Origin of the sequence: Micromonospora sp. DT227, from assembly GCF_049841835.1 — a bacterium.
In the GTDB taxonomy this organism is placed as follows: Bacteria; Actinomycetota; Actinomycetes; order Mycobacteriales; family Micromonosporaceae; genus Micromonospora.
In genome coordinates this window covers 296805-340254 of sequence record NZ_JBNCLA010000002.1, presented here as the reverse complement: position 1 = coordinate 340254, position 43450 = coordinate 296805, and the positions used below count along the sequence as shown (strand labels likewise).

The following is a 43450-nucleotide window of genomic DNA, read 5'->3' as shown; positions in this document are numbered from 1 at the left end:
GCTCATAACCCAGAGGTCGCAGGTTCAAATCCTGTCCCCGCTACGAGATCGTGAAGGCCCCGGAGTTCGCTCCGGGGCCCTTCGTCGTTTCCCCGGTGCCGGTGCCGGTGCCGGTGCCGGTGCCGGTGCCGGTGCTGGCGCCCGGGCTCGGTGGTCCGGCGCGGGCTCCGGCGGGATCGGGGACCCGGCTGATCTCCGCGATCCGGATGCGATAGGCTGTACACATACCGACGCGGGGTGGAGCAGCTCGGTAGCTCGCTGGGCTCATAACCCAGAGGTCGCAGGTTCAAATCCTGTCCCCGCTACGAGATCGTGAAGGCCCCGGAGTTCGCTCCGGGGCCTTCGCCGTGTCCGGATCTTTCCGTCCCGTCCGGCGTGCCCCGGTTGCGCGCCTCGGCGAGGATGGGGGGCATGGCTGGATGGAACAGATGGTGGGGCCGCCTGAGCGCGGTCATCGGTACGGTCGTGCTCTCGGTCTTCGTACCGGTTGCGGCCTGGGCGTCGACCGGGACCGGTGAGGTCGTGGTGGAGGCCGCACGACGGCGTTCCCGGGGCGGTGGCTTCGGCATCCTCGGCCTGCTCTGCTGCCTGGTGGTGGTCGGCGGGATCGTGCTGCTGGTGCTGATGTTGATGCGGAACCGGCGGAACCGTCCGCCGCGCTGACGCCGCTCGGTGTTAGGCGGGGGCCCCTCCTCTACCGAATGCGTTAAGCGGGGGCCCCGCCTTACCCTCCGGCGAGGGCGGCGTTCGCCCGGGCCATGAAGCGTGAGGTCGCGGTGCGGGCCCCGGCCCGCTTGCCCCGGATGCTCTCCGCCGCGTCGATCAGCAGGGTCCGCACCGTGGCGTGCCCCTTCGGCGGCGGCGCGGGCGCCGGGCCGGCCAGCCCGGCCAGCTCCACGCCCAGGGCGGCCACCCGCTTCTCGGCCCGGTCGGTCAGGTCGGCGGCGACGTACGCGCGGACCTGCGTGCCGGGGCTGAGGCCGCGTTCGAAGCCGAGGACCCGGCCGGCCGCCACGTTCGTGGTCAGGAAGTTGAGCACGTCCACCACCACGCCCGGGTGGCGGGTCCCGCGGAAGCCGGCCCAGTACATCGACGCGCGGGGCCACTGCGCGGCCGGCGTGCCGGGAAAGGCGACCGCGCCCAACTCGTCGTCGGTCAGCCGTTGCAGCTCCGGAAACTGGTGCGACCAGGCGAAGGACGCCGCGGCGTGGCCGGTGACCACGAGCTGCCGGGCCAGCTCGCCGCTGTCCGCCTGCTCGACCAGGGCGGCGCTCGGGGTGGCCCGGTCGAAGCGGGCGACCTCCCAGAACTCGAACCAGTCGAGCAGTTCGGCCGAGCTGAAGCCGAGCTGCCGGCCCTGGTACAGCTCGCTGCCCTGCCCGCGCAGCCAGAGCCAGAGCGCCCGGTAGTCGCCGGAGGGATCCATGGTGCCGGCGACCCGGTTGCCGGAGGCCCGGGTGACGCGGGCGGCCCAGCGGGCGTACTCCTTCCAGGACATGCCGGTGCGCGGCTCGGGCTCGTCCAGCCGGCGCAGCAGGTCCCGGTTGAACACCAGCGCCGCGTTGGTCTGCGCGGCGGGCACCGCCACGGTGCGCTCGTCCACCTGGCCGTACCGGGCCAACTGCTCCGGCAGGCCGCGCAGGTCGAGTCGGTCGTCGGTGGTGTGGCGGGTGAGGTCGAGCAGGATGTCGCGGCGGTCGTACTCGGTGAGCAGCGTGTCGTCGATCTGGAACAGGTCCGGCACGTTGCCGCCGGTGGCCTGGGTGGCGAGCCGGTCGTAGTAGCCGTTCAGTCCCTGCCAGGTGATCCGGAAGCTGACCCGGGGATTCTGCTGCGTGTAGAGGCGTAACGCCTGCTCGGTGACCTGGGCCCGGCGGTTGCCGCCCCACCAGAACACCGACAGCTCGATCGGGCCGTCGTCGGCCGCCGCCTCGTCCTCCGCCGGGCTGCAACCGGCCAGCCCGCCGCTCAGCCCGCCGGCGAGCAGCGGCAGCCCGGCGAGCGCGCCGAGGAACCGCCGCCGGTCGAGGCCGGGACGGGGTACGGACCACTGAGCGCGCACGGTCTCTCCGAAGGTGGGTGGACGGATCATTCCACCGGCCCCGGCCGGGGGTGTCAACGTGGGGCGGGACGGCCGGTGGGCGCGCCTGTCGACGCACTGCGCCGTGGTGTACTTAGCGCCGTGGAACTTCTGCACTCGGGCAAGGTCCGGGACGTCTACGCCGACGGCGCGGACCTGATCCTGGTCGCCTCCGACCGCGTCTCCATCTACGACGTGGTGCTGCCGACCCCGATCCCGGACAAGGGCCGCCTGCTCACCGCGCTCTCGCTGTGGTGGTTCGAGCAGTTGTCGGACCTGGTGCCGAACCATGTCGTCTCCGCCACCGAGGTGCCGGCGGAGTTCGCCGGCCGGGCGATCCGGTGCCGGCGGCTGGAGATGGTGCCGGTCGAGTGCGTGGCCCGGGGTTACCTGACCGGCGGCGGCCGCACCGAGTACGAGCGCACCGGCGCGGTCTCCGGCGTGCCGCTGCCCCGGGGGCTGGTGGAGGCGTCGATCCTGCCCGAGCCGATCTTCACCCCGTCGACCAAGGCGCCCAAGGGCGAGCACGACGAGCCGATCACCTACGACCAGGTGGTCGACAAGGTGGGACCGGAGACCGCGGAACGGCTGCGGGAGATCACCATCGACGTCTACCGACGTGGTGCGGAGATCGCCGCCGACCGGGGCATCCTGATCGCCGACACCAAGCTGGAGCTGGGCTGGACGCCGGACGGCACGCTGATGCTCGGCGACGAGCTGCTGACCTCCGACTCGTCCCGGTTCTGGCCGGCCGAGTCCTACCAGCCGGGTCGGGTCCAGTTCTCCTTCGACAAGCAGTACGTGCGGGACTGGGCCGTCGAGAGCGGCTGGGACAAGCGCCCGCCGGCGCCGGAGGTGCCGGCGGATGTGGTGGAGGCGACCCGCGCCCGTTACGTCGAGGCGTACGAGAAGCTGACCGGCAACCGCTGGGACTGACCGCGACACCGCCTTCGGCCGCCTGGCGAGCCTTCGTCGCCCAGGTGAAGGCGGTCTAGTCTCGTCGGCATGTCGACGAGGCTCGTGCAGATCACCATGAAGGCCCGGGACGACGCCGCGCTGGGCGCGTTCTGGGCGAAGGCGCTCGGCTGGGGGCTCGCCAGCGAAGGGCCGGGCGTGACCAACCTCGAACCCGAGGGCTTCGGCTATCCCGACCCGTCCGCCGTCTGCGTCGACCTCGTCGTCTCGTCCGAGCCCAAGACCGTGAAGAACCGGGTGCACGTCGACCTGGCCACCACGTCGCCGGAGCATCAGGCGGAGCTGGTCGCGCGCCTGACGGAGCTGGGCGCGACGCCTGTCGACATCGGCCAGGGTGACGTCCCGTTCACGGTCCTGGCCGACCCGGAGGGCAACGAGTTCTGCGTGCTGGAGCCGCGCCCGATCTACCGGGACACCGGCCCGATCGCGGCGGTGGTGGTCGACTGCGCGGATCCGCGCGCGATGGCCCGCTTCTGGGGCGGGGCGACGGACTGGACCGTGCACGAGGTGACCGACCGGCACGCGTCACTGCGGTCGGCCGCAGGCGTCGGCCCCTACCTGGAGTTCGTCCGCAACCCCGACCCGAAGACCGGATGGAACCGGGTGCACCTCGACGTCCGCCCCTACCCGGGCGCTGACCTGGCGGCCGAGGCGGCCCGCCTGGAGACGCTCGGCGCGACCCGCGTCGACCTCGGCCCCGCCGACATCCCGTGGACGGTCCTGACCGACCCCGAGGGCAACGAGTTCTGCCTCCTCACCCCGGCCTGACCCAGCCCGCCCCCGCCCGCCCCCGCCACCCCCGCGATCTTGCACTTTCGGCCCGTGACCTGTCCGGAATGGCCGGAAAGTCGGGGCAGCAAGTGCAAGATCGCGGGGGAGAGGGGGGCTAGGGCACGGTCCTGCTGAGGGAGAGGCCGGCGTCGGTGTAGCCGTGTTGGCGGTAGAAGCGCACCGCGTCGGCGTTGCGGTGATGGATGCCGGCCGACAGGTGGGTGATCCCCCGGCTGCGCGCCCACCGTTCGGCCGCCGCCACCAACGCCGTTCCCACCCCGAGCCCTCTGGCGTCGGGCAGCACGACGGTGTGGATCTGCGCCGAAGGTTCCGGACGCAGGATCTGGTGGTCCGGCGGATCGGCGCACCGCAGCACCTCGACCATTCCGACCACCCGGTGGTCGCGGGTCTCGGCGACGAGGACGGCGTCCCGTCCGGCCGCGTCGGCCAGCACGGCCGCGAAGTGGCGCACCACGGCGTCCCGCGGTGGAACGCGGTAGGCACCGGCGTCGAGAGCACGATGCGCCCGAGCGTTGGCCAGGCGCAGCTCCACCAGGGACGCGACATCCGCCACGCTCGCCGGCCGAACCGTCGGCCGGCTCCCCGACCGCTCCGGGTCGGACACCTAGTCCTCCCAGTCCAGGGTGCGTTGGACGGCCTTGTGCCACTGGCGCAGCTCGTGGCGGCGGTGGGCCGGGTCCATGGCGGGCTCCCACTGGGCGTCGGAGCGCCACTTGTCCCGCAGCGTGTCCAGGTCCGGCCAGAAGCCGACCGCCAGACCGGCCGCGTACGCGGCACCGAGGCAGGTGGTCTCCGTGATCCGGGAGCGGACCACCGGCACGTCGAGCACGTCGGCGAGGAACTGCATCAGCAGCTCGTTGCCGGTCATCCCGCCGTCCACCCGCAGCCGGCGCAGCGCCACGTCGGAGTCGGCGTTCATGGCGTCCACCACCTCGCGGGTCTGGAAGGCGGACGCCTCCAGCACCGCCCGGGCCAGGTGTCCCTTGGTGATGTAGCCGGTCAGGCCCGCGATCACGCCCCGCGCGTCACTGCGCCAGTGCGGCGCGAACAGGCCGGAGAAGGCCGGCACCACGTAACAGCCGCCGTTGTCGTCGACGGTGCGGGCCAGCTCCTCGACCTCGGGCGCGGTGGAGATCAGGCCGAGGTTGTCGCGCAGCCACTGCACCAGCGAGCCGGTGACCGCGATGGCGCCCTCCAACGCGTACGCGGCCGGCTGGCCCTCGATCCGGTAGGCCACCGTGGTGAGCAGGCCGTGCCGCGACGGCACCGGGCTGGCGCCGGTGTTGAGCAGCAGGAAACTGCCGGTGCCGTAGGTGCACTTGGCCTCGCCGGGGCGGAAGCAGGTCTGCCCGAACAACGCGGCCTGCTGGTCGCCGAGCGCACTGGCCACCGGCACCCCGGCGAGCACCCCCTCGGCGGTGCCGTAGACCTCGGCCGAGCAGCGGATCTCGGGCAGCATCGCGGCCGGGACGCGGAGCGCGTCGAGCAGCTCCGGGGCCCAGTCGAGCGTTTCCAGGTCCATCAGCAGGGTGCGGCTGGCGTTCGTCACGTCGGTGACGTGCCGCCCGGTCAGCTTCCAGATGAGCCAACTGTCCATGGTGCCGAACAGCACCTCGCCGCGTTCGGCGCGCTCGCGCAGCCCGTCGACGTGGTCGAGCAGCCACCGCAGCTTCGGGCCGGCGAAGTACGTGGCCAGCGTCAGGCCGGTGCGGGCGCGCAGTCGCTCCTCGTCGTACGCCTCGGCCAGCTCGCGCAGCAGCGGGCCGGTGCGGGTGTCCTGCCAGACGATGGCGTTGGCCACCGGCCGGCCGGTGGCCCGGTCCCAGACCACCGTGGTCTCCCGCTGGTTGGTGATGCCCACCGCGGCCAGGTGCTCGGGACCGAGGTCGGCGCCCGCCAGCGCCTCCCGGACCACGTGTTCCACGTTCGTCCAGATCTCCTCCGCGTCGTGCTCGACCCAGCCCGGTCGCGGGAAGATCTGCCGGTGTTCGCGCTGGGCCACGGCGACGATCTCGCCGTCGGCGTCGAAGACGATGCACCGCGAGGAGGTGGTGCCCTGGTCGATGGCGGCGACGAACTCTCCGGTCACGCAGGCACCGTACCCGCCGGGCGCGTCCCCCGTCTCCCACCGGGCGGCCCGTACGATCACCAGACGTGCGTGACATTGCCGTGTTCAGCGGGACCGCCCACCCGGACCTCGCCGCCGAGATCTGCGCCCACCTCGCCGTTCCGCTGTACCCGGTGCGGGTGTCCCGGTTCGCCAATGACTGCCTTGAGGTGCAGTTGCAGGCGAACTGCCGGGAGCGGGACGTCTTCCTCATCCAGCCGCTGGTGCCGCCGGTGCAGGAGCACCTGGTCGAGCTGCTGCTCATGATCGACGCGGCGCGGGGCGCGTCGGCCGGCCGGATCACCGTGGTGCTGCCGCACTACGCGTACGCCCGGTCGGACAAGAAGGACGCGCCGCGCATCTCCATCGGCGGGCGGCTCGTCGCCGACCTGCTCACCTCGGCCGGCGCGCACCGGGTGCTGGCCATGACGCTGCACTCGCCGCAGGTGCACGGCTTCTTCAGCGTCCCGGTGGACCACCTGCACGCGCTGCGCGAGCTGGCCGCCCACTTCAAGGGGTACGACCTGAGCGACGCGGTGGTGGTCTCGCCGGACCTGGGCAACGCCAAGGAGGCGGCGGCGTTCGCCCGGATGCTCGGCACCCCGGTGGCGGCCGGCGCGAAGCAGCGGTTCAGCGACGACCGGGTGCAGATCAGCACCATCATCGGGGACGTGGCGGACCGGGACGTGATCGTGCTGGACGACGAGATCGCCAAGGGCAGCACCGTGATCGAGCTGATCTCGCACCTGCGCGAGCGGCAGGTCCGCTCGATCCGCCTGGCCTGCACGCACGGGCTCTTCTCCAGTGGCGCGTTGGAGCGGCTGAGCGCGCAGGACGGCGTGCTGGAGATCGTCTGCACCAACACGGTGCCGATCCCGGCCGAGAAGCGGGTGCCGAAGCTGGAGGTGCTCTCGGTGGCGCCGGCGCTGGCCGAGGCGATGCGGCGGATCCACAACGGCGAGTCGGTGAGCGCGCTCTTCGGCTGACCGCGCGACGGCCGGACGGTCGTCCACCGCCGCCGCGGCGGGCCGGGAAGACAGCCGGACGGTCAGCCGTCCAGCGGGCGGGTGACGGGCTGCCGGGTGGTCAACGCGGCGGTGATCCGGACGACCGTGCCGGCGTCGCCGGTCTCGACCTCCATGGTGTCGCTCAGCTCCCGGGCCAGCCAGAGGCCCCAGCCGCCGGCGGTCTCCGGGGCCGGCCGGTCGCGGTCGTGCAGCCGCCGTTCGCTGATCCCGTGCCCGTGGTCGGCGACCTCGCAGACCAGTTCGCCGCCGCGCCGCCACAGCCGTAGCCGGCCCCGCCCGCCGCCGTGCCGGACCGCGTTGGTGATCAGCTCGTTGACCGCCAGCACGAAGTCGTCCAGCCGCTGGCCGGCGAGCCCGGCGGCGTGCGCGCAGGAGGTGACCGAGTGCCGCAGCTCGGTCACCTGAGCCTGGTCGAAGGCTTCGGCGATCAGAAGGGAAGGTTCGATGGGCACAACCGTACGCGGTGCGGGGAGTTCTGCGTTTGTCATGACCCCGTCCCGGCAGTGCTCCTCGACAACTTTCGCGGCTTTTCCACCGTACGTCAGGGTTTCTCGGCCCGCACCCACCGGTCCGCGCGTGACCGGCTGTGGCAGGGTGACGGCCATGCCGTCGTCCCCCGGCCTGGTCGGCCCGCTCTGGCGGTCCATCGCGGTGTTCCGCTTCGCCTCGCTGGCGTACGTCGGCGTGCTGGTGCTGCGCGACGGCAGCCAGTACGCGCACCCGGTGGCCGCCGGCGGTGTCCTGCTGGGCATGCTGGCCTGGAGCGGCGTGACCACGGCCGGCTACCGGCGTCCGGCCGGGCGGCGCTGGCCGCTGCTCCTGGCCGACCTCGGCGTGGTGCTGGGGATCATCCTGGCCACGCCGTGGGTGGTCGGCCGGCCGGCGCTCGCCGCCGGCGTGCCGGTCCTGACCTCCGCCTGGCTGGCCGGGCCGGTGCTGGCCTGGGCGGTCGCCGGCGGGCGGCGGCGGGGCACGGTGGCCGCGCTGGTGCTCGGCGGCGCGGACCTGGCCACCCGGGACCCGATCAACCCGTCCGCGTTCACCGGGGCGATCCTGCTGCTGCTGGCCGGCGTGGTGGTCGGGCACGTGGCCCGGCTGGCGGTCCAGGCGGAGGCCCGGTTGCAGCGGGCGGTGGAGCTGGAGGCGGCCACCCGCGAGCGGGAACGGCTGGCCCGCGACATCCACGACTCGGTGCTCCAGGTGCTGGCGCTGGTGCGGCGACGCGGCGCGGACCTGGACGGTGAGGCGGCCGAGCTGGCCCGGCTGGCCGGCGAGCAGGAGGCCGCGCTGCGGGCGCTGATCGGCCGGGTGGACGCGGTGCCGGAGCAGGCCGGCGCCGACCGTGACCTGCGTGACCTGCTCGACCGGTACGCCTCGACCGAGGTCCAGGTGGCCGCGCCGGCGACTCCGGTGCCGCTGCCGGCCCAGGCGGCCGGGGAACTGGCCGCGGCCGTCGGGGCGGCGTTGGACAACGTGACGCGGCACGCCGGCGGGCGGGCCTGGGTGCTGATCGAGGACGAGGAGGAGACGGTGACCGTCTCGGTACGCGACGAGGGGCCGGGGATCCCGGAGGGGCGGCTGGCGGAGGCCGCCGCGCAGGGCCGGCTCGGGGTGGCCCAGTCCATCCGGGGCCGGGTGGCGGACCTGGGCGGCGAGGTGCGGATCGTCTCCGCCCCGGGCGCCGGGACCGAGATCGAGCTGACCGTGCCGCGGAGCCGTCGCCGATGAGCATCCGGGTGATGGTGGTGGACGACCATCCGATGTGGCGCGAAGGGGTGGCCCGCGATCTCACCGAGGCCGGCCTGGACGTGGTGGCGACCAGCGGCGAGGGGCGGCAGGCGGTCCGGGTGGCCGCGGCGGCCCGTCCCGACCTGGTCGTGCTCGACCTGCAACTGCCGGACGTCTCCGGGGTGGAGGTGGTCCGGGGGCTGCGCGCCGCGCTGCCCGAGGTGCGGGTGCTCATGCTGTCGGCAAGCGGCGAGCCGCAGAGCGTGCTGGACGCGGTCAAGGCCGGCGCGACCGGCTACCTGGTCAAGTCCGCCGCCCCGGCCGAGTTCCTCGACGCGGTGCGCCGCACCGCGGCCGGCGAGCCGGTGTTCACGCCGGGTCTGGCCGGGCTGGTGCTGGGCGAGTACCGCCGGCTGGCCGCCGCGCCGCCGGCCCCGCACGACGACGCACCCCGGCTCACCGATCGGGAGACCGAGGTGCTGCGGCTGGTCGCCAAGGGGTTGTCCTACAAGCAGATCGCCGAGCGGCTCCGGCTGTCCCACCGGACCGTGCAGAACCACGTGCAGAACACCCTCGGCAAGCTCCAACTGCACAACCGGGTCGAGCTGACCCGGTACGCCATCGAGCGGGGCCTGGACGAGTGATTCAGTGCGCGGGCGGCGGCTGCGTCTCGTGCACCGCCAGCTCCTCCGCGCTCGCCCCGCCGCCGGCCGCGCCGGCGTCGTAGGCGACGTTGTCGGTCTCCTGGTCGGTGTGCGCGCCCTCGTCCGGTTCGACCAGCCGGCCCACCTCGTGGTCGGCCACGGTGCCGAGCTGGCCGTGGTCGTAGACCGAGACCGGGGAGTGCGGGTCGGAGACCGGGCCCGGGTCGATCACGTCCGCGTCGAGCTGGGCCTGCGCGGCGGCCTCCTCGCTGTCCGCCTCGGCCGCGATGGCCGGGTCGACCGGGCCGGCGAGCGGGTCGTCGGCGGGACGCTCGTACCGCTCGCGGTCGAGCTTGTAGTCCAGCGACTCGCCGTCGAGCTGCTCCTCGGCCGTGGTGCCGAACCGGTCCACGGCGACCGGCGTGCGGTCGCCGGGGATCTGGGCCGGCTCCGGGCCGTCCGCCTCGCGCCCGGTCAGCACGTCGTCGTTGGCGGTCGAGTCGTCGTCGGCGGTGTCGGGCAGGCCCTCCGCCTCGGGATCGGAAACGGGGGTGGGGTACTCGTCGTCGCGCATGCGGGTGAACTACCCACTGCCCTTGCCGCATTAACCGCGAGCGGCAGGGTGGATCGGGAGGAACAGGTCGAAACCGCACCTCAGTTGCGGAAGGCGGCCTCGTCCTCGGCGTACAGCACGCACCACACCACCTTGCCGTCGGGCAGCGCGGTGCTGCCCCAACGGCGGGCCACCGTGTCGATGAGCAGCAGCCCCCGGCCGCCGACGGAGTCGACCGGGGCCGACCCGGCGAACGCGGGACGGCCGGCGGAGTGGTCGCGGACGGCCACGTGCAGCGCGCCGCCGCGCGGGGCCAGCCGGAGCGTCATCGGCGTCGCGGCGTGCGCGACCACGTTGTTGACCATCTCGGTGACCGCGATGCAGGCGGGCTCCGCCAGCTCCGGCAGGCCCCACCGGCCACACCCGTCGGTGACCAGCGCCCGGGCCTGGCGGGCGGACTCCGCCACCGGCGGCAGATCGGCGTCGAGCAGCTCGGAGGGCTCGGGGCTCGGCGGCCCGGCCGGATCGAGCAGCAGCTCGGCGGCCGGCCAGTCGGCGACCTCGGCGCGGACCCCGTCGAGCACGTCGCGGACCCCCGGGTCGGGCATGCGGACCCCGGACAGGTCGACGCGCACCGGGCCCGGTCGCTGCCAGCACCGGGCGAGCAGCGCGCCGCGCACGGCCTCCACGCCGGCCCGGTCGAGCACGCCGGTCAGCCTGACCGTCGCGGAGGACTCGTCGGGCTCCACCAGGCAACGCGCGTCCGTCGGCATGATCGTCCCATTGTGCACGCCGGTCGCCGTACGCGCATCGGTCCGGTCGACGGGACTCATGATCGTTCCGTCCGGGACCGGCGACTGATCGCCGCGACGGTGCCGACCGCGGTGCCGGCGGCGGCCAGCCCGAAGGCTGCCGTCAGCCGCAGCAGTTGGCCGCGCTGGCCGGACCAGCCGTCGGTCCGGGCCCCCGTCGCGTCGGGCGTGAAGACGTTGCCGTCGGCGTCCCGGTGTACGCCGGGGCCGAACTGGGTGCGCGCGGTGTACCAGCCGAGCGCGCGCTCGGCCAACGCCGGGGCGAGCCGCCACTGGAGGCCCATCAACCGCGCCGCGCCGCCCGCGTACGCCTCGCGTCGTGGCCGCCGCAGCAACCGGACCACGGTCTCGGCCACCAGCTCCGGCGGGTAGACCGGCGGCGGCGGCGTCAGCTCCCGCCCGGTGTGGTTGGCCGCGTGCCGGAAGAACGGCGTGTCGATGGTGGCCGGCAGCACCGTGCAGAGCGAGATGTGCCCGCGTCCGGTCACCCGTAGCTCCTGCCGCACCGTGTCGGTCAGCCCCCGGATCGCGTGCTTGGTGGCGTTGTACGCGGACTGGTACGGCATGGCCACCTCGGCCAGCACCGACGCGTTGTTCACCAGCACCCCGCCGCCGGCCGCGGCGAGGTGGGGCAGCGCGGCGCGTGTGCCGTGCACGGTGCCGAGCAGGTTCACGTCGACCACCCGGCGGAACTCGGCCACCGGGATCTCGTCGAACAGCCCCACCGTGCCGACGGCCGCGTTGTTGATCCAGGCGTCGATCCGGCCGAACTCGGCCACCGCGCGGGCGGCCAGCCGGTCCACCGCCTCCGCGTCCGTCACGTCGGTGGGCACCACGAGCGCCCGCCCGCCCAGCTCCCGGCAGTGCGCGGCGACGCGCCGCAACGCGTCCTCGGAGCGGGCCGCCAGCACCACGGCGGCGCCCCGCCCGGCGAGCGCGTAGGCGGTGGCCGCGCCGATCCCGCTGGAGGCACCGGTGAGCACGACGGTGGCTTCGGCGAGACTGCGGGTCAGCGGCATTCCCGAGCGGTACCCCGCAGCCGGCCGGTCATGCCGATCGGAACGCGCTGATCAGGTTCGGTCGGAACCGGTGTCCCGTCCACGCGACGCCGGCTCGCGGTGCCGATCTGCCAGGTTTGCCGGCACCGGGCCCGGGTTAATGGGACGCTCTGAACGGGAGACCCCGCCAGCTAGAACGCATGGAGGTGCACCATGCGCGTCGGCCTTGTCTGTGCGCACGCCGGCTCGTCCACCGACGGTCCCACCGTCGGGACTCAGGAGCACATTGCGCGCGTGGCGGCGGAACTCGCCGCCCGAGGCCACGAGGTCCGCGTGTACGAACGCCGCGACGCCGCCGCCCAACCGGCCCTGGCCGAGCTGGACGGCTACCGCCTGGAACGCGTCCCGGTCGGCCCGCCCGATCCGCTGCCCACCGTCGAGCTGGTGCCGTACGTAACCGAGTTCGGCCGCTGGCTGGCCGGCGAGTGGTCCGGCGACTGGACGCCCGAGGTGGTGCACGGGCACTACTGGGTGGGTGGCCTGGCCGCCGCCCACGCGGTCCGCGCGACCGACATCCCGGTCGTGCAGACCTTCCACTCGCTCGGCGTCGAGCAGCTCCGCCACCTCGGCCGGGGCTACGCCGGGCCGGGCCAGCGGATCCCGCTGGAACGGGCCCTGACCCGGGCCGTGGACGTGGCGGTCGCCCAGTGCAACGACGAGGTCGACGAGCTGACCCGGATGGGCCTGCAACGCACCTCGGTGGCGATGGTGCCGACCGGCGTGGACACCGGGTACTTCCACCCGGACGGTGAGGCCGCGCCCCGGGACCAGCGGCCGAGGATCCTCTCCGTCGGCGGGCTCACCCCCGGCCACGGCCAGGACGACCTGATCCGGGCGATGCGGCTGGTCGGCGACGCGGAGCTGGTGATCGCCGGTGGGCCGCCGGCCGAGCGGCTGGCCGGGCACGCGGAGGCGCGCCGGCTGCGCCAACTGGCCGAGCGGGCCGGCGTGGCGGAGCGGATCCACCTGGTCGGCGCCGTCCCGCACGACCAGATGGCCACCTGGTACCGCTCCGCGGACGTGGTGGCCTGCACGCCGCACTACTCGTCCGCCGGGCGGGTGTCGCTGGAGGCGATGGCCTGCGGCGTGCCGGTGGTCGGCTACGCCATGGGCGGCATCGCCGACGCGGTGGTCGACGAGGTGACCGGCAAGCTGGTGCCGCCGGGCGACATCCGCACGCTCGGGGTCACCCTGCGTCGGGTGCTCACCGACAACGCCGGGCGGTTCGCGTACGGGCACGCCGCGGTGGACCGGGTGCGGTGCAGCTACACCTGGGAGCGGACGGCGGCGGCGCTGGAGCGGCTCTACGAACGGGTGATCGGGCGTCGCCGGCCGGCCACCCCGGTGGAGCCGACGCCGCCGGTCGAGGTGGTCGCCGAACGCGGGCCGGTCGAGGCGGCCTGAGCCGGCACCACCCCGACACCTATCATCGCCGGACCCCGGTCCCGGACGGCCGGGTGGTGGTGCTGCGGCTGGGCGTACCGGGTCAGGCCGACCACGGCGGCCAACGTGACCAGGAAGCCGAGCCCGGCCAGCCACTCCCGGCCGGGCCAGATCTTGTCGCCGAGCAGCAGCACCCCGATGATCGCCGCGGGCACCGCGCCGGCCGCGTCCATCGCGGCCACCGCCGCGGTGGTCGAACCGCGCTGCATGGCCAGACCGAGCAGGAGCTGCCCGACCAGCGAGTGGGCGATCAGCAGGTAGAGCAGCGGATCACGGACGAACGCCTCGGTCGACTCGGCGGAGGCCAGCGGGCGGGCCGCCACCGCGGCGGCGGAGAACGCCATCCCGGCCAGTGACCCGAGCACCACCGACCCGGGCGCGCCGTGCAGGCGGGCGGCGAAGAAACCGGACGCCGCGATCGCGCCGAGCGCCGCCACCAGGCCGACCAGCCCGGCGGTGCCGAGCTGCCGGGACGGCGCCGGCTCGGCCGACAGCACCAGCGCGGTGATCCCGCCGAACAGCAGCACCAGCAGCCCGACCTCGGCGGCCGGCAGCCGCCACTTGAGCACCAGCACGCCGAGCACCGCGGTCACCCCCAGCCCGGCCGCCACACTGGCCTGGACCAGGAACAGCGGCAGGTCCCGGCGGGCCAGGAAGGCCAGCACGAAACCGATGATCTGGCAGGTCAACCCGATCAGGTACGTCCGGTGGCTGGCCAGCCGCAGCAGCAGCCCCGGGTCGAAGGTGTGGTGCACGGTGGTCCGCGCGGCGGCCACCGACTGGAGCAGGTTGGCGAAGCCGTACGCGACGATCATCGCCGCGAGGAAGCACCAACCGGAGGAGACCACCTGGCGAGGATAGAGGCTCAGGCCCGGTCAGCGCTCGGCTGGCCGGCCGAGCCGGTCCAGGATGTCGTCGTGCAGCGGGCCGTTGCTGGCCACGGCGCTGAGGTCGGCCGGGTCCGCGCCGGCCGGCGCGGGGCGCCCGGCCAGGTCGGTGAACCGGCCGCCGGCCTCGGTGACGATCGGCACCAACGCGGCGACGTCCCACAGCGACAGCTCCGGCTCCACCATCACGTCCAGTGCCCCCTCGGCCAACAGCATGTAGCCGTAGAAGTCGCCGTACGCCCGGCTACGCCAGGTGTCCCGCATGAGTTGCAGCATCGCGTCCAGCCGCCCGGCCTGTTCCCAACCGGTCAGCGACGAGTAGCAGACGCTCGCGTCGGCCAGCGCCGTGACGCCGGAGACCCGGATCGGGGTGGCCTCCGCCGGGCCGGTACCGGCGAACGCGCCGGCGCCGAGCGCGCCCCACCAGCGCCGGCCCAGCGCCGGCGCGGAGACCAGACCGAGCACCGGCCGGTCGTGCTCCAGCAGCGCGATCAGCGTGGCCCAGACCGGCACCCCCCGGACGAAGTTCTTCGTCCCGTCGATCGGGTCGACCACCCAACGCCGCCCGTCCGGGCCGGCGGCGGGCTGCTCGCCGTACTCCTCGCCGAGCAGGCCGTCGGCGGGGCGGTGGGCGGCCAGCAGGGCCCGGATTTCCCGCTCCACGGCGGTGTCCGCGTCGGAGACCGGGGTCAGGTCCGGCTTCGACTCCACCCGCAGGTCGAGCGCGCGGAACCGGGCCGCCGAGACGGCGTCCGCGGCGTCCGCGAGCAGGTGGGCGAGGGCGAGGTCGTCGGCGTACCCGGTCATGGTCGACACGGTAGTGCGGCGCGCGCGGCCGGTGCCGGCGGGTGGCCGCCGGCCCGCCGGTCAGGACCCGGCGAGCGGATCGCCCGGGTTGCGCTCGGGCTCCCGCACGTCGCCCTCGCCGAGCCGCGAGGCCAGCAGCCGCCGGTACGAGGCGAGCCGGCGCGGGTCCGCCTTGCCGGCGGTCACCCAGGCGTCCAGCGCGCAGTCCGCCTCGTCGGCGCCGTGCGGGCAGTTCGCCGGGCAGTCCACGGTCGCCTCGACCAGGTCGGGGAAGCCGTGCAGCAGGCTCTCCGCGGACACGTGCGCCAGCCCGAAGCTGCGGACGCCGGGGGTGTCGACGATCCACCCCGGGCCCGCGTCGGGGCCCGGGGGCAGGCGCAGCGCCACCGCGCTGGTCGAGGTGTGCCGGCCCCGGCCGATCGCGCTGACCGTGCCGACCGCCCGTTCCGCCGCCGGGACCAGGCGGTTGACGAGCGTCGACTTGCCCACCCCGGAGTGACCCACCAGGACCGAGACCCGGCCGGCCAGCAGCGCGCGCAGGTCGGCCAGGTCGGAGCCGGGCCGGATCAGCACGTACGGCAGCTCCAGCTCGGTGTAGTAGCCGACCACCGCCTCCGGGCCGGCCAGGTCGGCCTTGGTGAGGCAGAGCAACGGCTCGATGCCGGCGTCGTACGCGGCGACCAGGCAGCGGTCGATGAACCCGGTGCGCGGCGGCGGGTCGGCCAGCGCGCTGACGATCACGAGCTGGTCGGCGTTCGCCACCACCACCCGCTCCAGCCGCCCCTCGGCGGTGGACTCGTCGTCGTCGGCGGTACGCCGCAGCACCGAGGTGCGTTCGGCGATGCGCACGATGCGGGCCAGCGCACCGGGCGCGCCGGTGACGTCACCGACCAGCCACACCCGGTCGCCCACCACCACCGACTTGCGGCCCAGCTCGCGGGCGCGCATGGCGGTGACGACCGGGTCGTCCGGGCCGGCGTCCGGCCGGACGCAGGTGTAGCGCCCCCGGTCGACCGCGATCACGAACCCGTCGACCGCGTCGGCGTGCCGGGGCCGGGTGCGGGTGCGCGGGCGGGACGACCGGCCGGGGCGCACCCGCACGTCGTCCTCGTCGTACTCCCGCCGCTTGGTCGCCAGGGCGTCCCCCCACTGTCAGTTCTTGCCGGTCACCATTCCTGACCATAGTGCCGGGAACTCCGGCATGGTCTTCGAGGTGCACGTCACGTCGTCGACCTCGATGCCGGGGACGGCCAGCCCGGCCACCGCCGCGGCGTGCGCCATCCGGTGGTCGGCGTACGTCCGGAAGGTCCCGCCGCGCAGCGGGCGGGGCCGGATCTCCAGCCCGTCGCGGGTCTCGGTGATGTCGGCGCCGAGCGCGGTGAACTCCGTCGCCAGGGCGGTGACCCGGTCGGTCTCGTGGCCCCGGATGTGGCTGATCCCGGTCAGCCGGGACGGGCCGTCGGCCAGCAGGGTGAGCGCGGTCAGCACCGGGGTCAGCTCGCCGACGTCGGAGAGGTCGGCGTCCAGCCCGCGTACCTCGCCGGTGCCCCGCACGGTCAGCCCGCCGGTGCCCAGCGTCACCTCGGCGCCCATCCGCTGCAGCAGCGCGCGCAGCCGCTCGACCGGTTGGAGGCTGCTGCGCGGCCAGCCCTGGAGGGTGACCTCGCCGCCGGTGACCAGCGCGGCGGCGAAGAACGGCGCGGCGCCGGAGAGGTCCGGCTCGATCTCCCAGCCGCGCCCGGTGAGCGGGCCCGGCTCGACCACCCAGACGTCGGGGGTGGTGTCGTCCACGGCGGCGCCGGCGGCACGCAGCATCTGCACGGTCATCCGCACGTGTGGCGCGGACGGCACCGGCGGGCCCTGGTGCCGGACCACCACGCCCCGGTCGAAGCGGGGCGCGGCCAGCAGCAGCCCGGAGACCAGCTGGCTGGACGCGGAGGCGTCGATGACCGCCTCGCCACCGGTCACCCGGCCGGCGCCCAGGACGACGAGCGGCAGGCTGCCGGTCGGCGGGGTGTCGACGCGGACGCCGAGCGCGCGCAGCGCGCCGATCAGCGGCCCGAGCGGGCGGGTGCGGGCGTGCGGGTCGCCGTCGAACGTGACCCGCCCGGCGGCCAGCCCGGCCACCGGGGGCAGGAAGCGCATCACGGTGCCGGCCAGGCCGACGTCGACGTGCGCCGGACCGACCGGCTGGTGCGGCCGGACCAGCCAGCGGTCGTCGTCGGAGACCGACATGTGGGCGCCCAGCGCGCGCAGGCCGCCGGCCATCAGTTCGGTGTCCCGGGCGCGCAGCGGCCGGTCGAGCGTCGACGGCCCGCTGGCCAGCGCCGCGAGCACCAACGCCCGGGCGGTCATCGACTTGGAGCCGGGCAGGCGCAGCGTCGCGGCGACCGGGTCACTCGCGGTCGGCGCGGTCCACGGCTGCGGCGGACGCGTAGCGGTCAGATTCCCCACGCTCACATTCTGCCAAGCCGGCGGCCCGGTGGGACCGGCCCGCGGGCCTGCTCCCGTTGGGCGGGACAGCCGGAACGGCCGGGTGGGGCTAGCGTGGGCGCCATGTGCGGGAGGTACGCGACGACCCGGAGCGCGGGCGACCTGAGCGCGCTGTTCGAGTCCGTCGACTCGACCGGCGAGGTCGGGCCCGACTACAACGTCGCCCCGACCGATTCCGCGCCGCTGGTCCGGCTCGCGCCGGAGGGGCACCGGCTGCTCTCGCTGGGCCGGTGGGGTCTGCTCCCGTCCTGGTCCCGCAGCGCGTCCGGAGCCGCCCGCATGATCAACGCGCGGGCCGAGACGATCGCCACCAGCCGGGCGTACGCGCCGTCCTTCGCCCGCCGCCGCTGCCTGGTGCCGGCCGACGGGTGGTACGAGTGGGTCCGCCGTCCCGACGGCGGCCGGCAGCCCTACTTCATGACCCCGCGGGACGGCTCGGTGCTGGCCCTCGCCGGCATCTGGTCGGTGTGGGAGTCGGCCGGTGCGACCCGGCTCACGTTCAGCGTGCTGACCACCGCGGCGCTCGGTGAGCTGGCCGAGGTGCACGACCGGATGCCGCTGCTGCTGCCCCCGGAGCGCTGGGCGGCCTGGCTCGGCCCGACCGACGAGCCGGCCGCGTTGCTCGTCCCGCCCGACGCCGGGCAACTCGCCGGGTTGGAGATCCGTCCGGTCTCCCCGGCGGTCGGCGACGTCCGCAACGACGGTCCCGAGCTGATCGCCCGGGTCGTTCCGGAGGGTGCGGAGGCGGGCGCCGAGCCGACGCTGTTCTGACCGCGTCCAGCACATTGTCGAGTGCTGATTTGCCGGGGTTGCGCCTGAAACGTCGCACGGCCGTTTAGTCATGTTTACCGAAGACCCTTGTCCCCGCGTGTACGAATGCGATAGAACACAGCGCCGGTGATGGGTGTCTGTTCGCACGGGGCGAATGACAACCATCGATCTCTGAAAGATCTTCGCCGGTCCCACGGGGGAGGTGGGTGTATTGACACGGGCACGCATGCCCCGCCCGCACGAGGTGGCCGCCGCGCGGCGTGATCCGCGACTGCTGCGGGCCTTGCGCGAGCGACGACAGGACGAGGCGTGGCGCACCAGGGGCACCTGCCAGAGCGTCGATCCGGAGACGTTCTTTCCGGCGCCGAACGAACCAGCCGATGCGGCAGTCGCGCTCTGCCGCACCTGCGACGTCCAAGGTTCCTGCCTGGCCTGGGCGTTGGAGGTGGGCGACTGCCACGGCGTCTGGGGCGGCACCACGCCGCGTGAGCGACGAGCCATGCTGGTCGCCTGGCGCAGCGAGGTGCAGCCGGATCCGGACGCGGCCGACGAACCCGGGCCGCCGGTCCGGGACCGCCTGCTCACGCTGGTGCCGTTGAGCTGATGCCGACCGTCGCCCGCGGTCCGGTCCTCCGGAGCGCGGGCGACGGCACGTGTACGGCGCCCGGCGCGAGCGCCTGAAGCTGGTGTGCGGGCGAGCACGCGCGGCCCCTCTCGCCCGTCCGGCTCTCGCCGGGCGGGCCGGTGTGCGCAGAATGGGCCGGTGCCGCACGACGACGAGATCGACACGCCCCGAGGGCCGGCCCGGATCCGGCTCGACCCACCGGTCGCGGCCGGCGGCACCGTGCTGGTGCTGGGGCACGGCGCGGGCGGCGACGTCGACGCGCCCGATCTGGTGGCGGTCCGCGACGCGGTCCGTGCCGCCGGAGCGGGCGTGGTCCTGGTCACCCAGCCGTACCGGGTCGCCGGCCGGCGCGCGCCGGCGCCGGCCGGGCACCTCGACGAGGCGTGGAGCGCCGTGCTGACCGAGCTGCGCCGGCGACTGCCGGAAGCCGGCCGCTGGGCGGTCGGTGGTCGGTCCAGCGGCGCCCGGGTGGCCTGCCGGACCGCCCGCGCCGTCGGGGCGGTGGGCGTGGTGGCGTTGGCGTTCCCGTTGCACCCGCCCGGCCGGCCGGACCGGTCGCGGGCTGCCGAGCTGGGCACCGGCCTGCCGACGCTTGTGGTCAACGGCGACCGGGATCCGTTCGGCGTACCCGGTCCCGGGCCCGGGGTCGAGGTGGTGATCCGGCCGGGGGAGCGGCACGACCTGCGGATCGACCCGGCCGGCACGGCTGCCGTGGTCCGGGACTGGCTCACCGCCCGGGGTTGGCTGTCCTGAGCGCCGGCCGTGGCGCGTGACCCGGCCCGGCGGTGATCGTTGCACCGGGTGGCGCCGGCCGCCCGATCCGGGTGGCCCGGGGCCACCTCCCAGGCCCTTCCTGGTCCCAGCTCCCGGTCGCGGCCGAAGCTGGGACCAGGAACGGCGACCCCCCACCCCTGTCCCACCCCCTGTCCCGCCGCGTCGATCATGAAGTTGGCGTGCGCGCAACGGACGAATCGCCAGGTCAACTTCATGATCACCGCAGCGTGGGGGTGGCGGCGGGACGGTGGCGGAATGTCGGGGGCGGTGGGTCGCGTTGAGCCCTTTGGAAGACATCGCCAGCGTGAGGGGGGTGACCGGTGCCGATCGAGACACGGAGCCGGAAGCGGGACGAACGGGACGAACGGCAGCTCAGGCGGCTGCTCGACGCGCCGGAGTGGCCCGCGTCGGTGTCGGCCGTGAGCACCGGCACACACTCGGGAAGTGAATCTGCCGCCAGGCGGGTACGCGTATCCTCGGCGGGAAAGCATCCGACGCGAGGGGATGTGCGGTTGACCACCGAGAAGACGGACGAGCGGAGGGCCCGCTTCGAGCGGGACGCGATGCCCTTCGTCGACCAGCTCTACGCTGCCGGGCTGCGGATGACCCGTAACCCGGCGGATGCCGAGGACCTGGTCCAGGAGACGTACCTGAAGGCGTACGCCGCCTTCCACCAGTTCGAGCAGGGCACGAACCTGAAGGCCTGGTTGTACCGGATCCTGACCAACACCTACATCAACTCCTACCGGAAGCGGCAGCGCCAGCCCGTGCAGGCGCCGACCGACGAGATCACCGACTGGCAGCTCGCCGAGGCGGAGTCGCACACGTCCAGCGGTCTGCGCTCGGCCGAGACCGAGGCGCTCGACCGGCTGCCGGACAGCGACGTCAAGGAGGCCCTCCAGCAGTTGCCGGAGGAGTTCCGCCTGGCGGTCTACCTGACCGACGTCGAGGGCTTCTCCTACAAGGAGGTCGCCGACATCATGGGCACGCCGATCGGCACCGTGATGTCCCGCCTGCACCGTGGCCGACGCAATTTGCGGAAGCTGCTCGAGCGATACGCGGCGGAGCGCGGATTCAGTGCGTCGCCGTCGAAGGGTTCGACCGCTGCCGCCAGCCGGGAGGTGTGACCGTGAGCTGTGGACAACCGCACGAGACGGACTGCCACGAGGTGCTCGCCGAGGTCTACCTCTACCTCGACCTGGAGTGCGCCGAGGAGCGCCGGACGCTGATCCGGCACCACCTCGAGGAGTGCGGGCCGTGCCTGCGCGAGTACGGCATCGAGCAGGAGGTCAAGGCGCTTGTCGCCCGCTGCTGCGGCAACGAGGCCGCGCCGGAGAAGCTGCGCGAGCGGCTGCGGCTGCGGCTGACCGAGTTGGTGGTCTTCGAGACCACCGAGTCCCGCGAGCTGGCCGACTGACGAGCACGACCGACCACACGCCGGTGGCCCGGGTCCGCACGGACCCGGGCCACCGGTGTGTCCGGCCCACGGGCCGGTTCAGGGCCGATGCGGCCCTCGCGCTGATCGGGTGATCAGGAGTTGGGACGCTTGCCGTGGTTGGCGCTGCTCTTCTTCCGGGCCTTCTTCTTCCGGGCCTTCTTCGCCATGCTCTGCCTCCTAGTGCTGGTCACGGTCCGGCCGCGGGCGAGCGCGGCGGAGGTCGCGTACGGTCCCCGGGTCACCCCGGGTGCCGACCCGGACGATGCTAGTGCCGCCGACCGCGCCCGGGACGGGGTGGGGCGAGTCGGAGCGCCGGTGGTCAGAGATTCGACGTGACCGGCGTCATGATTGGATGACCGTTCGCAGGACTGTCGGGGAGAGGGAGGGCCGGGAGATGGCCGAGGAGATCCGCGCCGAGATGGTGGCGAACGTCTGGAAGGTCGTCGCGTCGGCCGGGGACACCGTGTCCGAGGGCGACACGCTGGTGATCCTGGAGTCGATGAAGATGGAGATCCCGGTGGTGGCCGAGTCCGACGGCGTGGTGCAGCAGTTGGCGGTCAACGAGGGCGACGTGGTGCAGGACGGCGACCTGATCGCGGTGATCGGTTGACCCGCCCGTTCGTCCGCCGCGCCGAGCCGGCGGACTTCCCGGCGGTGGCCCGCCTGACGGTGGCCGCGTACGAGGCGGACGGCCAGCTCAAGGGCGAGACCGGGTACGCGCCGGTGCTCGCCGACGTGGCCGGCCGGGCGGCGACCGGTGAGGTGCTGGTGGCCGTGGACGGGGGCACCGGCGCGGTGCTCGGCGCGGTGACGTTCGTGCTGCCGGGCACCCCGTACGCGGAACTCGCCGGGCCCGGTGAGGCGGAGTTCCGGATGCTCGCGGTGGATCCGGCCGCGCAGGGCCGGGGCGCCGGCGTGGCGCTGGTCGAGGCGTGCGTGGCGCGCGCCGCCGAGCTGGGCTGCTCGGCGGTGGTGATCTGCGTACGCGCCGGCATGGCGGCGAGCGCGTGGCGCCTCTACGACCGGTTCGGGTTCGTCCGCGCGCCGGAGAAGGACTGGGCCCCGCAGCCCGGGATCGAGCTGCTCGGCCTGCGCCGAGTGCTGACCGCCTCCGCCGACCGCCGCGCCCGCACCGACGCGCCCTGACCGTCGGGGCGGAGCGTCAGCCCTCGTCGCCGATCTTCGCGAGCAGTTCCTCGGCCACCTCGAGCGCGATCTTCTTGCGTTCTTCGTCGGTGACGCCCGGTGTGCGCACCGCGAACCAGCTGCTGTGCACCGCGAACAGGGTGAGCGCGGCGCGTAGCTGGGCGGCCGGCGAGTCGTCGCCGCGGCTCAGCTCGCCGGCCAGCCGCATCATCCGGTCCCGCATCTGCTGACCGGCGGCGAGGCTCTTGAGCACGGTCTGGTTCTGTTCGAAGAACCGCATCACCTTGGGCAGTTCGCCGGCGAACATGGCGTCGGCGTACTGGGCGATGAGCGCGCGTCGGGTCGCCAGCGTGGCGGGCTGTTCCGCGGCCCAGGCGATCAGCTCGTCCATCCGGCGCAGCCGGTCGTCGACGAAGCTGGTGACGATCTCGTCCTTGCTCTTGAAGTGGTAGTAGAGCGCGGCCTTGGTCACGTTGAGCCGCTCGGCGATCTCTCGCAGCGAGGTCTTCTCGTAACCCTGCTCGGTGAAGAGCTCCAGCGCGACGGCCTGGATCCGTTGCCGCGTGCCGCCTGTGCTCTCGCTCACCCGACCGACACCTTCCCATCCGCTTGACGTTCGTCCCGTAGTCAGCTTACCGTGCGGCTAGTAAGTCAACTAGCCGGGCGGCAAGTAAGTCGATCACGGATCTGCGGGGGAGCCTACCGATGAGTCAACCAGCACCGGACATCGCGAGACCCAATGTCCGCGTCGTCCTGTTCGGCCTGATGATCGCGATGATGCTCGCGATGCTCGACAACATGATCGTCAGCACCGCGCTGCCGCGCATCGTGTTCGAGTTCGGCGGCGCCGACCACTTCACCTGGGTGGTCACCGCCTACGTGCTGGGCACCACGGTCTCCACCCCGATCTGGGGCAAGCTCGGTGACCTCTACGGCCGCAAGGCGGTCTTCCTCACCGCGGTGGTCGTCTTCCTGATCGGCTCCGCGTTGTGCGGCATGTCCGGCTCCGGCGTCTTCGGCGGCACCGACAGCGGGATGATGGAGCTGATCGCGTTCCGGGCGGTCCAGGGCCTCGGCGCGGGCGGCCTGATGGTCGGCGTCATGGCGATCATCGGGGACCTGGTCCCGCCGCGTGAGCGGGGTCGCTACCAGGGCATGATCGCCGGCATCATGGCCATCGCCATGGTGGCCGGCCCGTTGGTCGGCGGCTTCATCACCGACCACCTCTCCTGGCGCTGGGCGTTCTACGTCAACCTGCCGCTGGGCGGCGTGGCGCTGCTGCTGCTCGCGACCACCATGCACCTGCCGAAGTACCGCACCGAGCACAAGATCGACTGGCTGGGCGCGGCGCTGCTCTCCGTCGGCATCACCGCGATCGTGCTGGTCACCACCTGGGGCGGCAACGAGTACGACTGGGCCTCGCCGCAGATCCTCGGGCTGGCCGCGCTGGCGGTGGTCGCGCTTGTCGCGTTCGCGCTGGTGGAACGGCGGGTGCCCGAGCCGATCCTGCCGCTGGGCCTGTTCGCCAACCGCAACTTCGCGCTCATCTCGGTGATCGGCTTCCTGCTCGGCTTCGCCATGTTCGGCGCGATGAACTTCCTGCCGCTCTACCAGCAGACCGTGCAGGGCGCCTCGGCCACCAACAGCGGCCTGCTGCTGCTCCCGTTGATGTTCGGCATGCTGGTGGTCTCGCTGGTGGTCGGCCGCACGATCACGAAGACCGGCCGCTACCGGGCCTTCCCGATCGTCGGCGGCGTGGTGATGGCCGTCGGCATGGGGCTGCTCAGCCTGCTCGACCTGGACACCAGCAAGGCCCAGTCCTCGCTCTACATGGTCGTGCTCGGCGTCGGCATGGGTTTCCTGATGCAGACGTCGATGCTGATCGCCCAGAACAGCGTCGAGCAGAAGGACCTGGGCGCGGCGAGCGGCGCGGCCACGTTCTTCCGGTCCATCGGCGGCTCGTTCGGCGTCTCGCTCTTCGGCGCCGTCTTCGCCAACCGGCTCGCCGACTCGGCCGCCGGTCCGGCCTTCGCCGGTGGCGGCGGCGGTGAGGGCGGCGCGATGAACCTGGAGGCGCTGAAGAAGCTCACCGGTCCGGCCCGGGAACTGGTGCTCGGCGCGCTCTCCGACGCCATCTCGCACGTGTTCCTCTGGGCCGTCTTCATCACCGTGGCGGTCCCGGTGCTCGCCTGGTTCATCAAGGAGGTGCCGCTGCGCGCGACGAACGACACCCCGCCCCCCAGCGCCACCCCCGAGGACGAGGCCGAGATCGCCCTCGGCAAGGCCCCGGTGTAAGGAGGGGGCCCCGGTTAACGCCTGGCGATGTGCCGGGGCCCCCTCCTAACGCCGCCCGCGGCGGAACAGGCCGGTGAGGCGTCGCCACAGCCGGCGCAGCGGGCCGGCGTCGGCGGCGGCGACCAGCGCGTCGGCCGTCGCGCGGGCGGGCGCGTCGAGGGCCGGGGTGGCCCGCGCCAGATGCGCCAGCGACACCGCCGCCGGGGTGTGACGGACCCGAGCGGCCGCCACCCCGGCGAGCCGCCCGGTCACCAGCGCGGCCACGTCGGCGCGTACGGCGGGGTCCACCCAGGCGGCGGTGATCAGGGCGAACAGTGCCGCCTCGGCCACCGCGCCCGGCTCGCCCCCGGCCAGGTCCCGCAGCACCCGGCGGCGGGTCGACTCCGCCCACGGCTCGTCGGTGCGGTGGTGCAGCAGGCCGAGACACGCCCAGACCTGCGCGCACCGGGCCCAGAGCGCCGGGTCCTGACCGCCGAGCACCCGGCCCAGCGCGGTCGGCGGCGCGTCCGGCGGGTACGCCAGCAGGCCGAGCAGGTCGGTCAGGTCCAGCGTGGCCAGCCCGACCGCGGCGTCGTACGCGGCCGGGGGATGCGGCCACGCCGGGTGCGCCACCTGCTGGAGCCGCAGCACCGCGTCGGCCGACGGGCGCGTGGCGTCGTCCGGCGCGGGCGGCCGGTCGGCGGCGGCCGGGGTCACCTGGCCGAGCCAGGGCCGTCCACGGCAGCACTCGGCGAGGTCGCCGTGCTCGTGCGTGTCGTCCGGATGGTCGCGGACGAAGTCCGCGAGCGCCACCAGGTGGTCCACGTTCCCGTCGCGCAGGAAACGCAGCCGGTACGCGGTGTGCACGGCGCAGTCGAACGTCGGGTCCTTGGCCAGCGCCCGGTCGACCCAGCCCAGTGCCGCGTCGAGCCGGCCGTGGTCGGCCAACGTGCCGGCGATGTCGGCGTAGACCGCCAGGTCGTCCGGGTCGAGCGCGACCGCACGTTCCAGCGCGGCCAGCGCGTCGGCGGTCCGGCCGGCGCTGCGGTACGCGTACCCGAGCCACACCTCGCCGAGTTTGGTGGGCTCCGCGCGTACCCCCCGGGTGGCCCAGGTGACCGCGAGGGCGACCTCGCCGAGCCGCCGGGCCAGCGCGGACGCCGCGCCCAGCAGCAGCGGGTGGTCCGGATGCACGGTGATCGCGTTGCGGGCCAGCGTGAGGTACGGCTGGAGCGGCTCGCGCAGCCGGCGCGGGACCGGGTCGGGCGCGGCGGCGCAGACCTGCATGAGGATCCGGGCGGCGCGCTCCGGGTCGAGCCGTTCCGGCAGGTCGGCGGCGGTCACCCAGGGCACGGCGGCCCACGGCGCGCCGGGCGCGTAGCCGGTGGCGGCGGCCAGCAGGTCGAGTCCTTCGGCGGGGCGGCCGGCGGCGGCGAGCAGGTGCGCCCGGGCCACCACGGCGCCGACGAAGGCGTGCTGGCCGAGCGGGAAGAGATCCAGGTCGCCGCCGCTGGCCGCGGCGAGCCGGGCGAGCGTCTCGTGCGCCTCGGGCAGCGTGGGGGAGCGCACCAGCGCGGCGGCCACGTGGTCGGCGGCGTGCCGGAGGTCGCCCTCGCCCAGCGCCAGCCGGGCCAGCGCGAGTTCCTCCTCCGCGGAGAGCGCGGCGTCGTCCTCGGGCACGTCGTCCTCTCGCCGGCGGGTCGGTCAGCCGGGCAAGCCTAGGGGATCTTGTCGAAGAGTGGTGATCCACTGCGCACTACTGCTCGTTGCTTTGCCGGTTGCGGCGCAAACGTGCAAGACTGAGCACCGAACGCGCGGCAATCGCGCAGAAGGGGGTGCGGGGTGACACGTCCAGGGGCCGGCATGGCCGCCGACATCGACGAGCAGCCGGCCGGCTACGAGCGTCTGCTCACCGCCGAGCACGCGGACGCCATCGCCCGGGTCGCGGCGGCCGTCGCGCAGCGACGACCCCGGCACGTGGTCTTCACCGCCCGGGGCACCTCCGACCACGCGGCGCTCTACGCGGCGTACCTCACCGAGATCCGCCTCGGCCTGCCCGCCGGGCTCGCCTCGCCCAGCGCGATCACCGTCTTCGGCGCCCGCCCCGACCTGTCCGACGCGCTCGTCGTCGGCGTCAGTCAGAGCGGCGGCTCGCCCGACCTCGCCGAGGTGCTGCGGGTGGCCCGCGCCTCCGGCGCGCTCACCCTGGCCGTCACCAACAACCCCGACTCGCCGCTGGTGGAGACCGCCGAGCTGAGCGTCGACGTGGCCGCCGGACACGAGCGGGCGGTCGCCGCCACCAAGACCTACACCGCCGAGCTGCTCGCGCTGCTCATGCTCATCGAGGGCGTACGCGCCGGCGACGGCGTGCTGCCCGCCGACGAGCGGGCCGCGCTGGCCCGCCTGCCCGAGCTGGCCGCCCGCACGCTCGCCGACGACACCCCGGCCCGGCTGGCCCCGCGCTACCGGTTCGCCGCCCAGCTCGTCACCACCGGCCGGGGCTACGCGTACCCGACCGCCCGGGAGGCGGCGCTCAAACTGATGGAGACGTCGTACCTGCCGGCGCTCGCCTTCTCCGGCGCCGACCTGCTGCACGGCCCGCTCGCCATGACCGACCCGGACGTGCCGGTGCTCGCCGTGGTCGGCTCCGGCCCCGGCGGCACGTCGATGCGGGAGGTGCTGCCCCGGCTGGGCGAACGCCGGGCCGACGTGGTGGTGGTCGGCTCCGCCGACGTCGGGGAGACCCGGATGGCGGTCCCGGAGGTCGACGAGCGGTACGCGCCGCTGCTCGACATCCTGCCGCTGCAACGGCTCGCGCTGGCGCTGGCGCTGACCCGCGGCGAGGACCCGGACGCGCCGCGCGGGTTGAAGAAGGTCACGACCACGATGTGAGCCGGGCGTGGCACGCTGTGGGGCGTGTCCACCCTCCGTGACCTCGCCGAGGAGCACACCACGCTCCGGCCGGCCGACATCGACCACCTCCACCGGATCGCCGGCGACTGGCAGTTGCTGTCCGACCTCTCCTTCGCCGACCTGCTGCTCTGGGTGCCGGTGGACGGCGACGGCACCTTCCTCTGCGTGGCCCAGGTCCGCCCCACCACCGCCCCGACCGCCTACCTCGACGACCAGGTCGGCCGCATCGTCGGCGGGCCCGAGGTGGCGCACCTGGAGGTGGCCCACCGGCAGGGCCGGATCTGGCGGGAGGGCGACCCGGTCTGGTACGGCGACGTGCCGGCCCGGCACGAGGCCATCCCGGTGCGGCTGCGCACCGGCGACGGGGAGAGCGGCGAGGTGGTCGCCGTGGTCGGGCGGGACACCAACCTCTCCACCGCGCGTACCCCGAGCCAGCTCGAACTGAACTACCTGACCACCGCCGACGACCTGGCCCAGATGATCGCCGACGGCACGTTCCCGCCGCCCCGGCACCCGGGCGAGACCACCTCGGCGCCCCGGGTCGGCGACGGGCTGGTGCGGCTCGACGCCAACGGCAAGGTCACCTACGCCAGCCCGAACGCGCAGTCCGCCTACCGCCGGTTGGGCTTCGCCTCCCACCTGGTCGGGGAGGACCTGGCCAAGCTGCACCGCCGCCTGGCCGGTGACCCCCTGGAGGGCACCGACGCCGGCAACGCGGTGCTCGCCGCGCTGCGCGGCGAGGCCCCGCCGCGCCGCGAGATCGACGCCCGGGGCGCCACCATGCTCACCCGGGCGCTGCCGCTGATGCCCGCCGGTGTGCCGATCGGCGCGCTGGTCCTGGTCCGCGACATCACCGAGGTACGCCGCCGCGACCGCGCCCTGATCACCAAGGACGCCACCATCCGGGAGATCCACCACCGGGTGAAGAACAACCTCCAGACCGTCGCCGCGCTGCTGCGTCTCCAGGCCCGCCGGGTCGCCATGCCGGAGGCCCGCGTCGCGCTGGAGGAATCGGTACGCCGGGTCGCCTCGATCGCGCTGGTGCACGAGACGCTCTCCATGTCCAGCGACGAGGCGGTCGAGTTCGACGGCATCGTGGACCGGGTGGCCAGCGCCGCGACCGAGGTGGCCGCCACCGAGGTGACCGTCGGCATGCGTCGCAGGGGCAGCTTCGGCGTCCTGCCCGCCGAGATCGCCACGTCGCTGGTGATGGTGCTCAACGAGCTGCTCCTCAACGCCGTGGAACACGGCTTCCCGCCGGCCGACGAGGAGGCCGCCCCCGCCCCGGCGGACGCGCCGCGACCCGAGGTGGTGGTCTCGGTGCACCGGCACCGCAAGCAGCTCCACGTCTCGGTCACCGACAACGGTCGCGGCCTGCCCGAGCAGTTCGACGCCGAGCGCGGCGGCAACCTGGGGCTCCAGATCGTCCGGGCGCTCGTCACCGGCGAGCTGCGCGGCACCATCGAGCTGCGCAACGGCACCACCGGCGGCACCGAGGCGGTGCTCGTCGTCCCGCTGGCCCGCGGCACCACCGACCGTCTCACCGGCCGGGCGGGGCCGCCCTGACGCCCGCGCGACCGCCTCACCGGACGAGCAACGCCACCGTGAGCCCCGGGCGGGGCCAGACCTGGCGGACCGGGAAGCCGTCCCGCAACGCCTCGCCCTTCGCGCCGGGCACCGCCGCCAGCGGGTCGGCCCGGCGCCCGGTGACCACCAGCCAGACCCGGTCCACGCCGGCCAGGCAGCGCGCCGGGTCGCCGCACTCGGTGGCCCACAGACTCGCGTCCGCCCGCTGGTCGCGGACCACCAGCACGTCGCGGGGCAGCCGCGACCCCAGGTGGTACGCCAGGCCCAGATCCGGGAACAGCCAGCCGTCCCGGGGGGAGTACACGATCGCGTCGCCCGGCCGCGCACCGGCGGCGACGATCCCGGCCGCGCCCGCGTAGTCGACCGGGGCGCTGCGGGGCCACTCGTGGGTACGCCGCAACGCCGCCTGATCGGGCAGCCCGAGCAGCCCGGCCAGGACGATCACGGCCAGCGCCGCCCCGAGCCCGGTCCCGCCCGGCGCCGCTCTCGGCGGCGCTGTTTCGCGCGGTGCTGTTTCGGGCGGCGCTGATTGGAGTGGTCCCGCCACGGCCGGTCGGCTGCCGGCCGGCGTCGCCGCGGCCAGTGCGGCCCCGGCCAGCAGGCAGCCGAACGGCACGATGAAGAGCAGGTAGCGGGTCACCCAGAGTGGAACCAGCGTGCCGGCGGTGAAGAGCAGCAGCACCGGCAGCAGCGCCGCCGCCCCGGGCAACAACGCCCGCCGACCGAGCCGAACCGCCCCGAGCGCGGCGAGTCCCAGCAGGAACCCGCCCACCACGCCGCTCTGTGCCAGCCCGCCCGGCAGCGACACCAGGTCCGGCAGACGGGCCGGATCGACCCAGTCGAGCTGCCGGCCGCGCTGGCCCCGGGCGGTCGACGCCAGCGGGGTGACGAGCGCGACGGCCGGGAGCAGCGCCAGCAGCCACCACGCGAGCACCCGCCGGCCGGGCGCCGGTGCCGCCCCGCCGGCCAGGTGCGCCGCCTCCGCTCCCGGGTCGCCGGGCGGGGACGCGTCGAGGGTGTCGGGTCGGGGCCGGTCGGCCGGGCCGAGGCCGGCGGCGGTCGGGCCGCGGGCGGCGGTCAGCAGCACCGCCACGGCATGCGCGGCGAGCAGGGTGAGCGCGATCAGGTGGAGCAGACCGAGGGCGGCGACCGCGACCGCGTACCCGGCCCAGCGCCGCCGGGACGGGCGGCGCAACGCGTCGACCAGCAGCAGCGTGGCGAGCACGGCGAGCAGCGTGGCGAGCGCGTACGGGCGGGCCTCCTGGCCGTAGCGCGAGGTGGCCGGCAGGACGGCGAACAGCAGCCCGGCCAGGAGCCCGGCCCGGTCGCCGGCGAGGCGCGCGCCGAGCCGGGCGGTCAGCGCGGCGGCGGCCGCCATGGCGAGCGCGGAGGGCAGCCGCAGCGCCGTGGGGGAGGTGCCGGCCACCGCGGTCCACCCGTGCATGAGCAGGTAGTACGGCCCGGTGGCGGCGTCGATGGTGCGGGTCAGCCGGACCAGGTCCGGCAGCGGGCGGGTGGCGGCGCTCCAGGTGGCCAACTCGTCCCGCCAGGGCTGCGCGTGCCCGAGCCCGACCAGCGTGATCGCCAGGGTCACCAACCCGGGCACCGCCCACACCGGCCAACCGGCCCAGGCCCGGCCCGGCGCAGTTTCGGTGAACGCGCTCACACCCCGCAGCGTCACACGCCCGCCCACCCCCGCCGGCCCGCTCCACCAATTCCACCCGGCTCAGGCCCCCACCGAGGCCCCCCGGCTCGTCGATCATGAGGTTGACCGCGTCCGCCGTCCCTTTTGTCGCCGCCAACTTCATGATCGACGGGGCGGGGGTGGGCGGGGTCGGGGGGAGCGCGGGTGGGGTGGGGTGGGAGAAGTGTGGGCGGGGAAGTGATGCTGGTCACGGGGGGTGAGGGGTGGACGGGTGTCGATTGAGATGGGACGCCCGTGATGTGGGATCAGCGGGTCGGCCGCTAGCCGGTGGTCCGGCGGTGTGGCAGCATGATGCACATGACCGCCGCTGTCGTCCGCCGCTTCGTGGCCCGTCGCCACGTTGACTACGGCCGCGTGCGCAGCGCGATCTGTCCGGCCCACTGACGACGCCCGACCCATTTGTCTCGGGCGCTCCGCGCCGGCCGTCAGCGACACCGCCGTCCACGGCCCTCCCCAGGGCCGGCCGCCGCGTCCGCGCTCCCAGGCACCGCAGCAGACAACGGAGGACGCCGCGATGGCGGTCAGCAGCACCCCCACCCGCTCGGACGCTTCGGCTCCCGTCGCCCGGGCGCCCCGCCGGCCGCGCGGCGAGGGCCAGTGGGCGCTCGGGCACCGTGAGCCGCTCAACCCCAACGAGCGGATCAAGAAGGACGACGACCCGCTGAACGTGCGGGACCGGATCGAGAACATCTACGCCCACCGGGGCTTCGCCTCGATCGACCCGCAGGACCTGCGCGGCCGGTTCCGCTGGTGGGGGCTCTACACCCAGCGCAAGGCCGGCATCGACGGCGGGCGCACCGCCGTGCTGGAGCCGCACGAGCTGGAGGACGAGTTCTTCATGCTCCGGGTGCGGGTGGATGGCGGCCAGCTCAGCCTGGCCCAGCTCCGGGTGGTCGCGGAGATCTCCCGCGAGTTCGCCCGGGACACCGCCGACATCACCGACCGGCAGAACATCCAGTACCACTGGATCCGGGTCGAGGACATGCCGGAGATCTGGCGCCGGCTGGAGGCGGTCGGCCTCCAGACCACCGAGGCGTGCGGCGACTGCCCCCGGATCGTGCTCGGCAGCCCGGTCGCCGGCGTGGCCCGGGACGAGGTGCTCGACCCGACCCCGGCCATCGACGAGATCGTCCGCCGGTACGTCGGCGACAAGCAGTTCTCCAACCTGCCCCGCAAGTTCAAGACGTCGATCTCCTGGCTGGTCGACACGCCGTACGAGGCGAACGACATCGCGCTCCTCGGGGTCGAGCACCCGGAGCACGGCCCCGGCTTCGACGTCTGGGTCGGCGGCGGGCTCTCCACCAACCCGATGCTGGCCAAGCGGCTCGGCGTCTGGGTGCCGCTGGACGAGGTGCCGGACGTGTGGGCCGGCGTGGTCGGCATCTTCCGTGACTACGGCTACCGCCGGCTGCGCAACCGCGCCCGGTTGAAGTTCCTGGTCGCGGACTGGGGCGTGGAGCACTTCCGCGAGGTGCTGGAGAAGGAGTACCTGGGCCGGGCGCTGCTGGACGGCCCGGCCGCGGAGCTGCCGGCGAAGCCGGTCGACCACATCGGCGTGCACCCGCAGCGCGACGGCGCGAACTACGTCGGCGCGGCCCCGGTGGTCGGCCGGGTGTCCGGCACCCAGCTCGCCGCGCTGGCCGACGTGGTCGAGGCGCACGGCAGCGACCGGGTGCGGCTCACCCCGTACCAGAAGCTGCTGGTGCTGGACGTCGCGCCGGAGCGGACCGAGGAGCTGGTGACGGCGCTGCGCGGAATCGGTCTGGAGGCCCGGCCGTCGGCCTGGCGGCGCGGCACCATGGCCTGCACCGGCATCGAGTTCTGCAAGCTGGCCATCGTGGAGACCAAGCGGCGCGGTGAGGAGCTGGTGGCCCGGCTGGAGGAGCGGCTGCGGGACTTCGACGCGGACATCTCCATCCACCTGAACGGCTGCCCGAACGCCTGCGCCCGCACCCAGGTCGCGGACATCGGGCTCAAGGGCCAGCTCGTGGTCGGTCCGGACGGGCGGCAGGTCGAGGGCTTCCAGGTGCACCTGGGCGGCGGCCTCGGCATGGCCGCCGGGCAGACCGCCGGCTTCGGCCGCAAGCTGCGCGGCCTGAAGACCACGGCCGACGAGCTTCCGGAGTACGTGGAACGGCTGGCCCGCCGCTACCTGGCCGGCCGGACCGACGGCGAGAGCTTCGCCAACTGGGTCATCAGAGTCGACGAGGAGGAGCTTCGGTGAGTGACGCTCGATCTGCGCCTCTCTACTGCCCGTACTGCGGGGAGGAGGACCTGCGACCGCACGAGGCCGGGCACGGCGCCTGGGAGTGCCACGCCTGCGCGCGGGTCTTCTCGGTGAAGTTCACCGGGCTGCTGGGCCGGGCGGTGGCCCGGTGACCGGCCTGGTCTCCGCCGCCGGGCTGGGTCTGGTCGGCGGCGCCGCTCCGGCCGACCCGGCCCGGCGGGACCCGGCGGAGCTGCGCGCGCTGGCCGAGGAGGCCGGGCGGGAGCTGGCGGACGCGCCCGCGCTGGAGATCGCCCGCTGGGCGGTGCAGACGTTCGGCGAGCGGTTCTGCGTGACCAGCTCGATGGCCGACGGGGTGCTGGCGCACCTGGTCTCCCGGGTCGCGCCCGGCGTCGACGTGGTGTTCCTCGACACCGGGCTGCACTTCCCGGAGACGCTCCGGGTGCGTGACGAGGTGGCCCGGCGGATGCCGGTGCGGGTCCGCTCGATCCGCCCCCGGATGACCGTCGGCCAGCAGGACGGCCAGTACGGGCCCCGCCTGTTCAACAGGTCCCCGGACGACTGCTGCCAGTTGCGCAAGGTGGAGCCGTTGGAACGGGCGCTGGCCGGGTACGACGCCTGGGCCGCCGGGCTGCGCCGGGACGAGTCGCCGACCCGCGCGAACACGCCGGTGGTGGGGTTCGACCCGCGTCGCGGCAAGGTCAAGGTGAACCCGATCGCCGCCTGGACGCAGCGTGAGGTGGACGCGTACGTGGCCCGCCACGACATCCCGGTGAACGAGCTGTTCGCCAAGGGCTACGGCTCGATCGGCTGCTGGCCGTGCACCCGTCGCCTGAAGGCGGGGGAGGACCCGCGGGCCGGGCGCTGGGCGATGTTCGAGAAGACCGAGTGCGGCCTGCACACCTGACCGACGCGTCACCGTTGGTGCTGGTGGCGCACGGCAGCCGTGACCCGCGTGCGGCGGAGGCGACGCGGGCGCTGGCCCGGGCGGTGGGCGCCGGCTGTCCCGGCCGGCCGGTGCTGCCGGCCTGGCTCGACCACACCGATCCCGGGCCGGCCGACGTGCTGCGGCGACTGGCCGCCGACGGGCACTCCCGGGTGGTCCTGGTGCCGTTGCTGCTGACCGCCGCGTATCACCGGAAGGTGGACATCCCGGCGGCGATCGCGGCGGCCGGCGCGGGCCTCGACGTGCGGGTGACCGAGGTGCTGGGGCCGACCGGCGGCGTGGTCGACGGTCGGCTGCTGGCCGGCCTGCGGCGCCGGCTGGGCGAGGCCGCCGGGACGGACGCGGACGCCGTGGTGCTGGCCGCGGCCGGCACCCGGGATCCCGCCGCGCGGGCCTCGGTGGGCCGGGTCGCCGCGGCGCTCGGCACCGGGCTGGGCGTGCCCTGCCGGGTGTCGTACGCCTCGGCGGCGCCTCCGGAGGTGGGGGGCGCGGTGCGGCGGTTGCGCGCGGCGGGCGCCCGCCGGGTCGCGGTGGCCGCCTACTTCCTGGCGCCGGGCCGGTTCCACGACGGGGTACGCGCGGCGGCCCGCTCGGCCGGCGCGGTGGCGGTCGCCGACCCGCTCACCGACCTCCCGGAGCTTGCCGAACTGGTGTGGCGGCGGGTGACGGCGGCGGCCTGACCGGCGCTCGTCGTCGGCGCACTCGTCGAGCAGCCCGGAGAGCAGCCGCCCCGGCCTGACCGGCTTCCGGAACAGCAGAACGCCCCGGCCGGGAATCCCGGCCGGGGCGTGCGGCGTGAGTGGGTCAGGCGGAGTGAGCGCGCAGCACCCGGAGACCGCCGCGGCGCTTGACCGCGCGGCGCTCCTCCTCGCTCATCCCGCCCCAGACGCCGGCGTCCTGACCGGACTCCAGCGCCCACTGCAGGCACTGGTCGGTCACGGGGCAGCGCCGGCAGACGGCCTTGGCCTGCTCCACCTGCAGGAGAGCCGGGCCGGACGTCCCGATCGGGAAGAACAGCTCCGGGTCCTCGTCGCGGCAGACCGAATCGTGGCGCCAGTCCATGGCGGCAACACTCCTCATTCTTAGTGGGTGGCCAGATAACGCTTCGTTGCTATTCCTATATGCATCCGCATTGCCGATCGGTGACGGTCAGCATCCGTCAATTCGGCTCTGCGTGAGCAGGCTGCGGGCCCCTGGACCTGCTGGAACAGCTCAACCTGACGAGCATATCCAGGCAATGTCCCGGTAACACGAGTTCGCTTGTGAATACTTTCACGAACTACAGCGATGTCAAGGGTGACGCTCGGAAAAACTCCGAACAGTGAGCGGCCTCACCACCCGTTTGTCCCGGTTTGCGAGGGCTCTCGTTACCCGGCGTGCCACAGTCGAGGATCAATATAGTACGGTCTGCGTGACGTTGCTGACATTTCCGGCATCCTTCCTCGGCGTGGCGGCCCTCACCCTCGCGGTGGGGTCCGCGTCAACCGACGGGGATACCCGAGGCCTAGCAGATTACTCTCAGTGCGGCGGGAACGGAGGTGAATCTGACTTTTTCCCGCTCGCCGAGGTAGTCCCCGTCCAGCTGGAACGGCAGCGGACGCGCCGTGAGCAGGGTGAACTCCGACAGGTCGTGCAGGCGGAGAACCTGCTTGCCGTGCGGATCGGGTTGCCGGGAGAAGAACTGCGTCACTGTCCGTGCCGTACTGGCCACCTTGAGCTGTCGTAGCGCGAGCACATCCAGCCCGAGGTCGAACGACGCCTCCGGGTTCGGGTTGATCTCCCGGTCGCCGAGGTACGTCCACGGCGCGGTGTTCTGGATGATGGCGGTGGACAGCTCCGTCGCCGGCGCCTCGCCCGGACGCTCCAACGTGATCGACGGGTGGCGGCGGTCCGAGCCGACGAAGTACTGGCTCGCCGTGGACCGGAAGTAGAGCGCCGGAGTGGACACCCGACCCCGTTTGCGGGCCTGCTCCACCCGGCGGATGACCGCCGCGTCCAACCCGAAGCCCGCGCAGAACGTGAAGTAGCGGTCGTCCGCCCGGCCCAGCCCGATCGTGCGGGACCGACCCAGGCGCAACCCCTCCAGGATCATGCTGGTGCCGTCCGGCCACTCCCGCGGCAGCCCGAGCGCGCGGGCGAAGACGTTCGTCGAACCACCCGGCACGGTGGCCAGCGCCGGCAACCGCTCGGCCGAGGTCGGCCCGGTGCGGAACGTCGGCGGCTCCGCCGCCATCAACCCGTTGACCACCTCGTTGACGGTGCCGTCACCGCCGAGCGTGACCACCAGGTCGACGCCCTCCTGGGCGGCCTCCCGGGCCAGATCCATGGCGTGGCCCCGCCGGCGGGTGTAGCGCACCGACAGGTCGACTTCACTGCGCAACGCCCGGACCAGTACGTCCCGGCTGCGCTCACTCGTGGTGGTGGCCTTCGGATTGACCACCAGGACGGCCCGCATGGGCGGCACATTACCGCGACTACCCACCGGTATCGTGGCGGCCGTGACGATCGACTCGGACCCGGTCCCCGGCCCGCTCCGCGCGGCGGTGCTCCTGCTGCGCGTCGAGGCGGTGGCGCTCGGGCTGATCGCGGTGTGGCTGATCTGGTCCGACCTCACCGCCCGCACCACGGACCTCACCTCCGCGCTGCTGATCACGGCGTTCGCGGTGGCCGGGGCCGTCGTGCTCTGGGCGCTCGGCGGCGCGTTGTCCCGGCGTCGGTCCGGCGCCCGCGCACCGGCCATCGTGCTCCAGCTCATGCTGCTGCCGATCGGGTGGTACATGATCTCCGGCGGGCTGGGCTGGCTCGGACTGCCGCTGATGGCGCTCGGGATCGGCATGGTCGCGCTGCTGGTGAGCGGTCCCACCAACCGGGCGCTCGGCTTCGGCCCGCGGCCGGGCGCTCAGTAGCCGCCGGCGCGACGGGTCAGCAACGAGATGGTGGCGCGCCCGTCGACCGCCTTGGCGCCGGCCCCGGTGGTCAACGCCGTGAGCACCTTCCACGCGAAGGACGACTCGGACGGCAGCGTGGCGCCCCGCACGGTCGGCACGGTCACCTCGACGGTGAGCGCGTCCTCGGTGACCGCGAAGCGGCACTCCAACTCGGCGTCGCGGGTGGCGATCGCGAGCAGCATGGCGCACGCCTCGTCCACCGCGATGCGCAGATCCTCGATCTCGTCGAGGGCGAACTGGAGCCGGGCCGCGAGCCCGGCCGTGGCGGTGCGGAGCACGCCGAGGTAACCACCGTCGGCGGGCACGGTGAGGTGCACGACGTCGTCGTCCGTCGTCGGCTGCCCGGTCAGTTGAGTCACGCCTCATCCCCCCGGTGCGGGACTCTACCCGGTCGGGCGGCCGGGCGCGTGGGCGCGGGCGTCGCCCGCGTGGCGAGCTCGCGCAACGCGGCCCCGGCCAGCCGGTACGGCGTCCACTCGTCCATCGGGGTGGCCCCGATGGACGCGTAGAAGCGGGCCGCCGGATTCCAGTTGATCATCCACCAGTCGAGTCGCTGGTAGCCGCGCTCCACACAGATCGCCGCCAGCGTGGCCAGCAGTTGCCGGCCGGCGCCGGTGCCCCGGGCGTCCGGGCGGACGTAGAGGTCCTCCAGGTAGATGCCGTGCACGCCGGCCCAGGTGGAGAAGTTGAGGAACCAGAGCGCGAAGCCCACCGGTGCGTCCGCCGCGTCCACCGCGACGTGCCCGAACAGCGCCGGAGCACTCGGGAAGAGCGCCGCGTGGAGCTGCTCGACGGTGAGGTGGCACTGCTCCGGGGCGCGCTCGTACGCGGCGAGTTCGTGCACCATCGCGACGACGGCCGGTACGTCCTCGGGACGTACCGGCCGGATCGTCGGTGCCGTGCCAGGCGAGGTCACGCCTGCTTGGTCTCCCAGAAGATCTTGGAGATCTCGTCGATCTTCGAGAGCAGCTCGTCGGCCTTGGCCGGGTCGGTGCCGCCCTTGGCGCCGGCCGCACCGGCCAGCTTGGTGGCCTCGTTGAAGAGCTGGTGCAGGTGCGGGTACTTCTCGAAGTGCGCCGGCTTGAAGTAGTCGGTCCAGAGCACCCACAGGTGGTGCTTGACCAGGTCGGCCCGCTGCTCCTTGATCAGGATGGCGCGGGTCCGGAACTCCGGGTCGGTGTTCGCCTGGTACTTCTCGCAGATCATTTTGACCGATTCGGCCTCGATCCGGGCCTGGGCCGGGTCGTAGACGCCGCAGGGCAGGTCACAGTGGGCACTGGCGGTCACCCGGGGCGTGAGGATGCGAGGAAGGCGCATCAGGGTCCTCCATGGGATGTTTGCGATGATCCAAGACGACATTACTCCTGGAGATGCTTTCCAGCGGGCGGGAGGTGAAACCCGTGCTGCCCGTGCTGATTACCGGCCCGTCCATGTCCCCGACGCTGCGCCACGGCGACGCGGTGCTGGTCCGCACCGGTGGCCGGCCGGTCCGCGCCGGCGACGTGGTGGTCGCGGTCTTCCGCAGCCGACCGGACCTGCTGGTGGTGAAGCGCGCGGTCGAGCCACGGGACGGTGGCTGGTGGCTGCGCGGCGACAACGACCTGGTCACCGACGACTCCCGGGCGTACGGCGTGGCCGACGTCCAGGGCCGGGTGGTGGCGCGGTGGTGGCCGCGTCCGGGACGGATCAGGGGCCGGCAGGGGTAGCCATGGATATGACCCCGCTCACATCCTGGGAGCCGGTGCGTGGTTATGCTCGGAACGTGCCCGGGTGACCCCCGCACCGCCGCCCCGCCGGTCGCTGACCACCGCTGACCGCGCCGGCCGGTCCGTCTGCTCGACAGATCCTGGAGTCACCATGTCTGCGTCCACCCCGGACCCCGCTGATCCCGTCTTCCGGCTCCACCTCGGCGGCAAGATGGCCGTCGCCTCCACCGTGCCGCTGACCAGCCGGGAGGACCTCTCCCTCGCGTACACCCCGGGGGTCGCCCGGGTCTGCGAGGCGATCGCCGCCGACCCCGCGCTCGCCGACACCTACACCTGGGTGTCGCACACCGTCGCCGTGGTCACCGACGGTTCCGCCGTGCTCGGCCTGGGCAACATCGGCCCACGCGCCGCGCTGCCCGTGATGGAGGGCAAGGCGGTGCTGTTCAAGCAGTTCGGGGGCGTGGACGCGGTACCGGTCTGCCTGGACACCCAGGACGTGGACGAGATCGTGGCGACGGTCAAGGCGCTCGCGCCCTCGTTCGGCGGCATCAACCTGGAGGACATCAGCGCGCCGCGCTGCTTCGAGGTGGAGCGCCGGCTGGACGAGGCGCTCGACATCCCGGTCTTCCACGACGACCAGCACGGCACCGCGATCGTGGTGCTGGCCGCGCTGCGCAACGCGGCGACGCTGCTCAACCGCAAGCTCGGTGACCTGCGGGTCGCGGTCAGCGGCGCCGGCGCGGCCGGCGTGGCGGTGACGAAGATGCTGATCGCCGGCGGGGTCGACCCGGCCCGGGTGGTGGTCTGCGACTCGCGCGGCATCATCGGCCGGCACCGCGAGCTGACCGGCACCAAGGCCGAGCTGGCCGAGCTGACCAACGCCGAGGGCCGCCAGGGCGACGTCACCGAGGCGCTGCGCGGCGCGGACGTGCTGGTCGGTGTCTCCGGCGGGCAGATCCCGGAGGCGGCGGTGGCCGGCATGGCCCCCGGCGGCATCGTCTTCGCGCTGGCCAACCCCACGCCGGAGGTGCACCCCGAGGTGGCCGCCCGGCACGTCGCGGTGGTGGCCACCGGGCGCAGCGACTATCCCAACCAGATCAACAACGTGCTCGCCTTCCCGGGCGTGTTCCGGGGCGCGCTGGACGCCGGGGCCACCCGGGTCACCGACGGGATGAAGGTGGCCGCCGCCGACGCCATCGCGGGCGTGGTGGCCGAGTCGCTGACCGCGGACGCGATCGTGCCGTCCCCGCTGGACCCGCGCGTCGCCCCGGCGGTCGCCGACGCGGTCGCCGAAGCCGCGCGCCGCGACGGCGTCGCCCGCCGCTGAGGTGTAAGGAGGGGGCCCTTCTTATCGCATTTCGCATAGGAAGGGCCCCTTCTTAACGCCCGCTCAGCTTGTTACCGTGCCGATCATGCGTGCCGCCTATGCCTCGGCCTTCGACGCCGACAACCCGCTCGCCGCGCTCGCCGTCGGCGACCGTCCCGAGCCGGCCCACCCGCAGGACGACTGGGTCACCGTGCGGGTGCGGGCCAGCTCGCTCAACCACCACGACCTCTGGTCGCTGCGTGGCGTGGGCCTGACCGCGGACCAGCTCCCGATGATCCTCGGCTGCGACGCGGTCGGCACCGACCCGGACGGCAACGAGGTGGTCATCTACCCGGTGGTGCCCACCCCGGGCGACCCGCGCGGCGTCTCCATCCTCTCCGAGCACTTCCCCGGCACGTTCGCCGAGCTGGTCGCCGTACCCCGGATGAACCTGCTGCCGCTGCCCGACGGCCTGGCGGCGACCGACGCGGCGTGCCTGCCCACGGCCTGGCTCACCGCGTGGCGGATGCTCACCACCAAGGGCCGCGTCGCCGACGGCGAGTCGGTGCTGGTCCAGGGCGCCGGCGGGGGCGTGGCCACCGCGGCGGTCGCGCTCGCCGTCGCGCTCGGCAAGCGGGTGTACGCGACCAGCCGCGAGGCCGCCAAGCGGGAGCGGATCACCGAGCTGGGCGCCACCGCGCTGGAGCCCGGCGCGCGCCTGCCGGAGCGGGTCGACGTGGTGATCGAGACGGTCGGCGCGGCCACGTTCGACCACTCGCTGAAGTCGGCCGCGCCGATGGCCCGGATCGTGGTCTCCGGCGCGACCGCCGGGCACGAGCCCACTGTCAACCTGCGCCGCGTCTTCGCCATGCAGTTGGAGATCCTCGGCACCTCCATGGGCACCCCGGACGAGCTGACCGAACTGCTCGCGTTCTGCGCCGAGCACGGGGTCCGGCCGGTGGTGGACCGGGTGGTGCCGTTCAGCGACATCTCCGACGCGTTCGCCAGGCTGCACTCCGGCGAGGTCTTCGGCAAGGTGGTCGTCGACCACACGGCGTGAGCCGTTAAGCGGGGCCCCCTCCTCTACCGCAGGCGTTAAGAAGGGGCCCCGCCTTACAGCCGGTCGTCGAGGGTGGCTATGGCGCCTCGGGTGGCGTCCGCCGGGAGGCGGGTCTTTGCGGCGGGGTCGCCGTAGAGCGTCCAGCGCAGGAACTCGACTGTGGTGTCGGCGACCACCCGCAGCGCCTTCCCGTCGCCGAGCAGCGCCCGGCCGTGGTCGCCCTTCGGTAGGCTGAGCATCGCCTTCGGCCACGGCACCGCGTCGAAGACCGCCTTGCCCGCCGCGTACGACACCACCTCGTCCGCCTCGCCGTGCACGAACAACTGCGGTGCGGCGGCGCCGGCGAACGCGGTGCCCACGCCGAGCGCCGTACCGGCGAAGACGATGCCCGCGTCCAGCCGCTCGTCCCGGCCGGTGGTGAACAGCCCGATGGTGGTCACCCCGCCGGCGCTGTGCCCGGTCGCGGCCACCCGGTCCGGGTCCAGCCGGCCGCGCAGCGGATCGCCCGCCGTCGCGTCGAGCGCGAGCACCCGGCTCAGCACGTACGACACGTCGGCCGGCTGGTTGAGCACGTCGAGCGGGTTGCCGTCGCCGCCCCGCCCGGTGTGCGGGAAGCGCGGCGCGGCCACCACGAATCCGGCCGCCGCCCAGCGCGTCAGCAACACCTGGTAGTCCTCCGGCCGGGCGCCCAGCCCGTGGCTGAACACCACCACCGGGAACCGGCCGGCCGCCGCCGGGACGGACCGCTTCGCCGCGCCGCCGGCCGGTCCCGCCGCCGGATACCAGAGCGACACCGGCAACGGTCGATCACCGTCGCGGTTCAGCTTCAGTTGGCGTACGCCGACCGCGAAGCTCGTCGCGGGCGCCTTGCCGGCCGGTACGCGGGGGGTCGGGGTGGCACTCTTCGGGGACGTGTCGGGGGCGGGCCGCCCGGTCGGGGCGGTCGGCTCCGAGCAGCCGGCCAGACCGACGCCCAGCAGGGCAACGGCGGTGGCCAGAACGACGGGACGAGAGCGCATGCCCTCGATTGTGCCTCGCGTCCACCGCTGGACTGGCGGGTAAGGAGGGGCCCCTGTTAACGCCTGCGGTAGAGGAGGGGCCCCCGCTTAACACCTTGGGCGGGCGGCGAGCGGCGGCCCGGGTCAGCCCGCCGGACGGTCGCCGACCGAGGCCCGGAGGCGGGCCAGGTCGGCGGCGTCCTTCGCGCGGCGGGGCCGCTCCGGCATCCAGACCGGGAACATCTCCTTGAACTCGATCTGCGCGGTGACACTGATCACCGGTGCGGTGAGCGACCCGATCCGGCCGGCCGGCGCGTCGAGCATCCCCGCCGGCAGGGGCGTGCCTGCCCACGGACCCGCGCCGACCACCACCCGGCCCGCGGCGTCCCGTTCCAGGTAGGCGAAGCTCAGCTCGACGTCGCCCCGGAACAGGTCGAGCTGCTGCGCGGCCGGCATCCGCGGATCGGCTCGCCAGCCCTGCCCGCCGAGCCGGTCGGCCAGCCGGTCGGCGTCACGCCGCCAGCAGTACCAGTCGACGTCGACGTGCGGTCGGCTCACGGCCCCGAGGTGGAAGTCCATCGCCCAGCCGCCGCGCAGCCACACCTCGATGCCGTCCGCGCCGGCCAGCTCGACCACCTCGCCGATCGCGCCCAGTTGCCGCTCCACCAGCCCGTCCACCAGCCCGTCCACCAGCCCGAACCTACCCCCGCCCCCTGCCCCGCCGCGCCCCGCCGCCCCATCAGGTGATCATGAAGTTGGCGGTGACAAATCGGACGACGAGCACCGTCAACTTCATGATCGGCGGGCTGGGGCGGGTAGGGAAGGGGAGGGGAGGGGAGGGGAGGGGAGGTCAGGTGGGGAGGGCGCGGGTGGTGAACGTGGTGACGCCGGGGGTGGTGGCGTCGGTGGGGAGGCGGCGCAGGGCCGTCCGGTCGGCGTAGAGCGTCCAGCGGAGGAAGTCCGTGGTGGTCGCGAGCACCTCGGTGAAGCCGGGGCGGCCCGGGTTCAGGTACTCGCCGTGGCCCTGACCGGGCAGGCTGAGGTAGGCAGCCGGCCCGAGACAGCGGGCGTACGCGGCCCGGCCGATCGACTCCGGCACGATCCGGTCGGCGGCGCCGTGCACGAACAGCATCGGCGTCGACGGTCGCGCGATGCCGGCGACCGGCCGGCCACCGGCGATCACGATCCCGGCCCGCAGCGGGGACCGTCGTCCGGCGACGAACATGCCGAGCGTGGTGTGGCCACCGGCCGAGTGCCCGGCCGCGGCGAACCGGTCCACGGCCAGGTGCGCGCCGAGCGCGTCACCGGGGCGAGCGCCCAGGCGGACCAGGTGACGGACCAGTCGCCGGGCGTCGGCCGGCTGGTTGCGGACGTCGTCGCGGGTGAAGGCGCGGGCGCGCAGGTTGGTACGGGGGTAGGTGGGTGCCGCCACCACGAAACCGGCGGCGGCCCAGCGGGTGGTCAGCTGTGCGTGCAGCGCGGGCAGGCTGCGCAGTCCGTGGCTGAAGACGACCACCGGGAACCGCCCGGCGGCCACCGGCGCCCGCGTCCGGACCATCAGCCCGGCCTCCGTGCCGGGGCTCGGTGGAACGGCCCCCCGGCCCCGTCCGGAGGCGTCG

General features: G+C 74.1%; 48 protein-coding genes and 1 tRNA gene (1 of these 49 running past the window's edge). 26 read left to right on the top strand and 23 right to left on the bottom strand.

Features of this window, described 5'->3' with window-relative positions; all coding sequences use genetic code 11:
- The first annotated feature begins 231 nt into the window (after nucleotides 1-231).
- Together ACLQ2W_RS10540 and ACLQ2W_RS10535 are read left to right on the top strand one after the other, a co-directional pair.
- A tRNA-Met gene (locus tag ACLQ2W_RS10540) sits at nucleotides 232-305 on the top strand.
- 106 nt (nucleotides 306-411) lie between these two features.
- The gene (locus ACLQ2W_RS10535) at nucleotides 412-663 is read left to right on the top strand and encodes a hypothetical protein (protein ID WP_107161041.1); all 252 of its coding nucleotides are present in this window, start codon (nucleotides 412-414) and stop codon (nucleotides 661-663) included.
- Between the two features lie 61 nt (nucleotides 664-724).
- On the opposite strand, the gene ACLQ2W_RS10530 is transcribed toward ACLQ2W_RS10535, so the two are convergent.
- Nucleotides 725-2062 (bottom strand): ABC transporter substrate-binding protein, encoded by a 1338-nt coding sequence (locus ACLQ2W_RS10530; protein WP_425786243.1) that lies wholly within the window; start codon nucleotides 2060-2062, stop codon nucleotides 725-727.
- Nucleotides 2063-2182: 120 nt separating this feature from the next.
- Here ACLQ2W_RS10530 and ACLQ2W_RS10525 point away from each other — a divergent pair, with 120 nt between their 5' ends.
- The gene (locus ACLQ2W_RS10525) at nucleotides 2183-3016 is read left to right on the top strand and encodes a phosphoribosylaminoimidazolesuccinocarboxamide synthase (protein ID WP_425786242.1); all 834 of its coding nucleotides are present in this window, start codon (nucleotides 2183-2185) and stop codon (nucleotides 3014-3016) included.
- A gap of 69 nt (nucleotides 3017-3085) precedes the next feature.
- The gene (locus ACLQ2W_RS10520) at nucleotides 3086-3823 is read left to right on the top strand and encodes a VOC family protein (protein WP_425786241.1); all 738 of its coding nucleotides are present in this window, start codon (nucleotides 3086-3088) and stop codon (nucleotides 3821-3823) included.
- Between the two features lie 118 nt (nucleotides 3824-3941).
- Here the strand turns inward: ACLQ2W_RS10520 and ACLQ2W_RS10515 are convergent, their stop codons facing one another.
- Both ACLQ2W_RS10515 and glpK read right to left on the bottom strand, forming a co-directional pair.
- On the bottom strand, nucleotides 3942-4451 hold the full coding sequence (locus ACLQ2W_RS10515) for a GNAT family N-acetyltransferase (RefSeq protein ID WP_425786240.1): 510 nt from the start codon (nucleotides 4449-4451) through the stop codon (nucleotides 3942-3944).
- The gene (gene glpK, locus ACLQ2W_RS10510; RefSeq protein ID WP_425786239.1) at nucleotides 4452-5936 is read right to left on the bottom strand and encodes a glycerol kinase GlpK; all 1485 of its coding nucleotides are present in this window, start codon (nucleotides 5934-5936) and stop codon (nucleotides 4452-4454) included.
- 65 nt (nucleotides 5937-6001) lie between these two features.
- On the opposite strand from glpK, the gene ACLQ2W_RS10505 reads away from it, so the two are divergent.
- Nucleotides 6002-6940: a ribose-phosphate diphosphokinase gene (locus ACLQ2W_RS10505; protein ID WP_425786238.1), complete on the top strand. Its 939-nt coding sequence runs from the start codon at nucleotides 6002-6004 to the stop codon at nucleotides 6938-6940.
- A 62-nt stretch (nucleotides 6941-7002) separates the two neighbouring features.
- On the opposite strand, the gene ACLQ2W_RS10500 is transcribed toward ACLQ2W_RS10505, so the two are convergent.
- Nucleotides 7003-7470, bottom strand: a complete 468-nt coding sequence (locus tag ACLQ2W_RS10500; RefSeq protein WP_425786237.1) for an ATP-binding protein — start codon at nucleotides 7468-7470, stop codon at nucleotides 7003-7005.
- 115 nt (nucleotides 7471-7585) lie between these two features.
- Between ACLQ2W_RS10500 and macS the strand changes: the two genes are divergently transcribed.
- The gene (gene macS, locus ACLQ2W_RS10495; RefSeq protein WP_281937790.1) at nucleotides 7586-8710 is read left to right on the top strand and encodes a MacS family sensor histidine kinase; all 1125 of its coding nucleotides are present in this window, start codon (nucleotides 7586-7588) and stop codon (nucleotides 8708-8710) included.
- Nucleotides 8707-9354, top strand: coding sequence for a response regulator (locus tag ACLQ2W_RS10490; RefSeq protein WP_107161025.1), 648 nt, complete (start codon nucleotides 8707-8709; stop codon nucleotides 9352-9354). Before macS ends, ACLQ2W_RS10490 begins: the two co-directional genes overlap by 4 nt.
- Nucleotide 9355: 1 nt before the next feature.
- Here ACLQ2W_RS10490 and ACLQ2W_RS10485 read toward each other — a convergent pair whose 3' ends face one another.
- From ACLQ2W_RS10485 to ACLQ2W_RS10475, 3 genes are all read right to left on the bottom strand, one after another.
- Entirely contained in the window at nucleotides 9356-9928 is a 573-nt protein-coding gene (locus tag ACLQ2W_RS10485) for a DUF5709 domain-containing protein (RefSeq protein ID WP_107161023.1), read from the bottom strand.
- Between the two features lie 80 nt (nucleotides 9929-10008).
- Nucleotides 10009-10740 carry an ATP-binding protein gene (locus ACLQ2W_RS10480; RefSeq protein WP_425786236.1) on the bottom strand — a complete coding sequence of 244 codons (732 nt, stop codon included), beginning with the start codon at nucleotides 10738-10740 and terminating at the stop codon, nucleotides 10009-10011.
- Complete coding sequence (locus ACLQ2W_RS10475) at nucleotides 10737-11738, bottom strand: SDR family oxidoreductase (protein WP_425786235.1); 1002 nt, start codon at nucleotides 11736-11738, stop codon at nucleotides 10737-10739. Before ACLQ2W_RS10475 ends, ACLQ2W_RS10480 begins: the two co-directional genes overlap by 4 nt.
- 192 nt (nucleotides 11739-11930) lie before the next feature.
- Between ACLQ2W_RS10475 and ACLQ2W_RS10470 the strand changes: the two genes are divergently transcribed.
- The gene (locus tag ACLQ2W_RS10470) at nucleotides 11931-13181 is read left to right on the top strand and encodes a glycosyltransferase (RefSeq protein ID WP_425786234.1); all 1251 of its coding nucleotides are present in this window, start codon (nucleotides 11931-11933) and stop codon (nucleotides 13179-13181) included.
- Here ACLQ2W_RS10470 and ACLQ2W_RS10465 read toward each other — a convergent pair.
- From ACLQ2W_RS10465 to aroA, 4 genes are all read right to left on the bottom strand, one after another.
- Nucleotides 13082-14035 carry a hypothetical protein gene (locus ACLQ2W_RS10465; protein WP_425786483.1) on the bottom strand — a complete coding sequence of 318 codons (954 nt, stop codon included), beginning with the start codon at nucleotides 14033-14035 and terminating at the stop codon, nucleotides 13082-13084. The genes ACLQ2W_RS10470 and ACLQ2W_RS10465 overlap by 100 nt on opposite strands.
- Nucleotides 14036-14095: 60 nt before the next feature.
- Entirely contained in the window at nucleotides 14096-14914 is an 819-nt protein-coding gene (gene hisN / locus ACLQ2W_RS10460; RefSeq protein WP_425786233.1) for a histidinol-phosphatase, read from the bottom strand.
- Between the two features lie 60 nt (nucleotides 14915-14974).
- Entirely contained in the window at nucleotides 14975-15862 is an 888-nt protein-coding gene (rsgA, locus tag ACLQ2W_RS10455) for a ribosome small subunit-dependent GTPase A (RefSeq protein ID WP_425786482.1), read from the bottom strand.
- A gap of 204 nt (nucleotides 15863-16066) precedes the next feature.
- Nucleotides 16067-17368 (bottom strand): 3-phosphoshikimate 1-carboxyvinyltransferase, encoded by a 1302-nt coding sequence (aroA, locus tag ACLQ2W_RS10450; protein ID WP_425786232.1) that lies wholly within the window; start codon nucleotides 17366-17368, stop codon nucleotides 16067-16069.
- 102 nt (nucleotides 17369-17470) lie between these two features.
- Here aroA and ACLQ2W_RS10445 point away from each other — a divergent pair, with 102 nt between their 5' ends.
- The 5 genes from ACLQ2W_RS10445 (at nucleotide 17471) to rsrA (ending at nucleotide 20994) form a co-directional block, all read left to right on the top strand.
- Nucleotides 17471-18178, top strand: a complete 708-nt coding sequence (locus tag ACLQ2W_RS10445; RefSeq protein ID WP_425786231.1) for an SOS response-associated peptidase — start codon at nucleotides 17471-17473, stop codon at nucleotides 18176-18178.
- A 211-nt stretch (nucleotides 18179-18389) separates the two neighbouring features.
- Nucleotides 18390-18782 (top strand): WhiB family transcriptional regulator, encoded by a 393-nt coding sequence (locus ACLQ2W_RS10440; RefSeq protein ID WP_107161005.1) that lies wholly within the window; start codon nucleotides 18390-18392, stop codon nucleotides 18780-18782.
- A 159-nt stretch (nucleotides 18783-18941) separates the two neighbouring features.
- Nucleotides 18942-19556 (top strand): alpha/beta family hydrolase, encoded by a 615-nt coding sequence (locus ACLQ2W_RS10435; RefSeq protein WP_425786230.1) that lies wholly within the window; start codon nucleotides 18942-18944, stop codon nucleotides 19554-19556.
- Between the two features lie 341 nt (nucleotides 19557-19897).
- On the top strand, nucleotides 19898-20704 hold the full coding sequence (locus ACLQ2W_RS10430) for a sigma-70 family RNA polymerase sigma factor (protein ID WP_425786229.1): 807 nt from the start codon (nucleotides 19898-19900) through the stop codon (nucleotides 20702-20704).
- Nucleotides 20705-20706: 2 nt separating this feature from the next.
- Entirely contained in the window at nucleotides 20707-20994 is a 288-nt protein-coding gene (gene rsrA / locus ACLQ2W_RS10425; RefSeq protein ID WP_107161067.1) for a mycothiol system anti-sigma-R factor, read from the top strand.
- Between the two features lie 113 nt (nucleotides 20995-21107).
- On the opposite strand, the gene ACLQ2W_RS10420 is transcribed toward rsrA, so the two are convergent.
- Nucleotides 21108-21182 carry a 50S ribosomal protein bL37 gene (locus ACLQ2W_RS10420; protein ID WP_369752275.1) on the bottom strand — a complete coding sequence of 25 codons (75 nt, stop codon included), beginning with the start codon at nucleotides 21180-21182 and terminating at the stop codon, nucleotides 21108-21110.
- A 227-nt stretch (nucleotides 21183-21409) separates the two neighbouring features.
- Here ACLQ2W_RS10420 and ACLQ2W_RS10415 point away from each other — a divergent pair, with 227 nt between their 5' ends.
- Nucleotides 21410-21625, top strand: coding sequence for a biotin/lipoyl-binding carrier protein (locus ACLQ2W_RS10415; protein ID WP_091068708.1), 216 nt, complete (start codon nucleotides 21410-21412; stop codon nucleotides 21623-21625).
- Entirely contained in the window at nucleotides 21622-22161 is a 540-nt protein-coding gene (locus ACLQ2W_RS10410; protein ID WP_425786228.1) for a GNAT family N-acetyltransferase, read from the top strand. Before ACLQ2W_RS10415 ends, ACLQ2W_RS10410 begins: the two co-directional genes overlap by 4 nt.
- 16 nt (nucleotides 22162-22177) lie before the next feature.
- Here ACLQ2W_RS10410 and ACLQ2W_RS10405 read toward each other — a convergent pair whose 3' ends face one another.
- The gene (locus tag ACLQ2W_RS10405; protein WP_425786227.1) at nucleotides 22178-22747 is read right to left on the bottom strand and encodes a TetR/AcrR family transcriptional regulator; all 570 of its coding nucleotides are present in this window, start codon (nucleotides 22745-22747) and stop codon (nucleotides 22178-22180) included.
- A 119-nt stretch (nucleotides 22748-22866) separates the two neighbouring features.
- On the opposite strand from ACLQ2W_RS10405, the gene ACLQ2W_RS10400 reads away from it, so the two are divergent.
- Nucleotides 22867-24456, top strand: coding sequence for an MDR family MFS transporter (locus tag ACLQ2W_RS10400; RefSeq protein ID WP_425786226.1), 1590 nt, complete (start codon nucleotides 22867-22869; stop codon nucleotides 24454-24456).
- A 45-nt stretch (nucleotides 24457-24501) separates the two neighbouring features.
- Here the strand turns inward: ACLQ2W_RS10400 and ACLQ2W_RS10395 are convergent, their stop codons facing one another.
- Nucleotides 24502-26115, bottom strand: coding sequence for a tetratricopeptide repeat protein (locus ACLQ2W_RS10395; RefSeq protein WP_425786225.1), 1614 nt, complete (start codon nucleotides 26113-26115; stop codon nucleotides 24502-24504).
- 183 nt (nucleotides 26116-26298) lie between these two features.
- On the opposite strand from ACLQ2W_RS10395, the gene ACLQ2W_RS10390 reads away from it, so the two are divergent.
- Both ACLQ2W_RS10390 and ACLQ2W_RS10385 read left to right on the top strand, forming a co-directional pair.
- A complete protein-coding gene (locus ACLQ2W_RS10390; protein ID WP_425786481.1) occupies nucleotides 26299-27327 on the top strand; it encodes an SIS domain-containing protein in 1029 nt (342 codons plus the stop codon).
- Nucleotides 27328-27351: 24 nt separating this feature from the next.
- Nucleotides 27352-28914, top strand: coding sequence for a histidine kinase N-terminal domain-containing protein (locus ACLQ2W_RS10385; RefSeq protein ID WP_425786224.1), 1563 nt, complete (start codon nucleotides 27352-27354; stop codon nucleotides 28912-28914).
- A 16-nt stretch (nucleotides 28915-28930) separates the two neighbouring features.
- Here the strand turns inward: ACLQ2W_RS10385 and ACLQ2W_RS10380 are convergent, their stop codons facing one another.
- Nucleotides 28931-30601 carry a glycosyltransferase family 39 protein gene (locus ACLQ2W_RS10380; protein WP_425786223.1) on the bottom strand — a complete coding sequence of 557 codons (1671 nt, stop codon included), beginning with the start codon at nucleotides 30599-30601 and terminating at the stop codon, nucleotides 28931-28933.
- Between the two features lie 553 nt (nucleotides 30602-31154).
- Here ACLQ2W_RS10380 and ACLQ2W_RS10375 point away from each other — a divergent pair.
- Genes ACLQ2W_RS10375 through ACLQ2W_RS10360 form a run of 4 tightly spaced genes read left to right on the top strand, consistent with a single transcriptional unit; the run spans nucleotide 31155 to nucleotide 34493 of the window.
- Nucleotides 31155-32864 (top strand): nitrite/sulfite reductase, encoded by a 1710-nt coding sequence (locus ACLQ2W_RS10375; RefSeq protein WP_396777932.1) that lies wholly within the window; start codon nucleotides 31155-31157, stop codon nucleotides 32862-32864.
- Entirely contained in the window at nucleotides 32861-33019 is a 159-nt protein-coding gene (locus tag ACLQ2W_RS10370) for an IS1 family transposase (RefSeq protein ID WP_174530537.1), read from the top strand. The genes ACLQ2W_RS10375 and ACLQ2W_RS10370 overlap by 4 nt, the downstream gene beginning before the upstream one ends.
- The gene (locus ACLQ2W_RS10365; protein WP_281937753.1) at nucleotides 33016-33774 is read left to right on the top strand and encodes a phosphoadenylyl-sulfate reductase; all 759 of its coding nucleotides are present in this window, start codon (nucleotides 33016-33018) and stop codon (nucleotides 33772-33774) included. Before ACLQ2W_RS10370 ends, ACLQ2W_RS10365 begins: the two co-directional genes overlap by 4 nt.
- Nucleotides 33756-34493: a sirohydrochlorin chelatase gene (locus ACLQ2W_RS10360; RefSeq protein WP_425786222.1), complete on the top strand. Its 738-nt coding sequence runs from the start codon at nucleotides 33756-33758 to the stop codon at nucleotides 34491-34493. The genes ACLQ2W_RS10365 and ACLQ2W_RS10360 overlap by 19 nt, the downstream gene beginning before the upstream one ends.
- Nucleotides 34494-34617: 124 nt before the next feature.
- Here the strand turns inward: ACLQ2W_RS10360 and ACLQ2W_RS10355 are convergent, their stop codons facing one another.
- Together ACLQ2W_RS10355 and ACLQ2W_RS10350 are read right to left on the bottom strand one after the other, a co-directional pair.
- Nucleotides 34618-34875, bottom strand: a complete 258-nt coding sequence (locus ACLQ2W_RS10355; RefSeq protein WP_013288358.1) for a WhiB family transcriptional regulator — start codon at nucleotides 34873-34875, stop codon at nucleotides 34618-34620.
- Between the two features lie 442 nt (nucleotides 34876-35317).
- Entirely contained in the window at nucleotides 35318-36268 is a 951-nt protein-coding gene (locus ACLQ2W_RS10350) for a diacylglycerol/lipid kinase family protein (RefSeq protein WP_281937750.1), read from the bottom strand.
- A 43-nt stretch (nucleotides 36269-36311) separates the two neighbouring features.
- On the opposite strand from ACLQ2W_RS10350, the gene ACLQ2W_RS10345 reads away from it, so the two are divergent.
- Complete coding sequence (locus tag ACLQ2W_RS10345) at nucleotides 36312-36719, top strand: hypothetical protein (RefSeq protein ID WP_425786221.1); 408 nt, start codon at nucleotides 36312-36314, stop codon at nucleotides 36717-36719.
- Here ACLQ2W_RS10345 and ACLQ2W_RS10340 read toward each other — a convergent pair.
- Genes ACLQ2W_RS10340 through sodN form a run of 3 tightly spaced genes read right to left on the bottom strand, consistent with a single transcriptional unit; the run spans nucleotide 36713 to nucleotide 38078 of the window.
- Entirely contained in the window at nucleotides 36713-37120 is a 408-nt protein-coding gene (locus tag ACLQ2W_RS10340) for an ATP-binding protein (RefSeq protein WP_107160976.1), read from the bottom strand. The genes ACLQ2W_RS10345 and ACLQ2W_RS10340 overlap by 7 nt on opposite strands.
- Entirely contained in the window at nucleotides 37117-37677 is a 561-nt protein-coding gene (locus ACLQ2W_RS10335) for a GNAT family N-acetyltransferase (RefSeq protein ID WP_425786220.1), read from the bottom strand. Before ACLQ2W_RS10335 ends, ACLQ2W_RS10340 begins: the two co-directional genes overlap by 4 nt.
- On the bottom strand, nucleotides 37674-38078 hold the full coding sequence (gene sodN / locus ACLQ2W_RS10330; RefSeq protein WP_107160972.1) for a superoxide dismutase, Ni: 405 nt from the start codon (nucleotides 38076-38078) through the stop codon (nucleotides 37674-37676). Before sodN ends, ACLQ2W_RS10335 begins: the two co-directional genes overlap by 4 nt.
- Before the next feature lie 53 nt (nucleotides 38079-38131).
- Here sodN and ACLQ2W_RS10325 point away from each other — a divergent pair, with 53 nt between their 5' ends.
- The 3 genes from ACLQ2W_RS10325 to ACLQ2W_RS10315 all read left to right on the top strand — a co-directional run bounded on the left by ACLQ2W_RS10325 (nucleotide 38132) and on the right by ACLQ2W_RS10315 (nucleotide 40833).
- Nucleotides 38132-38467, top strand: a complete 336-nt coding sequence (locus ACLQ2W_RS10325; protein ID WP_107160970.1) for a S24 family peptidase — start codon at nucleotides 38132-38134, stop codon at nucleotides 38465-38467.
- A 151-nt stretch (nucleotides 38468-38618) separates the two neighbouring features.
- A complete protein-coding gene (locus ACLQ2W_RS10320; protein ID WP_425786219.1) occupies nucleotides 38619-39794 on the top strand; it encodes an NAD(P)-dependent malic enzyme in 1176 nt (391 codons plus the stop codon).
- Nucleotides 39795-39870: 76 nt separating this feature from the next.
- Complete coding sequence (locus ACLQ2W_RS10315) at nucleotides 39871-40833, top strand: zinc-binding dehydrogenase (RefSeq protein ID WP_425786218.1); 963 nt, start codon at nucleotides 39871-39873, stop codon at nucleotides 40831-40833.
- 53 nt (nucleotides 40834-40886) lie between these two features.
- On the opposite strand, the gene ACLQ2W_RS10310 is transcribed toward ACLQ2W_RS10315, so the two are convergent.
- From ACLQ2W_RS10310 to ACLQ2W_RS10300, 3 genes are all read right to left on the bottom strand, one after another.
- Entirely contained in the window at nucleotides 40887-41852 is a 966-nt protein-coding gene (locus tag ACLQ2W_RS10310; protein WP_425786217.1) for an alpha/beta hydrolase family protein, read from the bottom strand.
- A 123-nt stretch (nucleotides 41853-41975) separates the two neighbouring features.
- Nucleotides 41976-42521 carry a nucleotidyltransferase domain-containing protein gene (locus ACLQ2W_RS10305; protein ID WP_425786216.1) on the bottom strand — a complete coding sequence of 182 codons (546 nt, stop codon included), beginning with the start codon at nucleotides 42519-42521 and terminating at the stop codon, nucleotides 41976-41978.
- A 160-nt stretch (nucleotides 42522-42681) separates the two neighbouring features.
- Nucleotides 42682-43450: the 3' portion of an alpha/beta hydrolase family protein gene (locus ACLQ2W_RS10300; RefSeq protein WP_425786215.1), read on the bottom strand. Its footprint extends 338 nt past the window's final position; the window shows 769 of its 1107 coding nt (coding positions 339-1107); its start codon lies beyond the right edge, outside the window; it ends in the stop codon at nucleotides 42682-42684.

Coding starts and splice junctions, on each gene's coding strand:
- ACLQ2W_RS10350 (WP_281937750.1), bottom strand. CDS start 36,268: ATGCGGGCCGTCCTGGTGGTCAATCCGAAGGCCACCACCACGAGTGAG.
- ACLQ2W_RS10465 (WP_425786483.1), bottom strand. CDS start 14,035: ATGATCGTCGCGTACGGCTTCGCCAACCTGCTCCAGTCGGTGGCCGCC.
- ACLQ2W_RS10475 (WP_425786235.1), bottom strand. CDS start 11,738: ATGCCGCTGACCCGCAGTCTCGCCGAAGCCACCGTCGTGCTCACCGGT.
- ACLQ2W_RS10470 (WP_425786234.1), top strand. CDS start 11,931: ATGCGCGTCGGCCTTGTCTGTGCGCACGCCGGCTCGTCCACCGACGGT.
- ACLQ2W_RS10325 (WP_107160970.1), top strand. CDS start 38,132: ATGCTTTCCAGCGGGCGGGAGGTGAAACCCGTGCTGCCCGTGCTGATT.
- ACLQ2W_RS10500 (WP_425786237.1), bottom strand. CDS start 7,470: ATGACAAACGCAGAACTCCCCGCACCGCGTACGGTTGTGCCCATCGAA.
- ACLQ2W_RS10390 (WP_425786481.1), top strand. CDS start 26,299: ATGGCCGCCGACATCGACGAGCAGCCGGCCGGCTACGAGCGTCTGCTC.
- rsgA (WP_425786482.1), bottom strand. CDS start 15,862: ATGCGCGCCCGCGAGCTGGGCCGCAAGTCGGTGGTGGTGGGCGACCGG.
- ACLQ2W_RS10320 (WP_425786219.1), top strand. CDS start 38,619: ATGTCTGCGTCCACCCCGGACCCCGCTGATCCCGTCTTCCGGCTCCAC.
- ACLQ2W_RS10400 (WP_425786226.1), top strand. CDS start 22,867: ATGAGTCAACCAGCACCGGACATCGCGAGACCCAATGTCCGCGTCGTC.
- ACLQ2W_RS10355 (WP_013288358.1), bottom strand. CDS start 34,875: ATGGACTGGCGCCACGATTCGGTCTGCCGCGACGAGGACCCGGAGCTG.
- ACLQ2W_RS10535 (WP_107161041.1), top strand. CDS start 412: ATGGCTGGATGGAACAGATGGTGGGGCCGCCTGAGCGCGGTCATCGGT.
- hisN (WP_425786233.1), bottom strand. CDS start 14,914: ATGACCGGGTACGCCGACGACCTCGCCCTCGCCCACCTGCTCGCGGAC.
- ACLQ2W_RS10445 (WP_425786231.1), top strand. CDS start 17,471: ATGTGCGGGAGGTACGCGACGACCCGGAGCGCGGGCGACCTGAGCGCG.
- ACLQ2W_RS10485 (WP_107161023.1), bottom strand. CDS start 9,928: ATGCGCGACGACGAGTACCCCACCCCCGTTTCCGATCCCGAGGCGGAG.
- ACLQ2W_RS10310 (WP_425786217.1), bottom strand. CDS start 41,852: ATGCGCTCTCGTCCCGTCGTTCTGGCCACCGCCGTTGCCCTGCTGGGC.
- macS (WP_281937790.1), top strand. CDS start 7,586: ATGCCGTCGTCCCCCGGCCTGGTCGGCCCGCTCTGGCGGTCCATCGCG.
- ACLQ2W_RS10520 (WP_425786241.1), top strand. CDS start 3,086: ATGTCGACGAGGCTCGTGCAGATCACCATGAAGGCCCGGGACGACGCC.
- sodN (WP_107160972.1), bottom strand. CDS start 38,078: ATGCGCCTTCCTCGCATCCTCACGCCCCGGGTGACCGCCAGTGCCCAC.
- ACLQ2W_RS10375 (WP_396777932.1), top strand. CDS start 31,155: ATGGCGGTCAGCAGCACCCCCACCCGCTCGGACGCTTCGGCTCCCGTC.
- ACLQ2W_RS10415 (WP_091068708.1), top strand. CDS start 21,410: ATGGCCGAGGAGATCCGCGCCGAGATGGTGGCGAACGTCTGGAAGGTC.
- ACLQ2W_RS10490 (WP_107161025.1), top strand. CDS start 8,707: ATGAGCATCCGGGTGATGGTGGTGGACGACCATCCGATGTGGCGCGAA.
- ACLQ2W_RS10480 (WP_425786236.1), bottom strand. CDS start 10,740: ATGAGTCCCGTCGACCGGACCGATGCGCGTACGGCGACCGGCGTGCAC.